Annotated in this window: 53 protein-coding genes (1 of these 53 running past the window's edge); 29 read left to right on the top strand and 24 right to left on the bottom strand. The window is 62.7% G+C overall.

Going from position 1 to position 54173, the window contains the following annotated elements; translation table 11 throughout:
• Positions 1-182: 182 nt before the first annotated feature.
• The 4 genes from DEM27_RS04145 to ribH all read right to left on the bottom strand — a co-directional run bounded on the left by DEM27_RS04145 (position 183) and on the right by ribH (position 4806).
• A complete protein-coding gene (locus DEM27_RS04145; protein ID WP_109456878.1) occupies positions 183-2318 on the bottom strand; it encodes a sodium-translocating pyrophosphatase in 2136 nt (711 codons plus the stop codon).
• Between the two features lie 208 nt (positions 2319-2526).
• A complete protein-coding gene (locus DEM27_RS04140; RefSeq protein ID WP_109456877.1) occupies positions 2527-3759 on the bottom strand; it encodes an MFS transporter in 1233 nt (410 codons plus the stop codon).
• Positions 3760-3862: 103 nt separating this feature from the next.
• On the bottom strand, positions 3863-4351 hold the full coding sequence (gene nusB, locus DEM27_RS04135; protein ID WP_109456876.1) for a transcription antitermination factor NusB: 489 nt from the start codon (positions 4349-4351) through the stop codon (positions 3863-3865).
• Positions 4348-4806, bottom strand: a complete 459-nt coding sequence (gene ribH, locus DEM27_RS04130; protein ID WP_109456875.1) for a 6,7-dimethyl-8-ribityllumazine synthase — start codon at positions 4804-4806, stop codon at positions 4348-4350. The genes nusB and ribH overlap by 4 nt, the downstream gene beginning before the upstream one ends.
• A gap of 190 nt (positions 4807-4996) precedes the next feature.
• Here ribH and DEM27_RS04125 point away from each other — a divergent pair, with 190 nt between their 5' ends.
• Complete coding sequence (locus DEM27_RS04125) at positions 4997-5527, top strand: GNAT family N-acetyltransferase (RefSeq protein ID WP_109456874.1); 531 nt, start codon at positions 4997-4999, stop codon at positions 5525-5527.
• A gap of 19 nt (positions 5528-5546) precedes the next feature.
• On the opposite strand, the gene DEM27_RS04120 is transcribed toward DEM27_RS04125, so the two are convergent.
• The 7 genes from DEM27_RS04120 to DEM27_RS04090 form a co-directional block, all read right to left on the bottom strand.
• Positions 5547-6164 (bottom strand): riboflavin synthase, encoded by a 618-nt coding sequence (locus tag DEM27_RS04120; RefSeq protein ID WP_109456873.1) that lies wholly within the window; start codon positions 6162-6164, stop codon positions 5547-5549.
• Positions 6164-7273 (bottom strand): bifunctional diaminohydroxyphosphoribosylaminopyrimidine deaminase/5-amino-6-(5-phosphoribosylamino)uracil reductase RibD, encoded by a 1110-nt coding sequence (gene ribD / locus DEM27_RS04115; RefSeq protein ID WP_109456872.1) that lies wholly within the window; start codon positions 7271-7273, stop codon positions 6164-6166. Before ribD ends, DEM27_RS04120 begins: the two co-directional genes overlap by 1 nt.
• A gap of 4 nt (positions 7274-7277) precedes the next feature.
• A complete protein-coding gene (nrdR, locus tag DEM27_RS04110; RefSeq protein ID WP_109456871.1) occupies positions 7278-7757 on the bottom strand; it encodes a transcriptional regulator NrdR in 480 nt (159 codons plus the stop codon).
• 4 nt (positions 7758-7761) lie between these two features.
• Positions 7762-9054 (bottom strand): serine hydroxymethyltransferase, encoded by a 1293-nt coding sequence (gene glyA, locus DEM27_RS04105; protein WP_109456870.1) that lies wholly within the window; start codon positions 9052-9054, stop codon positions 7762-7764.
• Between the two features lie 171 nt (positions 9055-9225).
• Positions 9226-10560, bottom strand: a complete 1335-nt coding sequence (locus tag DEM27_RS04100; RefSeq protein WP_109456951.1) for a L,D-transpeptidase family protein — start codon at positions 10558-10560, stop codon at positions 9226-9228.
• A 272-nt stretch (positions 10561-10832) separates the two neighbouring features.
• Positions 10833-11348, bottom strand: a complete 516-nt coding sequence (gene ldtR / locus DEM27_RS04095) for a transcriptional regulator LdtR (RefSeq protein ID WP_109456869.1) — start codon at positions 11346-11348, stop codon at positions 10833-10835.
• A gap of 127 nt (positions 11349-11475) precedes the next feature.
• Positions 11476-11916, bottom strand: coding sequence for a DUF6163 family protein (locus DEM27_RS04090; RefSeq protein WP_109456950.1), 441 nt, complete (start codon positions 11914-11916; stop codon positions 11476-11478).
• A 130-nt stretch (positions 11917-12046) separates the two neighbouring features.
• On the opposite strand from DEM27_RS04090, the gene hemB reads away from it, so the two are divergent.
• The 6 genes from hemB to DEM27_RS04060 all read left to right on the top strand — a co-directional run bounded on the left by hemB (position 12047) and on the right by DEM27_RS04060 (position 16203).
• Entirely contained in the window at positions 12047-13063 is a 1017-nt protein-coding gene (gene hemB, locus DEM27_RS04085) for a porphobilinogen synthase (protein ID WP_109456868.1), read from the top strand.
• A gap of 71 nt (positions 13064-13134) precedes the next feature.
• Complete coding sequence (locus tag DEM27_RS04080) at positions 13135-13596, top strand: RDD family protein (protein ID WP_109456867.1); 462 nt, start codon at positions 13135-13137, stop codon at positions 13594-13596.
• A 256-nt stretch (positions 13597-13852) separates the two neighbouring features.
• The gene (locus DEM27_RS04075) at positions 13853-14626 is read left to right on the top strand and encodes an arginyltransferase (RefSeq protein WP_109456866.1); all 774 of its coding nucleotides are present in this window, start codon (positions 13853-13855) and stop codon (positions 14624-14626) included.
• Positions 14627-14628: 2 nt separating this feature from the next.
• Entirely contained in the window at positions 14629-15522 is an 894-nt protein-coding gene (locus DEM27_RS04070) for a DMT family transporter (RefSeq protein ID WP_109456865.1), read from the top strand.
• A 66-nt stretch (positions 15523-15588) separates the two neighbouring features.
• The gene (locus DEM27_RS04065) at positions 15589-15810 is read left to right on the top strand and encodes an AbrB/MazE/SpoVT family DNA-binding domain-containing protein (protein WP_109456949.1); all 222 of its coding nucleotides are present in this window, start codon (positions 15589-15591) and stop codon (positions 15808-15810) included.
• A complete protein-coding gene (locus tag DEM27_RS04060; RefSeq protein WP_109456864.1) occupies positions 15811-16203 on the top strand; it encodes a type II toxin-antitoxin system death-on-curing family toxin in 393 nt (130 codons plus the stop codon).
• Positions 16204-16224: 21 nt separating this feature from the next.
• Here DEM27_RS04060 and parC read toward each other — a convergent pair whose 3' ends face one another.
• Positions 16225-18477: a DNA topoisomerase IV subunit A gene (gene parC, locus DEM27_RS04055; protein WP_109456863.1), complete on the bottom strand. Its 2253-nt coding sequence runs from the start codon at positions 18475-18477 to the stop codon at positions 16225-16227.
• Between the two features lie 334 nt (positions 18478-18811).
• Between parC and DEM27_RS04050 the strand changes: the two genes are divergently transcribed.
• Complete coding sequence (locus DEM27_RS04050) at positions 18812-20008, top strand: hypothetical protein (protein ID WP_109456862.1); 1197 nt, start codon at positions 18812-18814, stop codon at positions 20006-20008.
• Positions 20009-20175: 167 nt separating this feature from the next.
• Here DEM27_RS04050 and aspS read toward each other — a convergent pair whose 3' ends face one another.
• A complete protein-coding gene (aspS, locus tag DEM27_RS04045) occupies positions 20176-21966 on the bottom strand; it encodes an aspartate--tRNA ligase (RefSeq protein ID WP_109456861.1) in 1791 nt (596 codons plus the stop codon).
• A gap of 229 nt (positions 21967-22195) precedes the next feature.
• Here aspS and DEM27_RS04040 point away from each other — a divergent pair, with 229 nt between their 5' ends.
• The 5 genes from DEM27_RS04040 to DEM27_RS04020 all read left to right on the top strand — a co-directional run bounded on the left by DEM27_RS04040 (position 22196) and on the right by DEM27_RS04020 (position 28865).
• Entirely contained in the window at positions 22196-23440 is a 1245-nt protein-coding gene (locus tag DEM27_RS04040; protein ID WP_109456860.1) for an MFS transporter, read from the top strand.
• A gap of 85 nt (positions 23441-23525) precedes the next feature.
• Positions 23526-24920, top strand: coding sequence for a multicopper oxidase family protein (locus tag DEM27_RS04035; protein WP_109456859.1), 1395 nt, complete (start codon positions 23526-23528; stop codon positions 24918-24920).
• A gap of 77 nt (positions 24921-24997) precedes the next feature.
• Positions 24998-26143 (top strand): ribonuclease D, encoded by a 1146-nt coding sequence (gene rnd / locus DEM27_RS04030; RefSeq protein ID WP_109456858.1) that lies wholly within the window; start codon positions 24998-25000, stop codon positions 26141-26143.
• Positions 26144-26325: 182 nt separating this feature from the next.
• Positions 26326-27390 (top strand): adenylate/guanylate cyclase domain-containing protein, encoded by a 1065-nt coding sequence (locus DEM27_RS04025; RefSeq protein ID WP_109456857.1) that lies wholly within the window; start codon positions 26326-26328, stop codon positions 27388-27390.
• A 116-nt stretch (positions 27391-27506) separates the two neighbouring features.
• Positions 27507-28865, top strand: a complete 1359-nt coding sequence (locus tag DEM27_RS04020; protein ID WP_109456856.1) for an esterase-like activity of phytase family protein — start codon at positions 27507-27509, stop codon at positions 28863-28865.
• A 123-nt stretch (positions 28866-28988) separates the two neighbouring features.
• Here DEM27_RS04020 and ppx read toward each other — a convergent pair whose 3' ends face one another.
• The 4 genes from ppx to DEM27_RS04000 form a co-directional block, all read right to left on the bottom strand.
• The gene (ppx, locus tag DEM27_RS04015) at positions 28989-30509 is read right to left on the bottom strand and encodes an exopolyphosphatase (RefSeq protein ID WP_109456855.1); all 1521 of its coding nucleotides are present in this window, start codon (positions 30507-30509) and stop codon (positions 28989-28991) included.
• Between the two features lie 10 nt (positions 30510-30519).
• Complete coding sequence (locus tag DEM27_RS04010; RefSeq protein ID WP_109456854.1) at positions 30520-32715, bottom strand: RNA degradosome polyphosphate kinase; 2196 nt, start codon at positions 32713-32715, stop codon at positions 30520-30522.
• A gap of 64 nt (positions 32716-32779) precedes the next feature.
• Positions 32780-33493: a DnaA regulatory inactivator HdaA gene (gene hdaA / locus DEM27_RS04005; RefSeq protein WP_109456853.1), complete on the bottom strand. Its 714-nt coding sequence runs from the start codon at positions 33491-33493 to the stop codon at positions 32780-32782.
• Positions 33494-33503: 10 nt separating this feature from the next.
• Positions 33504-34631: an AI-2E family transporter gene (locus DEM27_RS04000; RefSeq protein WP_109456852.1), complete on the bottom strand. Its 1128-nt coding sequence runs from the start codon at positions 34629-34631 to the stop codon at positions 33504-33506.
• Positions 34632-34872: 241 nt separating this feature from the next.
• Here DEM27_RS04000 and purM point away from each other — a divergent pair, with 241 nt between their 5' ends.
• From purM to DEM27_RS03985, 3 genes are all read left to right on the top strand, one after another.
• Positions 34873-35946 (top strand): phosphoribosylformylglycinamidine cyclo-ligase, encoded by a 1074-nt coding sequence (purM, locus tag DEM27_RS03995; RefSeq protein WP_109456851.1) that lies wholly within the window; start codon positions 34873-34875, stop codon positions 35944-35946.
• Positions 35943-36602 carry a phosphoribosylglycinamide formyltransferase gene (gene purN / locus DEM27_RS03990; protein ID WP_109456850.1) on the top strand — a complete coding sequence of 220 codons (660 nt, stop codon included), beginning with the start codon at positions 35943-35945 and terminating at the stop codon, positions 36600-36602. The genes purM and purN overlap by 4 nt, the downstream gene beginning before the upstream one ends.
• A 101-nt stretch (positions 36603-36703) precedes the next feature.
• A complete protein-coding gene (locus DEM27_RS03985) occupies positions 36704-37645 on the top strand; it encodes an omptin family outer membrane protease (RefSeq protein ID WP_109456849.1) in 942 nt (313 codons plus the stop codon).
• On the opposite strand, the gene DEM27_RS03980 is transcribed toward DEM27_RS03985, so the two are convergent.
• Positions 37646-38251: an NUDIX domain-containing protein gene (locus DEM27_RS03980; protein ID WP_109456848.1), complete on the bottom strand. Its 606-nt coding sequence runs from the start codon at positions 38249-38251 to the stop codon at positions 37646-37648. It abuts the gene before it with no gap.
• A complete protein-coding gene (locus tag DEM27_RS03975; RefSeq protein ID WP_109456847.1) occupies positions 38248-40374 on the bottom strand; it encodes a molybdopterin-containing oxidoreductase family protein in 2127 nt (708 codons plus the stop codon). The genes DEM27_RS03980 and DEM27_RS03975 overlap by 4 nt, the downstream gene beginning before the upstream one ends.
• An 84-nt stretch (positions 40375-40458) precedes the next feature.
• On the opposite strand from DEM27_RS03975, the gene DEM27_RS03970 reads away from it, so the two are divergent.
• The 4 genes from DEM27_RS03970 to DEM27_RS03955 all read left to right on the top strand — a co-directional run bounded on the left by DEM27_RS03970 (position 40459) and on the right by DEM27_RS03955 (position 43150).
• Positions 40459-41310, top strand: a complete 852-nt coding sequence (locus tag DEM27_RS03970) for a 23S rRNA (adenine(2030)-N(6))-methyltransferase RlmJ (protein ID WP_109456846.1) — start codon at positions 40459-40461, stop codon at positions 41308-41310.
• A gap of 94 nt (positions 41311-41404) precedes the next feature.
• Complete coding sequence (locus tag DEM27_RS03965) at positions 41405-41803, top strand: hypothetical protein (protein WP_109456845.1); 399 nt, start codon at positions 41405-41407, stop codon at positions 41801-41803.
• Positions 41803-42531: a ribonuclease T2 family protein gene (locus DEM27_RS03960; protein WP_109456844.1), complete on the top strand. Its 729-nt coding sequence runs from the start codon at positions 41803-41805 to the stop codon at positions 42529-42531. Before DEM27_RS03965 ends, DEM27_RS03960 begins: the two co-directional genes overlap by 1 nt.
• A gap of 19 nt (positions 42532-42550) precedes the next feature.
• The gene (locus DEM27_RS03955; RefSeq protein ID WP_109456843.1) at positions 42551-43150 is read left to right on the top strand and encodes a glutathione S-transferase family protein; all 600 of its coding nucleotides are present in this window, start codon (positions 42551-42553) and stop codon (positions 43148-43150) included.
• Between the two features lie 87 nt (positions 43151-43237).
• On the opposite strand, the gene DEM27_RS03950 is transcribed toward DEM27_RS03955, so the two are convergent.
• Complete coding sequence (locus DEM27_RS03950; protein WP_109456842.1) at positions 43238-43873, bottom strand: outer membrane protein; 636 nt, start codon at positions 43871-43873, stop codon at positions 43238-43240.
• 359 nt (positions 43874-44232) lie between these two features.
• Between DEM27_RS03950 and DEM27_RS03945 the strand changes: the two genes are divergently transcribed.
• The 5 genes from DEM27_RS03945 to DEM27_RS03925 all read left to right on the top strand — a co-directional run bounded on the left by DEM27_RS03945 (position 44233) and on the right by DEM27_RS03925 (position 48483).
• The gene (locus DEM27_RS03945) at positions 44233-45000 is read left to right on the top strand and encodes an SDR family oxidoreductase (RefSeq protein ID WP_109456841.1); all 768 of its coding nucleotides are present in this window, start codon (positions 44233-44235) and stop codon (positions 44998-45000) included.
• The gene (gene uvrC / locus DEM27_RS03940; RefSeq protein ID WP_109456840.1) at positions 44997-47030 is read left to right on the top strand and encodes an excinuclease ABC subunit UvrC; all 2034 of its coding nucleotides are present in this window, start codon (positions 44997-44999) and stop codon (positions 47028-47030) included. The genes DEM27_RS03945 and uvrC overlap by 4 nt, the downstream gene beginning before the upstream one ends.
• A 106-nt stretch (positions 47031-47136) precedes the next feature.
• Positions 47137-47724: a CDP-diacylglycerol--glycerol-3-phosphate 3-phosphatidyltransferase gene (pgsA, locus tag DEM27_RS03935; protein WP_109456839.1), complete on the top strand. Its 588-nt coding sequence runs from the start codon at positions 47137-47139 to the stop codon at positions 47722-47724.
• A 1-nt stretch (position 47725) separates the two neighbouring features.
• Positions 47726-47980, top strand: coding sequence for a molybdopterin converting factor subunit 1 (gene moaD, locus DEM27_RS03930; RefSeq protein WP_109456838.1), 255 nt, complete (start codon positions 47726-47728; stop codon positions 47978-47980).
• 35 nt (positions 47981-48015) lie between these two features.
• The gene (locus tag DEM27_RS03925; RefSeq protein WP_109456837.1) at positions 48016-48483 is read left to right on the top strand and encodes a molybdenum cofactor biosynthesis protein MoaE; all 468 of its coding nucleotides are present in this window, start codon (positions 48016-48018) and stop codon (positions 48481-48483) included.
• Positions 48484-48486: 3 nt separating this feature from the next.
• Here DEM27_RS03925 and DEM27_RS03920 read toward each other — a convergent pair whose 3' ends face one another.
• A complete protein-coding gene (locus DEM27_RS03920) occupies positions 48487-49380 on the bottom strand; it encodes a branched-chain amino acid ABC transporter permease (protein ID WP_109456836.1) in 894 nt (297 codons plus the stop codon).
• A 67-nt stretch (positions 49381-49447) separates the two neighbouring features.
• On the opposite strand from DEM27_RS03920, the gene DEM27_RS03915 reads away from it, so the two are divergent.
• Together DEM27_RS03915 and DEM27_RS03910 are read left to right on the top strand one after the other, a co-directional pair.
• On the top strand, positions 49448-49999 hold the full coding sequence (locus DEM27_RS03915) for a CGNR zinc finger domain-containing protein (protein ID WP_109456835.1): 552 nt from the start codon (positions 49448-49450) through the stop codon (positions 49997-49999).
• Positions 49996-50505 carry a hypothetical protein gene (locus tag DEM27_RS03910; protein WP_420028793.1) on the top strand — a complete coding sequence of 170 codons (510 nt, stop codon included), beginning with the start codon at positions 49996-49998 and terminating at the stop codon, positions 50503-50505. The genes DEM27_RS03915 and DEM27_RS03910 overlap by 4 nt, the downstream gene beginning before the upstream one ends.
• Positions 50506-50577: 72 nt before the next feature.
• Here the strand turns inward: DEM27_RS03910 and ndk are convergent, their stop codons facing one another.
• Complete coding sequence (gene ndk, locus DEM27_RS03905; RefSeq protein WP_028736091.1) at positions 50578-51000, bottom strand: nucleoside-diphosphate kinase; 423 nt, start codon at positions 50998-51000, stop codon at positions 50578-50580.
• Between the two features lie 80 nt (positions 51001-51080).
• Positions 51081-51770: a glutathione S-transferase family protein gene (locus tag DEM27_RS03900; RefSeq protein WP_109456834.1), complete on the bottom strand. Its 690-nt coding sequence runs from the start codon at positions 51768-51770 to the stop codon at positions 51081-51083.
• Positions 51771-51902: 132 nt separating this feature from the next.
• Between DEM27_RS03900 and DEM27_RS03895 the strand changes: the two genes are divergently transcribed.
• Positions 51903-52412 (top strand): DinB family protein, encoded by a 510-nt coding sequence (locus DEM27_RS03895; protein WP_109456833.1) that lies wholly within the window; start codon positions 51903-51905, stop codon positions 52410-52412.
• Positions 52413-52567: 155 nt separating this feature from the next.
• A complete protein-coding gene (locus DEM27_RS03890; protein WP_165823334.1) occupies positions 52568-53602 on the top strand; it encodes a GGDEF domain-containing protein in 1035 nt (344 codons plus the stop codon).
• Positions 53603-53685: 83 nt separating this feature from the next.
• Here DEM27_RS03890 and DEM27_RS03885 read toward each other — a convergent pair whose 3' ends face one another.
• Positions 53686-54173, bottom strand: the final stretch of a protein-coding gene (locus DEM27_RS03885) for a methyl-accepting chemotaxis protein (protein ID WP_109456831.1). The gene runs 1111 nt beyond the window's last position; only the last 488 of its 1599 coding nucleotides appear in the window; the start codon falls outside the window, past its right edge; the stop codon is at positions 53686-53688.

Below are 54173 nucleotides of genomic sequence, written 5' to 3'. Positions count from 1 at the left end.
AGCTTGGGGATGAACTCCTTGGCCTGCCTATCATAACGCAATACTACAGGCATAAACACCTCTCCTGCGAGCATCCCCAAAAACGACAAACCCGCCGATAAAAATCGACGGGTTTGTCAGTAGTCTGACCCCGCGGGATGGACAATCCCGCGGGGTTTTTCTTTGTCAACAAACGCTGTCGATCAGGCCAGGACGGCGAGCAGCAGCAGCGCCACGATGTTGGTGATCTTGATCGCCGGGTTGACGGCGGGGCCAGCCGTATCCTTGTAGGGATCGCCAACGGTATCGCCGGTCACCGAAGCCTTGTGCGCCTCGGAACCCTTGAGGTGACGAACGCCGTCCTTGTCGACGAAGCCGTCCTCGAAGCTCTTCTTGGCGTTGTCCCATGCACCACCGCCCGACGTCATGGAGATTGCCACGAACAGGCCGTTGATGATGACGCCGAGCAGCGAGGCGCCCAGCGCCGCGAAGGCAGAGGCCTTGGAACCGGAGATGATCAGCACGCCGAAGTAGACGATGATCGGCGCCAGGACCGGCAGAAGCGACGGAATGATCATTTCCTTGATCGCCGCCTTGGTGAGCAGGTCGACGGCCTTGCCGTAATCCGGCCGCTCGGTGCCCTGCATGATGCCGGGCTTTTCGCGGAACTGCCGGCGGACTTCCTCGACGATGGAGCTCGCCGCGCGGCCGACGGCCGTCATGGCGATGCCACCGAAGAGGTAGGGCACCAGGCCGCCGAACAGCAGGCCGGCGACGACATACGGGTTCGAGAGGTCAAAGGAGATCGTACCGACATCGGCGAAGTACGGATACTTGTCGCCGTTCGATGCGAAATACTGCAGGTCGTTGGCATAGGCCGCGAAGAGCACGAGGGCGCCGAGGCCGGCGGAGCCGATCGCGTAACCCTTGGTGACGGCCTTGGTGGTGTTGCCGACGGCGTCGAGCGCGTCGGTTGACTTGCGCACTTCCGGCGGCAGGTGCGACATTTCGGCGATGCCGCCGGCATTGTCGGTGACCGGGCCGAAGGCATCGAGCGCCACGATCATGCCGGCGATGCCGAGCATGGCGGTGACGGCGATGCCGGTGCCGAACAGGCCGCCGAGCTGGTAGGTGGCGATGATGCCGCCGACGATGACGATCGCCGGCAGCGCCGTCGATTCCAGCGACACGGCAAGGCCCTGGATGACGTTGGTGCCGTGGCCGGTCACCGATGCCTGGGCAATAGAATTCACCGGACGCTTGTTGGTGCCGGTGTAATATTCGGTGATCACCACGATCAACGCCGTCACCACGAGGCCGACAAGGCCGCAGAAGAACAGGTTGGTGCCGGTGATATCTTTGCCGGCGACGGTGCCGATCGAACCCCAGCCGATGCTGAGCTGTGTCGCCACCGCAAGGCCGGCGATCGACAGCACGCCGGTGACGATCAGGCCCTTGTAGAGCGCGCCCATGATCGAGCCGTTGGCGCCGAGCTTGACGAAGAAGGTGCCGACGATCGAGGTGATGATGCAGGCGCCGCAGATGACGAGCGGATAGATCATCGCCGAATCGAGCACCGGCGCGCCGGCGAAGAAGATGGCGGCGAGCACCATGGTGGCGACGACCGAAACCGCATAGGTTTCGAACAGATCGGCGGCCATGCCGGCGCAATCGCCGACGTTGTCGCCGACGTTGTCGGCGATGGTGGCCGGGTTGCGCGGATCGTCTTCGGGAATGCCGGCCTCGACCTTGCCGACGAGGTCGCCGCCGACGTCAGCACCCTTGGTGAAGATGCCGCCGCCGAGACGGGCGAAGATCGAGATCAGCGAGGCGCCGAAGCCGAGAGCGACCAGGGCGTCGATGACTTCGCGCGAGCCGCTGGCATGGCCGAGAAGGCCGGTCAGGATGTAAAAGTAGATCGAGACGCCGAGAAGGGCGAGGCCGGCGACCAGAAGGCCGGTGATGGCGCCGGACTTGAAGGCGATGTCGAGGCCTGCGGAAAGGCTGTGCGAGGCGGCCTGGGCGGTGCGCACGTTGGCGCGCACGGACACGTGCATGCCGATAAAGCCTGCGGCGCCGGAAAGAACGGCGCCGATCAGGAAACCAATCGCGGCAGCGCCCGAAAGCAGCAGCCACGTCGCTATGAATACAACGATACCAACAATCGCAATCGTCTTATACTGGCGTGTAAGATAGGCCTGAGCCCCTTCGCGTATGTAGCCGGCAATCTCTTGCATGCGGCTGTTGCCCTGGTCGGCGGCAAGCACCGACTGGGTTGCCCAGATGGCATAAACCACCGAAAGCAAACCGCATGCGATAACGCCAAATAAAATGGTCATTTCGCTTTGTCCTCTCCCATTACGCCGGGCTCACTCCCTCCCGGCAGCCTCGCAGGCAGACCCCACGCTCCTCTTCATGGCCGGTCCCCACGTGGAGGCGAGATTGCGTGCAGGATGCCGTGGCGTCAAGCCCTGGCTTCTTGCGCTGTGCATAAGGAAAGGAAGGTCGGCGACACGGCATTAAACTATGACATGTCGCGGCAGGAAATCAGCGACTTGCGCGGGAACGCGACCGCAGAAGCAGTGCCACCAGCAGCAGGCAGAAAATCGTCACCGGCCAGATGACGAGGTTCATCACCGACCATCCGAAAGCCGAGAAAACCTTGCCGGATGCGAAGGATGACAGCGCCACTGTGCCGAACAGGATGATGTCGTGAAAGCCCTGCACCTTGTCGGCCTCTTCTGGGCGGTAGCTCGATGCGACGATGGCCGTCGAGCCGATGAAGCCGAAATTCCAGCCGATGCCGAGCAGGATCAGCGCGCCCCAGAAATTCCAGAGTTCGATGCCGGCATGGGCGACGAGGGCGCAACCCATGAGAATCACCAGGCCGGCGGCGACGACCTTTTCGCTGCCGAAGCGCGAGATGAGCATGCCGGTGAAGAAGCTCGGCGCGTACATGGCCAGCACGTGCCACTGGATGCCGAGCGTGGCGAGATCGGAAGAAAAGCCGCAGCCGATGACCATGGCCAGCGGCGCGCCGGTCATCATGAAGGTCATCAGCGCATAGGTGGAGATGCCGCAGACCATGCCGGTCGCGAATCGCTGCGTCATGACGATTTCGGACAGCGGCCGTGTCGGCACCGTTGCGGCCGCAGCGGAAGTTTTCTGGTCGGGCAGCTTCAGGAAGGCGAAGATGCAGAGCGCAACGAGGCAGAGCGGGATCAATGCCATGAACGAGCCGGCAAACATTACCGGGCTGAAGATGTCCTTGGCCCAGATCGCCAGCTGCGGCCCGAGCACCGCGGAGACGATGCCGCCGGCGAGGATCCACGAGATCGCCCGCGGCTTGTAGAACCCCGGTGAGGCATCGGCGGCGGCAAACCGGATCTTTTGGGCAAAACCGGCCGAGATGCCGATCAGCGCCAGGCTAACGGCAAACATCCAGAAATCCGAGCGGAACAGGGAAATGGCCGCCATGGCGGCACCAAGCGCGCCGACCATCGAGCCCATCATGAAGCTCGTCTTCCGGCCAAGACGCTGCGACAGAAGCGCAATGAGCACGGCACCGGCGGCAACGCCGATGTTGAAGCCGGTCAAGGGGGCGGTGGCGAGAGACTTGTCCTCGCCGAGCAGCTGGTATCCCACCAGGCCGCCGACGGCAAAGCTGACCGGCGGTGCGCCGCCCAGCACCGCCTGGGCGGCGGTGAGAATGAAAACGTTGCGTTTGGCGGAAGATAGCTGCCGCTTCGGATCTGCGGCGACCTCAGTCTCGATCGTCATGGCGGCGTTTCCTTCCCGCGTCACGTCATGGTGGACGGGGGCGGCGATCCTTCGCCGTCCACACGCCTCGGCTTGAGATGGGAAACGAGGGCGTGGGTTGCCCTCAGTCCTTCTTCTTCTGGTCGCCGCGTATCTGCTTGGCGATACGGTCGAGAACGGCGTTGACGAGCTTGGGCTCGTCTTCGGAGAAAAACGCCTGGGCGATTTCCATATATTCGGTGACGATCACTGCGACCGGAACGTCCTTGCGTTCGATGATCTCGAAGACGCCGGCACGCAGGATGGCGCGCACGGTGCTGTCCATCCGCGACAACGCCCAGTCGTCCTGCAGCGCCGAGCCGATCAGCGGATCGAGCTTCGTCTGGTCGCGCACGACGCCGGCAACGATCGAGCGGAACCAGCCGGCATCGGCCTTCAGATAGGTTTCGCCGTCCACTTCCTGGCCGAGGCGATGGGCTTCGTATTCCGCCACCACTTCGAGGACGCCGGCGCCGCCGATATCCATCTGGTAAAGCGCCTGCACCGCAGCAAGACGGGCTGCGCCGCGCTGGTTGGCGGGCTTTACCGGCTGTCCGGGCTCCTGCTTGCTCATTGCTCGCCACCAAACTTCTGCCGCAGCGCGACCATGGTCAGCGCCGCGCGTGCGGCAAACCCGCCATTGTCCTTTTCCGAACGGCGCACGCGCGCCCAGGCCTGGTCGGCATTCTCGACGGTCTGAATGCCGTTGCCGATCGCCAGGGACTCGCTGACGGCGAGATCCATCAGGGCGCGGGCCGACTCGTTGGCGACGATGTCGAAATGATAGGTCTCGCCGCGGATGATCATGCCAAGCGCGATGAAACCGTCGTAAATCGTGCCGCCGTCGTCGGCGGCGTCGAGCGCCATGGCGATTGCCGGCGGAATTTCGAGGGCGCCGGGAACCGTGACGATGTCATAGGTCGCACCGGCTTCGTCCAGCGCGAATTTCGCGCCTTCGAGCAGGGCGTCGGCCATGTCGCCATAAAAACGGGCTTCGACGATCAGAAGATGGGGGTTTGAGCTGGACATGCGTCACCTGATTGTGCGGGGGGCGCCACGCGCCCGACATGGGCGGGTCAAACCACGGCGCATAGCGCTTTGCAAGCATTTTCGGCGCAGGTCGCCGATTTCGAATGTCACAACGGCAGGCACGGTCCACAAGGCCATGCTACCCTCTGCAAAGAAGCAGAGGAATCAGCCGCGGATGAACAGGAAAACCATGACGACAATTCCAACGCTGGAAACCGAACGCCTGCTGCTGCGCGGCCATCGCCTCGACGATTTCGAGGCCTACAGGGCACTTTGGAGCGATGCCGACGTCGTTCGTTACATCACCGGCTCGCCGATGAGCCGCGAGCAGGTCTGGGGGCGGCTGATGCGCATCGCCGGCATGTGGCACCACATGGGTTTCGGCTTCTTCGCCGTCGAGGAAAAGGCGACCGGCCGCTTTATCGGCGAGGCCGGTTTCCATGACCTGCACCGCGACATGACGCCCTCCATCGAGGGAACCCTGGAAACCGGCTGGGCGCTGATGCCGGACTGGCACGGCAAGGGATATGCAACGGAGCTACTGCAGACCCTGCTGGCGTGGGCCGAGGAGAATTTCCCGGAAAAGTGCATGACCTGCATCATCAGCCCGGAGAATGCGGCCTCGATCCGGGTCGCCGGCAAGATGGGTTTTCGCGAGACGGCCCGCACCGACTACCACGGCGAAACCATTCTGATGGAACGCAGCCGATCAGCCGGTTGAAGCTGGCAACGCCGCCAACTCAGCCGCGATTGACCGGGAATTCCGCCAGCCGTGCCGCATAGCGGGCCATGGTGTCGACTTCGAAATTGACGAAATCGCCGGCCTTGCGCTCGCCCCAGGTGGTGACTTCGAGCGTATGGCGGATCAGCAGCACGTCGAAATCCGTGCCCCCGACCGCATTGACCGTCAGCGAGGTACCGTCGAGTGCGACCGACCCCTTGGGCGCCACGAACCGCGCCAGATGCTCCGGCGCGCGGAGGCGGAAGCGTGTCGCATCCCCCTCAGAGGTAACCGAGAGAATTTCCGCCTTTCCGTCGATATGGCCGGAGACGATGTGGCCGCCGAGTTCGTCGCCGATTTTCAGCGAGCGCTCGAGATTGATGTGGCTGCCCGCTTTCCAGCTGCCGACCGTGGTCAGTCGCAGCGCCTCTTCCCAGGCCTCTACTTCGAACCAGCGGCCGTTCTCGCCATCCGCCGGCAGGCCGGTGACGGTGAGGCAGATGCCGGAATGGGAAATCGAGGCGCCCATGTCGATGGTAGCAGGATCGTAATGGGTCGCCACGCGCAGCTTGATACCTTCCTTCAGCTGCGAAACGCTGTCGATCGTGCCGATATCGGTGACAATTCCGGTAAACATCAAAATTCTCTTTCGTATTCGTCGCAGCGGTCGCCGCCATAAAGGAAGGTGCGAGTGTGGAGAAAATCCGATGGCATATCGGTGGCCGACAGCGGCGATTCAATACCGCCCGCGCCGATTTCGCCCGGCCCCTGGTAGAGCAGGATGCGATCGACCAGGCCGGCATCGAGGAAAGCGCGGGCAACCCGCGCGCCACCTTCGACCATCAGCGAGGAAATGCCGCGCGTGGCAAGCGCCGGGAGCAGTTCGTCGATGCGGTCGGGATCGCATTGCAGCACCTCGACGCCCGCCGCGACCAGCGCATCGCGCCGCGCCTGAAAAGCCTCGTCGGGATCGTCGTCAAGCGACGGAGGCTCGCCGGCGACGGCGATCACCGGCACCTGACGGGCGGTGCGGACAAGCTTGCTCGCAACCGGCAACTCCAGCCGGCGATCGAAGACGATGCGGTTCGGCGAATACTGTTCCAGGCCGGGCAGCCGGCAGGTCAGTTCCGGATCGTCGGCGATGGCCGTACCGGCGCCGACGAGGATGGCATCCATCTCCGCCCGCAAGGCGTGAACCTGCGCCCGCGAGGTCGGGCCGGTGATCGCCACCTGCCCCGAACCGAGGTGGCCGATCCTGCCGTCGGCGGAAACCGCAAGCTTGAGAATCACATAGGGCCGCTTCTTCGTCTGACGTGTCAGATAAGCGGCAAGCGCCTGCCGGCTTTCGGCCTCCATAACGCCGGTATCGACGACGATGCCCGCCGCCCGCAACATCTCGACACCACGGCCGGAGACGCGGGTATCCGGATCGGTCACGGCGATGACGACACGGGCGACGCCATAAGCGATCAGCGCCTCGGCGCAGGGCGGCGTCTTGCCGTGGTGCGAACAGGGTTCGAGGGTGACATAGGCCGTCGCTCCCCTCGCCTGTTCCCCGGCCTCTGCCAGCGCCTGCGGCTCGGCATGCGGCCGGCCGCCGACGGCGGTGACGCCGCGGCCGACGATGACGCGGTCCTTGACGACGAGGCAGCCGACGGAGGGATTGGTGGAAGTGTTGCCGGTGTTCCAGCGCGACAGGCGGATGGCTGCCGCCATGAACCGCCGGTCGTCCGCCCCGCCCTGCATCGGATCAGGCGTCCGCGCCGGAATCGCGGCCGATCTTGGCGTTGATCTCGTTGATCACCTTCTCGAAATCCTCGGCATGCGAAAAATCGCGATAGACCGAGGCGTAACGCACGAAGGCGACGTCGTCGAGACTCTTCAGCGCTTCCAGCACCTGCAGGCCGATCTCTTCGGAGGTGATGTCGGTTTCGCCCGAGCTTTCCAGCCGCCGGGCGATGCCGGAGACGGCCCTTTCGATGCGGTCGGCATCGACGGGCCGCTTGCGCAGCGCGATCTGGAACGACCGTACCAGCTTGTTGCGATCGAACGGCTGCTTGCGGCCGGTCTTCTTGACCACCGTCAGCTCGCGCAGCTGCACCCGTTCGAAGGTGGTAAAGCGCCCACCGCAATCCGGACAGATGCGCCGGCGTCGGATGGAAGTTCCATCCTCCGCCGGGCGGCTATCCTTGACCTGGGTATCTTCCGAACCGCAGTAGGGGCAACGCATGGGATCAGGCCATGTAGCCGTACATCGGGAAACGGTCGGTCAGCTTGACGACCTTTTCACGTACGGCGGCTTCGACGCTTGCATTGCCCTCGTCGGAGTTGGCGACCTTCAGACCATCGAGCACCTCGATGATCAGGTTGCCGATTTCCTTGAACTCGGCTTCCTTGAAACCGCGTGTCGTGCCGGCCGGCGTGCCGAGACGGACACCCGAGGTGACGAAGGGCTTTTCCGGGTCGAAGGGGATGCCGTTCTTGTTGCAGGTGATGTAGGCGCGGCCGAGAGCCGCCTCGGCGCGCTTGCCCGTGGCATTCTTCTTGCGCAGGTCGACGAGCATCAGGTGGTTGTCGGTGCCGCCCGAGACGACGTCGACGCCGCCGGCGACCAGCGTTTCGGAGAGCGCCTTGGCGTTCTTGACGATCTGGGCTGCATAATCCTTGAAGGACGGCTGCAGCGCCTCACCGAGCGCCACCGCCTTGGCCGCGATGACGTGCATCAGCGGGCCGCCCTGCAGGCCGGGGAACACGGCCGAATTGAACTTCTTCGCCAAATCCTCTTCGTTGGTGAGGATCATGCCACCGCGCGGGCCGCGCAGCGACTTGTGGGTCGTCGTCGTGGCGACGTGGCAATGCGGGAACGGCGACGGATGCTGGCCACCGGCGACGAGGCCGGCGATGTGGGCCATGTCGACCATCAGGTAGGCGCCGACCGAGTCGGCGATCTCGCGGAAGCGCTTCCAGTCCCAGATGCGCGAATAGGCGGTGCCGCCGGCGATGATCAGCTTCGGCTTGTGTTCTTCGGCCTTGCGGGCGACTTCGTCCATGTCGAGCAGGTTGTCGCCTTCACGCACGCCGTAGGACACGACGTTGAACCATTTGCCCGACATGTTGACCGGCGAGCCGTGCGTCAGGTGACCGCCCGAGTTCAGGTCGAGGCCCATGAAGGTATCGCCCGGCTGCAGCAGCGCCAGGAACACCGCCTGGTTCATCTGCGAACCGGAGTTCGGCTGGACGTTGGCGAAGCCGACGCCGAACAGCTTCTTGGCGCGCTCGATCGCGAGTTCTTCGGCGATATCGACGAACTGGCAACCACCATAATAACGCTTGCCCGGATAACCCTCGGCATATTTGTTGGTCATGATCGAGCCCTGCGCTTCGAGCACGGCGCGCGACACGATGTTTTCCGAGGCGATAAGCTCGATCTCGTGGCGCTGGCGGCCGAGTTCCTTCTCGATCGCACCGAAAATATCCGGATCGGATTCGGCAAGCGGACGGGTGAAGAAGGCTTCGGTGTTCGTCATTTTCGGAGGGCTCCCTGAACTGGAATGGCGCGCTTGGCGTCTTAGCGGGATGCCGCTTCGAGAGCAATACGACTAGCGACATTTGCTGCGCAAACTACGGTGAGCCGCAGATAAACGCAAAAGGCCGGGCGGAAAACCGGCCCGGCCTCGCATGCATGTATGAAACGATGCTTATTGCGGCAGCACGTCCTCGTCCGGCGAGAAGGAGCCGGAGGGCTGCTCCATGCCGGCGGTGGTCTGCAGCGCCAGTTCTTCGGCGCCGTCCATGCCGTAGATGTCGTCACGGAACTGCACGACGCGGTCGCTTGCCGACCATGCCGTAATGTAGACGAAGTAGACCGGCAGCTCGACCGCAAGCTTGATCGGCGTGTTGACGCGGGCGTTGATCACCTTCTCGATCTGCTGGCGCGGCCAGCCGGGCGTTTCCTGCAGGATCCAGCTGATCAGGTCGCGGACGTTCTGCACGCGCACGCAACCGGAGGATTCGAACCGCATCAGCTTGTTGAACAGGCCCTGCTGCGGCGTGTCGTGCATGTACTCGTTGTTCGGGTTGTGGAAGTTGATCTTCGTCGAGGCCATGGCGTTGATCTTGCCCGGATCCTGGCGGAACATCAGGTTCGGTGCCTTGGCGGCGTTCCAATCGACGCTTTCCGGTGCGACTTCCGTGCCCTGCCCGTCGAACAGACGGATGTTGTTGCGAGTCAGGTAGGTCGGGTCCTTGCGCATCAGCGGCACGATGTCCTTTTCGACGATCGAGCGCGGCGCGGTCCAGTAGGGGTTGAGAATAACCTCGTAGATCTTCGAATTGAGGATATGCGTCGGGCGGCTGGCGCGGCCGACGACGGCTGTGTGGCGCAGGGCGACACGGCTATCCTGCACCGCCTCGATATAGGCTGCAGGAATATTGACCATGACGTAACGGCGGCCGAGATCGCCCGACATCGTCTGCAGGCGGATCAGATTGGTGTTGAGCTGCGACAGGCGCGTTGTTGCCGGCACATTCAGCGCCTTCAGCGTATATTCGCCGATGACGCCGTCGGCCGGCAGGCCATGCCGCGCCTGGAAACGCTTCACGGCGCCGTCGACGTAGGAATCGAAAGCATTCGAAATCCCCGCTGTACGCGACAGGTCTCCGGAAACCATCAGGCGCTGGCGCAGCGACTGGACGCCTGAATCCGAAACGCCGAGCTGGAGCTTCGTGCTGCCGACATTGACCTGCGGCCAGCCACCGTTGGAAACGATCGACTGATAGTCGTAGATCGCCTGCTGGGCATTCGGTACCGCGCCACTGCCAAGGATCGGGTTGTTGGAGACGACCGCGGTCGCCGAACGCGATGCCTTGGCATCGAACTGGTCGTCCCAGTTGCCGCGGCGCGGAGCGTTGATCAGGTCATCGACAGCCGACTGCGCGAACACCGGAGCCGCAAGCGCCGCAGCGCCAGCCGTTGCCGCCGAACGGAGAAAGGCCCGGCGTGAAAAAGCTGCAAGTTCGGATTTTTTCGACATCATCCCTACCATCGTCCTCGCAAAGGCAATAAATCCAGCCTTATCATTGCCATGGTTAACAAACGGCCACCGGCTCGCCGCCGCTGCAGATCGACCGTTCTCCTGTGGTGATTGCCGGCGTAAAGACAGCGCCGTATTCCATTGAAGCGGCTCACATATCAATATGGCCAATTCGTGTCACCCACAGCGCTATCACGCCGGCGTGTTCGCGGACACGGTTAAACCGGAGGCGTCGCCGCCCCCGGTTTTCGGTAATCCCCGCCCTGCAAGAATTAGAGACGATACATGATGGTATCGTTCCAGAAGCGGTCCAGCCGCTGCAGCAGCTTGTTCATCTGGGTGAATTCGTCGTTGCCGATGCCGCCGACCTTCTGGATCGAGCCGATGTGGCGATCGTAGAGCTTGGCGACGGTTTCGGCGATCTCCTGGCCGGCATCCGTCAGGCTGATTCGAACCGAACGGCGGTCGATGCGCGAGCGCTGATGGTTGATGAAGCCGAGATCAACGAGTTTTTTCACATTGTAGGATACGTTGGAACCGAGGTAATAACCGCGCGAGCGCAACTCGCCGGCCGTGAGTTCGGAATTGCCGATGTTGAAAAGGAGAAGCGCCTGAACGGCATTGACGTCATCGCGTCCCTGCCGGTCGAATTCGTCCTTGATGACATCGAGAAGGCGACGGTGCAGGCGTTCGACGAGATGCAGCGATTCCATGTAGAGGGAACGGATCGCATCTTCCTGCGGATCGGCAACGGGTGCCGCGACTTGCGGTTTCATTTTGGTATTCATTGGACTGCCTCACTGTTTTGTTTGGCGGTGTTTGTTTTTCCCGCCTTGTGAGACACCCTATCGAATACGCCTAAAATTCTACTTAAAACGCAGCCTTAACAGGGCCTTACTATTTGACGACCCTGTCTCAGGGTAAATCAACTCCTACCAGGCGCTGCTCTTCCTGCCGGCGCTGCAGCCAAAGCGCGATGCGGAAGGCCGCGTAGAGGAAGATGACGATGCAGTGCAGGATCGGCACGATGATGTTGCGGCCGAAGATCTCCGGCCAGGCCAGGAACATCAGCAACTGGCTGCCGGCGGCCGCCATCCAGATCACCGGCCCCCAGGACACCGTCAGCCACAACCCGAGTGCCGCGACCGGGAAGATCACGGCCAGCGCCGACGCCGCGACCTTCCAGGGAAGATTGAGAAGATCGAAGCGCCCCTGCCCGCCCAGCGAATAGCCGACCAGCATCGCCCAGTATTGCAGGCCGAACCAGAAACAGGACAGCGCGATCAGCCGGAGGAAGATCACGAAAAGCAGCTGTGTCAGCGTGCGGCGCGGCACTGTCTGGGAATCACGGTTCATGGCGGCAGCATACGTCGGCGCGGCCATTTGTCACCACCAGGATGTTGGGTTGCGCGGCGATCATCTGTATAGAACGGATGAGGTGCGTTATAGGCTGGCGCATCCGATCGCAAGAAAGACGAGGACGATCATGCAGGACAAGACCCATCTGGTCGACGAGATCACCGGCCATCGCCGCATGCGCCGCAACCGCAAGGCCGACTGGACGCGGCGCATGGTGCAGGAAAACCGCCTGACGGTGGACGACCTCATCTGGCCGATCTTCCTCGTTCCCGGCAGCGGCATCGTCGATCCGATCCCGGCGATGCCGGGCGTCAACCGCCTGAGCATCGACAAGGCCGTGGAGGCCGTGAAGGAAGCGGCCGACCTCGGCATTCCGGCGATCGCCACTTTCCCGAACATCGAGATGACCCTGCGCGACGAGACCGGCTCCCACAGCCTGGCCGCCGACAACCTGATCAACCAGGCGACGGCGGCGATCAAGAAGGCCGTTCCCGGCATCGGCATCATCACCGACGCGGCACTCGATCCCTTCACCAGCCACGGCCATGACGGCATCCTGCGCGGCGACGAAATCGTCAACGACGAGACGGTCGAGCAGGTGGTGCGCGTCGCCGTCATGCAGGCCGATGCCGGCGCCGACATCATCTCGCCGTCGGAAATGATGGACGGCCGTATCGGCGCGATCCGCCGGGGGCTCGATGCCGCCGGTCACCAGAATGTCGGCATCATGTCTTATGCGACGAAGTTCTCCTCCGGCTTCTACGGCCCGTATCGCGAGGCGATCTGTACGGACGGGCTGCTGAAGGGCGACAAGAACAGCTACTACATCAGCCCCGCCAACGGCACGGAAGCGATGCGCGACGCGGCGCTCGACGTGGAGGAAGGTGCCGACATGCTGATGGTCAAGCCGGGCCTTGCCTATCTCGACATCTGTTGGCGGCTGAAGGAGGCATACGGATTGCCGACCTTCGCCTATCAGGTCTCCGGCGAATATACCCAGATCAAGGCGGCGGCGATGAACGGCTGGATCGACGGCGAGCGGGTGATGATGGAGACGCTGCTCTGTTTCAAGCGTGCCGGCTGCGACGGCATCCTCAGTTATTTCGCCGTCGAAGCCGCGAAAATATTGGCCGGGCGCCCCTGACGTCCGGTGGACGGACATTGTTTTCGGCGAGCCGCACCCCACATAGGGTGAAGGACCAACGGAGCACGACGATGAGCATCAATCCCAACCCGCTTTCCGCAGCACCGGACGACTGGCGCGCCTATAGCGGCGTGCTGTCGCGGCGCGTGATGGCCTTCATTATCGACTATGCGCTGGTGTTGCTGCTGTGTATCCCGGCGGCAGTGCTGGTATTTTTCATCGGCGTTTTTACCCTCGGCCTCGGCTTCTATCTGTATCCGCTGCTGTTCTTCATCGTTGCCGGCCTGTATTTCGGCCTGACGGTGGGCGGGCGGGCGCAGGCTTCGCCCGGCATGCGCGCCGTGGGCCTCGCCATGGTCAGGCTCGACGGCCAGCCGATCGATTTCCTGACGGCAATCATCCATCTCGTGCTGTTCTGGATCCTCAACTCGGTGCTGACGCCGCTGATCCTGCTCGCCGGTCTGTTCATCGAGCGCAGCCGTCTCGTCCACGACCTGCTGCTCGGCACCGCCGTCATCCGTACGGGATTCTGAAAAAGGGGCTTGGCGGCTGCCGAGCCTCGCTCTATAGGCAGGTGATTCGCCAGTAAAGGTAATGGATCACCTGCGCTCAAACATTCGTTTGCGCCCGAAATTCGATCCTTTCTCAAGGAGATAGGCTGAAATATGAGGCGCAAGGCGCAGTTTTCCGTCCCGATATGGCCATCGCGACGGCGTAAGGTTGACGTTTTTTAATCTTACGCCATGGTAGGATCACGCTCGACGTGAAAAGGGATTGAACTCCGCCGCAATGAATACACAGGCCGCACCTTCACCGCAGTTCTATCTGACGGCTCCTGCTGCCTGTCCCTATTTGCCCAACGAGATGGAGCGCAAGGTCTTCACGCACCTCGTCGGGTCGCGGGCGCCGGAGATGAACGACCTGCTCACCCAGGGTGGTTTCCGCCGGTCTCAGAACATCGCCTACCGCCCCGCCTGCGAAGGCTGCCGCTCCTGCATTTCCGTGCGCATCATTGCCGATGAATTCGAACCGACGCGCTCGATGCGGCGGGTGATGGCCGCCAACGAGGACATCATCTCGACGGAGTATCCGGCGCAGCCGTCGACCGAGCAATATTCGCTCTTCCGCCACTATCTCGATCATCGCCACCAGCGCGGCGGCATGTCCGACATGTCGGCGCTCGATTATGCGATCATGGTCGAGGATACCCACGTCAATACCCGCATCATCGAATACCGGATCCGCGAGGAAGGGGCCGGCCTGCGCCGCAACCCGCGCGGGGAACTGATCGCCGCAGCCCTCACCGACATGATGAGCGACGGGCTTTCGATGGTCTATTCCTATTTCAATCCCGACATGGAGAAGCGGTCGCTCGGCACGCTGATGATCCTCGACCATATCCGCCGGACGAAACAGCTCGGCCTTCCGCATGTCTATCTCGGCTATTGGGTCCGCGGTTCGCGGAAGATGGATTACAAGACCCGCTTCCTGCCGCAGGAACACCTGATGGCCCGTGGCTGGGAACGCTTTACGCCCGCCGATGGCGACATACAGAACGATTGACCATGCTTTTCCCGACACTTTCGAGCCACACCAAAGGCCTTGTCCTGACCACCATCGGCGGACTGGCGCTGTCGCTCGACGTGCCGCTGGTGCGGCTGGGAGACGGCGACGTCTGGTCGGTGACGGCGCTGCGCAGCCTGACGACGGTGGCCGCCACCTTTATCCTGTGGTTCCTCGTGCGCCGTTTCACGTCTTCCCGCCCGCCGCTCGTTCCCGGCTGGGCCGCGGCATTTGCCGCCCTGCTCTACGGCCTCTCCTCGATGGCCTTCCTCGGCGCGGTGTTCAACACCACCACCGCCAACGTCGTGTTCATCGTCGCCTTCACGCCGATGTTCGCCGCCCTGCTTTCCTGGCTTTTCCTCGGCGAACGGCCGGGCGTTTCGACGCTGGTGACGATGGCGATCATGATCGTCGGCGTCGGCCTCATCGTCGAGAACGGGTTGTCCGCCGGCCACTGGCTGGGTGACCTCCTGTCGGCGCTGACCGCGCTGCTGATCGGCGGCGCCATCACCATCGGCCGCGCAACGCAACGCGAGATGGGTTTCGTGCCGCTGATCGCCACCGTCATTCCCGCCGCCATCGCCCTGCTGATGGTGGTACCGGCGGGTTATCATGTCGCCAACCCCTTCTGGGTGATGCTGGACGGCGGCATCATGCTGCCTTTGGCATTCTGGTGCCTGGCGACCGGGCCGCGTTATCTTTCCGCCTCGGAAGTCGGCATGTTCTACCTGCTGGAAACGATCCTCGCTCCCATCTGGGTGTGGATGATCTTTTCCGAAGTGCCCGCGCTGCAAAGCCTCGCCGGCGGCGCCATCCTCATCGGCGCGCTGGTCGGCTACTCCCTGTGGCAGATGCGCAGCCGCTCGCGGTCGCTGGCGACGCCCCTCTCCCATTGAAGGACCACGATTGCCCGCATCGCGGACTGATGTTATAATTCATGTTATAACATGAAGGAGCCGGCCATGAACGTCACCATCCGCAAGATCGGCAATTCCGAAGGCGTGATCATTCCGAAAGAAATCCTCGACCGGCTTGGGTTGAAGGCGGGGGACACGCTTGACCTGACGGCGAAGGACGATGGTCTCCACCTGCGGCCCGTCGAAGAGGACTTCAACCGCCAACTTCAGGCGGCGGAGTACTTCATGGAAAAATACAAGGTTGCACTCAAGAAGCTGGCAGAATAAATGGCACCGGTTTTTCTCAGTCGCATCGTCGTCGAACGCTTGCACCAGATGCAGATCGAACGTTTCGGCGGCGCTTTTGGCCTACGTGACGAGGGGATACTGGAATCGGCGCTGGCGCAGCCGATCAACAAGGCCGCCTACGGCTGCGACGATATCATCGAACTCGCGGCAGCCTATCTTTACGGCCTGGCCAAGAACCATGCCTTCATCGACGGCAACAAACGCATTGCCATCGTGGCCGCCGCCGTTTTCCTCATGGAAAACGGCTTTGAGATCGAAACGACAGAGGCAAATCTCTATACCTTCGTTCTCGCCGTGGCCGCCGGGGATATCGATGAGGAAGGAGCCGCACGGTTCCTGAGGGATGTCTCCGTTCCCTATTCACCGCAATAGGTAGGCTTCGCTTCCCAAAGCCTACCCCAAGAACTTCCCGCTGCGCGGAAAACCCTTCGGCACGGTGCGGCCGGCGGAGGCGCGTTCGGCGAGCCATTCGACCAGTTCATCCTTGTTCTTCGTAAACGTGCGGCCGGCGCTGTCTTCCCAGGTCAGGCCGTCGGCGATCGTAAAGCAGCGGATATCGGAAATGCCGCCGTCCTTGTAGCGCTGCAGGCGCACGCCCTTGCCGCGCACCATCTCCGGAAGCTGCACCAGCGGGAAGACCAGCATCTTGCGGTTTTCGCCGACGACGGCGACATGGTCGCCCAAAACGGTCACCACCAGCTTCGCCTCGTCGGGCATGCTGACATTCATGATCTGCTTGCCCTTGCGGGTGTTGGCGATCATTTCGCTCTCGGCGACGATGAAGCCGTTGCCGGAGGTGGAGGCGAGGATCAGCTTGCGGTTCGGGTCGTGCACGAAGGCCGTCAGCACGTCCTGATCGTTTTCCATGTCGACCATGATACGCAACGGTTCGCCATGGCCACGCCCGCCCGGCAGCTTGTCGGCGCCGAGCGTATAGGCCTTGCCACCGGTGGTCACCAGCAGGATCTTGTCAGTGGTCTGTGCCGGGAACGCCACCTTGAGGCCGTCGCCCTCCTTGAAGGTCAGCGACGACGTATCGGAAATGTGCCCCTTCAGCGCCCGGATCCAGCCCTTTTCCGAGACGACGACGGTCACCGGTTCCTTCTCGATCATCGCCTGCTGGATCGCCTCGACGTCGGCATCCGGCGCGTCGGCGAACTGGGTGCGGCGGCGGCCGAGTTCTGTCGCCTTGGCATACTTTTTCTTGACCTCGCCGATTTCCCAGCTGACCGTCTGCCACTGCTTGTCGTCGGACGCGAGCAAGGCTTCGATCTCAGCCTTTTCCTTGGTCAGATTGTCGAATTCGGTGCGGATCTCGAATTCTTCCAGCTTGCGCAAGGAGCGCAGCCGCATGTTGAGGATCGCCTCAACCTGGTTGTCGGTGAGATTGAAGCGGTCGATCATCACCGGCTTCGGCTCATCCTCCTCGCGGATGATGCGGATCACCTCGTCGATATTGAGGTAGGCGATCAGGAAGCCGCCCAAAATTTCCAGGCGCCGGTCGATGGCGGCCAGGCGGAAACGCGAACGGCGGACGAGCACCTCCTTGCGGTGCTGCAGCCATTCGGTCAGCACCTCGCCAAGGCCCATCACCTTCGGCACGCGCCCCATCGAGAGCACGTTCATGTTGAGCGGCAGGCGGCTTTCCAGCTCCGTCAGGCGGAACAGCGATTCCATCAGCAGCGTCGCATCGACGGTGCGGTTCTTCGGCACCAGCACGACGCGGATGTCTTCGGCCGATTCATCGCGGATGTCTTCCAGCAGCGGCAGCTTGCGGGCGATCAGCAGTTCAGCGATTTTCTCGATCAGCCGCGATTTCTGCACCTGGAACGGAATTTCGGTGACGACGATCTGGTAACCGCCACGTCCGAGATCTTCCGTCTGCCACTTGGCGCGCACGCGAAAACCGCCGCGGCCGGTCTTGTAGGCCTCGACGATGCTGGCGTGGCTGTCGATGATGATGCCGCCGGTCGGCAGGTCGGGGCCGGGAATGAATTCGACCAGCTTTTCGACGCTGGCATCCGGATGCTTGATCAGGTGCAGCGCCGCATCGCAAAGTTCATGGGCATTGTGCGGCGGGATGGACGTCGCCATGCCGACGGCGATACCGGAGGCGCCGTTTGCCAGAAGGTTCGGAAAAGCGCCCGGTAGCACCACCGGCTCGGAATTCGATTCGTCGTAGGTGTCGCGGAAATCCACCGCGTCCTGGTCGATGCCTTCGAGCAAGAGTTCGGCGACCGCCGTCATCTTCGATTCGGTGTAGCGCATCGCCGCCGGGCTATCGCCGTCGATATTGCCGAAATTGCCCTGGCCGTTGACCAGCGGATAACGCAGCGAAAAGTCCTGCGCCAGGCGCGCCAGCGCATCGTAGATCGCCTGGTCGCCGTGCGGATGGTAGTTACCCATCACTTCGCCGACGATCTTGGCGCATTTGCGGAAGGCGGAGTTCGGCCTCAGGCCCATTTCGCTCATCGCGTAGACGATGCGGCGATGCACCGGCTTCAGCCCGTCGCGGACGTCCGGCAAGGCGCGATGCATGATGGTCGACAGCGCGTAGGCGAGATAACGCTCCTCGAGCGCCGCCTTCAGGTCGACCGGTACGATGTTGTCGTCGCCATCCGATGGTGGCAAAATATCCTTACCCATACGACTTGACTAGACGACAAGCCGATTCCCGGCAAGGAATCCGGGGCATGCGCCTGTGGATAGTGCACTGCACAGGCGTGGCCGGTGCCGAAAACCCACAGCTTAAAGCAGCTTTTAACCGATGGTTACGTAGGAAACATCGCCGCGAAACAGTTTTGTGGCATCTCCCTTTCCGCCGTCACAATGTGCCTTACATTGTGCTCCGGTACTCGCCCCAAGAACAGTTCGCCGCATCGTCCGGTGCTCGAACATCGACCGAATATAACAACGACCACAAACGTTTATAGGCTTGACTGGCTGGCTCCTCGGTCAAATTTTCACAAAAGGACACGTTATGAGACATCTCCGCACTTTCCGCTACGCCTTGACCGCAGCGACCTTCCTGACGTTGAGCGGCTCCGCCTTCGCCCTCGACGGCAACGACCTCGTCGCAAAGATCAACGCCGGCCTGCAGGGCACCACGCTCAACCCGGCTTCGATCAATGTCGACGGCTCCAACGTCACGCTGACGGGCGTCAAGGTTCGCGTTCCAAGCCCTGAGGCTGCCGGCGAAGGCGCGCCGATCGGCGACATCGTCCTGACAGGCGTCGAAGAAGATGCCGGCGGCTACACGATCGAGAAGGCGACCTTCGGCAACGTCAATGTCACCAATGAAGGCGTGACCGTCACCGCTTCCGATATCTCGCTCAGCAACATCACGATTCCCGCCGATGCCACCAAGGGCACGATCGATTCGATGATGATGTATGAAGAAGGCCATATCGGCCCGGTAAGCGTCACCAAGGCAGGCTCGGAACTCTTCTCGCTTGCCAGCACCGACTTCTCGCTCACCAAGCGTGACGGCGATGCCGGCTTCGATTTCGAAGCGACCGCCGCCGGCCTGAAGGGCGACCTCACAAAGGTCGAGGACCCGCAGGCGAAGGATGTGCTGCAGAAGATCGGCCTGACGTCGCTGCAGGGCGAAATCAACATGGCCGGCGGCTGGGACCTCAAGACCGGCACGCTGGAAGTCACCAATTACAGCTTCGACTTCAAGGACATCGGCAACCTGTCCCTGGCGTTCAGCATTTCGGGCTACACGCTCGAACTCATCAAGTCCCTGCAGGACCAGATGAAGGCGATGGAAACCAACCCGAACAAGGAAGAAGCGCAGGCCGCAGCCGGCATGGCGATGATGGGCCTGATGCAGCAGCTCAGCTTCAACAGCGCCTCGGTTTCCTTCGAGGACGCCTCGATCACCAAGCGCCTGCTGGACTATGCCGGCTCGCAGCAGGGCGTGACCGGTGAGCAGATGGCCCAGTCGCTGAAGGCCATGGTTCCGATCATGATCGGCCAGCTGAACATTCCCGAGTTGCAGAACTCGATCAGCGAAGCCGTCAACACCTATCTCGACGATCCGAAGAGCCTGACGATCGCGGCAGCTCCCGAAAAATCGGTTCCGTTCCCGCAGATCCTCGGCGCCGCCATGGGTGCTCCGAACAGCATTCCGACCCTGCTCGGCGTCACCGTTTCGGCCAACGACGAAATGTAAGCCTCTCCGAGGTGGACAACAAGCGAGCCCGGCCAAAGCCGGGCTCGTCTTGTCTGGCGCTCTTGCCGCTAAAGTGCCGGAGACGGAGGGTTGTTCACCAGGGGAGCATCAACGCAAACGGCCGGGTGTCACCACCCGGCCGTTGAAAACGACAAAGTTTCGGCGTTTCAGTCTTTCTTCTGCGGCGGGATCACGCGCAGCGCCAGTTCGCGCAGCTGCGTCGGCGTCGCTTCGGAAGGCGCATTCATCAGCAGGTCCTGGGCCTGCTGGTTCATCGGGAAGAGCGAGATTTCGCGCAGGTTCTTCGCGCCGACGAGCAGCATGACGACGCGGTCGATGCCGAAGGCGCAGCCGCCGTGCGGAGGCGCACCGTACTGGAAGGCACGGTACATGCCGCCGAAGCGGTCTTCCACGTCCTGCTGGCTGAGGCCGACCTTTTCGAAGGCCTTGACCATCAGTTCCGGCGACTGGTTACGGATCGAGCCCGAGGCGATTTCGAAGCCGTTGCAGACCGCGTCATACTGATAGGCCTTGAGCGACAGCGGCTCCTGGCTTTCCAGCGCTTCCAGGCCACCCTGCGGCATCGAGAAGGGGTTGTGGGCGAAATCAAGCTTCTTCTCTTCCTCGCTCCATTCGTAGAACGGGAAGTCGACGATCCAGCACATGTCGTAGCGGTCGCGGTCGACGAGGTTCAACTCCTCGCCGGCGCGGGTGCGGGCTTCGCCTGCGAACTTGTAAAACTTGGACGGCTCGCCGGCGACGAAGAAGCAGGCATCACCTGCGTCCAGGCCGAGCTGCTGGCGGATCGCCTCGGTGCGCTCTTCGCCGATGTTCTTGGCGAGCGGGCCGGAGCCGCCGATCTTGCCGTCTTCTTCCTTCCAGAAGATGTAGCCGAGGCCCGGCTGGCCCTGGCTCTGCGCCCAGGCGTTCATCCGGTCGCAGAAGGCGCGGGAGCCGCCGGTCTTGGCCGGGATAGCCCAGATCTCGACCTTCGGGTTCGAGGCGATCATGTTCGCGAAGACCTTGAAGCCGGATTCGGCGAAGTGCCTGGTGGTGTCTTCCATGACGATCGGGTTGCGCAGGTCCGGCTTGTCGGAGCCGTACTTGCGGATCGCAACGTCGTAGGGAATGCGCGGCCATTCCTTGGTGACCGGCTTGCCGTCGGCGAATTTTTCGAACACGGCCGTCATCATCGGCTCCATCGTGTTCCAGACGTCTTCCTGGGTGACGAAGCTCATCTCGACGTCGAGCTGGTAGAATTCGCCCGGCAGGCGGTCGGCGCGCGGGTCTTCGTCGCGGAAGCACGGCGCGATCTGGAAATAGCGGTCGAAACCGGCAACCATCAGCAGCTGCTTGTACTGCTGCGGCGCCTGCGGCAGCGCGAAGAACTTGCCCTGGTGGATACGCGACGGCACGAGGAAGTCGCGGGCGCCTTCCGGCGAGGATGCCGTCAGGATCGGGGTCGAATATTCGGCAAAGCCGGCATCGGCCATGCCCGAGCGCATGGCGGAGATGATCTGCGTGCGCTTGACGATGTTCTTGTGCAGCGTTTCGCGACGCAGGTCGAGGAAGCGGTACTTCAGGCGCACGTCTTCCGGATAATCCGGCTCGCCGAAGACCGGCAGCGGCAGTTCCTTCGCGGCCGAGAGGACTTCGATGTCCTGGGCGTAAAGCTCGATCTCGCCGGTCGCCATCGTCTTGTTGACGGTGTCTTCCGAGCGCGCCTTGACGAGGCCGTCGATGCGGATGACCCATTCGCCGCGCACGGTTTCCGCCGCCTTGAAGGCCGGGCTGTCCGGATCGGCGACGACCTGGGTGATGCCATAATGGTCGCGCAGGTCGATGAAGAGAACGCCGCCGTGGTCGCGGACGCGGTGAACCCAGCCGGACAGGCGGACGGTCGAGCCGACATCCGACTTGCGGAGGGCGGCACAGGTGTGGCTGCGGTAACGATGCATCGTACTTGTATCCTGGACTTCTTGGGGCCGGCGGCGAAGGCGCGGATGCGGCCTATCCAGCTGCCGATGGAAAATCGGGCGGAAAAGCGCACGTGCGCTCCGATTTGTCAAGGCTCGACCCCGGAGGGGCACGTTTTAAGCTGTCTTTATGCGGCAAGCTTGGCTAATAAGGAAGCATCTTTTCCGCCCTCCGCCCCTCGATGCCTCCCCCGCATAGCAGGCCAGTTTCATGAACCAGATTCGCCCCCTGATTCCCCTTCTCGTCACGGCGGGGATCCTGATCGGCGGCAACGGCCTGCAGGGCACGTTCATCTCGCTCCGGGCATTGCAGGAAGGCTTCTCGCCCTCGGTCATCGGCCTGGTCGGCACCGGCTACAATCTCGGCTTCGCAATCGGCTGCGTCTACATCACCCGCGTCATCCGCTCGATCGGCCATATCCGGGCATTTTCGGCGCTCGCGGCAATCGCCTCGGCTGCGTCGATCTCCATGGTCCTGCTCATCGACCCGTTCTTCTGGTTCCTGATGCGGCTGATCCAGGGCATCTGTTTCGCCGGGCTTTTCGCCACCGTCGAAAGCTGGCTCAACGCCCGCGTCACCAATGCGACGCGGGCGCGCACGCTGTCCGTCTACCGTTTCGTCGACCTCGGCTCGGTGACGCTGGCGCAATATCTTATCCCGACCGTCGGCATCGACGGCTTCCAGCTGTTCGCCATCATCTCCATGGCGCTGACGCTGTCGCTGGTGCCAATCTCGTTCGCCGACCGCAGCAGCCCCGAACCGCCGGATGCGGTGCGCTTCAATGTCAAGACTCTCTGGCAGATCTCGCCGCTGGCGACGGTCGGCTGCATCGTCGTCGGGCTCACCAATTCGGTGTTCCGCTCGCTCGGGCCGGTCTATGCCCAGGGCATCGGCATGTCGATCGCCGCCATCGCCACCTTCATGAGCGTCGGCATCTTCGCCGGCGTGGTGCTGCAATATCCGCTTGGGCACTATTCCGACAAGCTCGACCGGCGCAAGATCATCCTCGTCGCGACGCTGGGCTCGCTGGCCGCCGGTGTCTTCATCGCCTTCGTCGCCGGCGACAGCACCTTGTTGAACTATGCCGGCATCTTCTTCTTCGGCGCCTTCGCCATGCCGCTCTATTCGCTCTGTTCGGCGCATGCCAACGACCATGCCAAGGAAGGGCAACATGCGCTCGTTTCCGCCGGCACCCTGTTCTTCTGGTCGATCGGCGCCGTCATCGGCCCGCTCTTCGCCTCCTTCATGCTGGATATTTTCGGCCCGCATGCGCTGTTCATCTACATGGCTGCCGTGCTGGCGCTGTTCCTCGCATACACCGTGCAACGCATGACGGTGCGCGAAGGCGTTCCCGCGGAAAAGCGCACGATGAGCTTCCGCAATCTCCTGCGCACCTCCACCTTCTTCAACAAGCTGGCGACCCCGCCCTCCGAAGACAAGCCGGAAAACAAATAGGCTGCGGCAAGATGCCGGGTGGCAAGGCATTGATGACAGGCTTGCTCAATTTTAAGAATAGGAAGACACCAAGCCGGAGACCACCATGGCCCAGTTCAGCCGCCGCAACCTGCTCAAAGCCTCGGCGCTCGTCGCCGGAGCCTACGGTCTCGGCATCGGTGCCGCCGCCCGCTTCGGCCCCGCCTTTGCCCAGCCCAAGCCGGTGCTGCTCGAAGCACGCTCGACGGACGCCGCCCTCGCTGAGACTGCCGCCACCAGGGGCGTGATGACCTATGGCAACGACGGCATGCCGCCGACGCTGAGGATCGCCAAAGGAAAACCCTTTGCCGCCCGGCTGGAAAACCGCCTCGACGAGCCGACCACCATCCACTGGCACGGGTTGCGCATCGACAACAGGATGGACGGCGTTCCTTTCCTGACGCAGCCATACGTCTATACCGGCGACGGCTTCGATTATCTTTTCACCCCGCCGGATGCCGGCACCTTCTGGTATCACCCCCATTGCAACACGCTAACGCAGATGGGCCGGGGCATGACCGGCATGCTGATCGTCGAGGACCCGGACGATCCGGTTTTCGACGCCGAGATCGCCCTCAACCTGCGTGACTGGCGGCTCGGCGGCAACGGCCAGTTCATCGAGCAGTTCAAGGCGCGCGATGCGGCCAAGGCCGGCACCTACGGCACGCTGCGAACCGCCAACTGGCAGCGGGAACCGCAATATGACGCTCCCGCCGGCGGGTTGCTGCGCCTGCGCCTGGTGATCAGCGACGTGACGCGCATCTATTCGCTGAAACTGAACGGCGCGGAGGCCCATGTGATCGCCATCGACGGCAATCCGGTGCCGAACCGTTTTGCCCTGGATTTCCTGATGATCGGCCCGGGCCAGCGGCTCGACCTCGCCGTCCGCATGCCGGATACGGAAGGCACGATCGTCGAGCTGGAAGACATCCGGGGATCGAAGCCAAAAATCCTCGCCCGGCTGCGGGCCACCGGACCTTCGCTGAAGCGCGATCTCAGGGATATCGGCCCGCTCGGCAGGAACCCGGTGCCGGAACCGGATCTCGGCACGGCGCAAGACATCCCGCTCGTCCTCAGCGCCACGGCGGAAAATGCCGCGGTCGACAGCATCTGCGGCACGCTCGGTTATTCCTTCTGGGCGATCAACAAGCGGCCCTGGCCCGGCGACACCGCCGATCCGACCGCGCCGCTCGCCGAGATGAAGCTCGGCAGGAGTTATGTCCTCGACGTCGCCAATCCGACGCCGCATATCCACCCGATCCACATGCACGGCATGAGCTTCAAGGTGGTTTCCTCCTCCGCAAGGCCGGTGCAGCAATTCGTCTCCGACACCTATCTCATTCTTCCCGATGAAAAGGTGCAGCTCGCCGTCGTGGCGGACAATCCTGGCGACTGGGTGTTTCATTGCCACATCATCGAGCATCAAAAGACCGGCATGACCGGCTATTTGCGCGTCGCGTAAGCGCTCGTATTGACATCGGAGGCCGAAAGGAGAAGGAAAGATCAAAAGATTGATCCCTGTCCGACGAATGAATTGAGATGATCGAAACCACCGCCGACCTGAAGGCAGCCTGCGCAGAACTCGCCAAATCCGACTTCATCACCATCGATACGGAATTTCTCCGCGAGACGACCTTCTGGCCGGAGCTGTGCCTGATCCAGATGGCGAGCCCCGACACGGAAGTCCTGGTCGATCCGCTGGCGAAAGGCTTGGACCTGACGCCGTTCTTCGAGCTGATGGCCAATCCCGGCGTGCTGAAGGTGTTTCACGCGGCGCGGCAGGATATCGAAATCGTCTATCACCTCGGCAATCTCATCCCGCATCCGATCTTCGATACGCAGGTCGCCGCCATGGTCTGCGGTTTCGGCGATTCGGTCTCCTACGACCAGCTGGTGCAGCGGGTGAAGGGCGTGCAGATCGACAAATCCTCGCGCTTCACCGACTGGAGCCGAAGGCCGCTGTCGGAAAAGCAGCTCGATTATGCGCTGGCCGACGTCACGCATCTGCGCGAGATCTACCTCGCCCTCAAGGCACAGCTCGAGCGTGAAGGCCGCGCCTCCTGGCTGCGCGAGGAAATGGACATCCTCGAAGCGCGCGAAACCTACGATATCCATCCCGACGACGCCTGGCAGCGGCTGAAGATGCGGCTGAAGAAGCCACAGGAACTTGCCGTGCTGAAATACGTCGCCGCCTGGCGCGAGCGCGAGGCGCGCAGCCGCAACGTGCCGCGCTCGCGGGTGCTGAAGGACGACACCATCTACGAAATCGCACAGCAGCAGCCGAAGGACACCGAGGCGCTGTCGCGCCTGCGCACCGTCGCCAGGGGCTGGGAGCGCTCGGCCGGCGGTACTGCCGTCGTCGAAGCCGTCAACGAAGCGCTTGCCCTGCCGAAATCCGAGATGCCGCACGTGCCCCGCCACAACCAGGCGCCCGAAGGGGCTGCCGCCGCCACCGAACTGCTCAAGGTCCTGCTCAAGCTGACGGCGGAAAAGCACGGTGTCGCCGCCAAGGTGCTCGCCAACAGCGACGACCTGGAAAAGATCGCCTCGGAGGGCGACAAGGCCGAAGTCCCTGCCCTGTCGGGCTGGCGCCGCGACCTCTTCGGCGAAACCGCCTTGCAGTTGATCAACGGCGGTGTCGCGCTGCGTTTCGTTGGCAAACGGGTCGAGGCCGTCCAGCTTTAAAGCCTTTGTTCTTACGCAATTCCGGGTGCAAACCGCCTCTTGCTTGTGCTGGAATTGCTTTGGGCAGCGGAGATTTCCGCCGGGGCGAGGCCGAATCGCTGGCGAAGCCGGTCGCAGCCACCTATATTCGCTCAAATGGTGTCCGGGCTTGAAAGCGCCGGCCAAAACTGCTGGATCGCTCTATGAAACGGGATGCCATCATTTCCTGGACCCTAGTCGTGGCCGCAGTCGCGCTGAGTGGCGTTGTCTACAGCATGCTCGTCTACGGCGGCCGTCCGGTGATCGGCGCGATCTTTTCCCTTTTCATCGGCATGCCGCTGATCGCCTTCGAGCGGCGCGTGGCGCTGCCGCGCTTCCATGCCTGGCTGCACGGGCTGTCGACACCGGCCTTCCTGCTTTTGTCGATGATTGCCTATTACATCCTGATCCTTGCCGGTTATATCGCCGGCGGAACGGTGCTCAATCTCGTCGGTGCCATTTCGGAGCCATGGAAGGAAATCTTCATCCTGCCGTGGAACGTGGTGATCTACACCTTCGTCGTCACCGGCACGATCACCTTCATCCTGCGCGTCCGCGAACTTCTCGGCCGCGACATCTTCACCAACCTGCTGCTCGGCCGCTATCGCAAGCCGGTTCAGGAAGAACGGGTGTTCCTGTTCATCGACCTGGTCGGCTCGACCTCCTTTGCCGAAAAGCACGGCGACCTGCGCACCCAGCAATTCCTGGCCGCCCTGTTTACCGCGCTTGCCGAGCCCGTCCGCCGATACAGGGGTGCGATCGACGACTATATCGGCGATGCGGTGATCATCACCTGGCCGCTGGAGCGCGGCATCAAGCATGCCCGCTGCGTCAACTGCGTCTTCGAAATCATCGAGCAGATCGAGGGCAATTCGGGCAAATGGATCGCCAAGTTCGGCCAGATGCCGCGTTTGCGCGCGGCCCTGCACGGCGGCGAGATCATCACCGCCGAAATCGGCGTCGACCACCACAAGATCGCCTATTTCGGCGACACGGTGAACACCACGGCCCGGCTGGAAAGCCTCTGCCGTTCGCTGGAGCGGCCCGTGCTGATCTCGGAGGAACTGGCCCAGCGCCTGACGCTGCCGCCGACGATCAACGCCGACTATCTCGGCGAACACGCCCTGCGCGGCCGTGGCCAGAAGATCGGAGTGATGGCGCTGACGCGCGTTCGCGAAAGTGCTGCAAACCTGCTGCAGGCGCGGATCGTGGGGCAGCCGGCGGAGTAGAATCCGTGTTGTCGCCGTTGTTGCCCGTCACCAAAGCTTCACCGGACCTTTATTTCAGCGACATCTTCGCGCCTTAACGCATCCATCGTTATCCTCCATTCCATAGGGTTGAAACGATGAACAAAATCCTTTTGACGTCCGCGGCACTCGGCCTGCTCTTCGCCGGCCAGGCATTCGCCGACGAAACCGAGTTCAAGGCCAAGCTGGTCGGCCAGGTCATCATTCCGGCAAACACCATCATTGCCGCCCCTGCCGATGCCCCCGAATTCCTGAAGAGCGCCGGCAAGTTCACGACGCCCGACCGCAAGCGCACCGAGGCATTCGGCACCGTTCCGGGCAAGGACGGCGCACGCGTCACCGACGTCAAGCTGCCCTTCGACGGCCAGCCGATGCAGGGCTTCTCCGGCATCAAGACCATGGAGGACGGCTCGTTCTGGTCGCTTTCCGACAACGGTTTCGGCTCGAAGATGAATTCGTCCGACGCCGCGCTGATGCTGCACAACGTCAAGTTCGACTGGGCCACCGGCAAGGCCGACGTCGTCAAGCACATCTTCCTCTCCGACCCGGACAAGAAGGCGCCGTTCCCGATCACCCTCGAAGGCGCTGAAAAGCGTTACCTGACCGGCGCCGACTTCGACGTCGAATCGATCCAGCCGACCGCTGACGGCTTCTGGATCGGCGAAGAATTCGGTCCCTACCTCCTGAAGTTCGACACCGAAGGCCGCCTCACCGACGTCTTCCCGACGCTCGTCGACGGCAAGCCGGTGACCTCGCCAGACAATCCGACGCTGGCCGTTCCGGCCAATCCGACGCTAAAGCTGCCAGCCTTCAACCTGAAGCGCTCCGGCGGCTTCGAAGGCCTGGCGATGAGCAAGGACGGCTCCAAGCTCTACGGCCTGCTCGAAGGCCCGCTCTTCCTCGAGGACGGCTCGGTCGAGAAGGCCGACGGCAAGACGGCGACCCGCATCATCGAGTTCGACGTCGCCGGCAAGGCCTGGACGGGCCGCAGCTGGCTCTATCCGCTGGACGAGAAGGGCGCGGCGATCGGCGACTTCAACATGCTGGACGAAACCACCGCCCTCGTGATCGAACGTGACAACGGCGCCGGCACGCCGGACAAGGCCTGCGCCGATCCGAAGCAGCCGCAGCCGGATTGCTTCGACACGCCGGCCGTGCTGAAGCGCGTCTACAAGATCGAGTTCAACGACGCAAACGTCGGCCAGGCCGCCCGCAAGATCGGCTACATCGACCTCCTGAAGATCGAGGACCCCGACAACAAGAAGCAGGCCGGCAGCCAGGCAGGCATCTACGACATGCCGTTCGTGACGATCGAGAACGTCGACCGCGTCGACGCCACCCACATCATCATCGGCAACGACAACAACCTGCCCTTCTCCGCCGGCCGCGCCGTGGACAAGGCCGACAACAACGAATTCAGCCTGCTGGAAGCCGGCGAATTCCTGAACGCGAAGTAATCGCCCAGAATGTCGGGGCGGTCGATCATGGCCGCCCCAAGCGAAGTAGGCGACCCCTGACGGTGTCGCGTTTTTCTTCGACAAACACATCGCCTCTCCAACCGACAGGCGATCGTATGAACTTTACTCGAACACGAAAGCCAGCCGCCGCCCGGTCAGCTTGCCCAGTTGCTGCAGCCGTCCGTCCAGGCGTTCGCCGGCAAAGCCGATATAGTCGTGCGGCACGACGAATTCGAGGTCGATGTCCGGGTTGCTCGAGCGGCGCAGGCCGAGATGGCGGACGATGCCGGGCATCGAGGCCGAGAACAGGTAAACCACCCGCAAAAGGCCGCCGAGCAGCTTGGCGCGGTCGATATAGTGCTGGGTGGCGATTGCCGCCAGCGGTCCGGTGGCGCCGTCGTCGTGCAGCCCTTCGAAACGGTAATAGTTGGTCAGCGCGATGAAGGCGCGGCCGGGATGGGTGATACCGACGAAGGAGGAATGGGCGATGATGTTCAGCGCCTGCAGGCCGCGATAATCCGGATGGGCGCGCCAACTGATGTCCGCCAGCAGGCAGGCGGCCTGGCGATAACGGCTTTCTTCTACGGTTTCCTCGATGCCGAAATAGGGTATCATCCGGCCGGTCCATTCGGCCAGTTCGCGGGCATGCTCCGGGGAGCGGGCGCGCAGGATCGCCAGTTCGTCCGCCGCCGCCAGCAGCGGGTCCATCCGGCGCTCGTCTTCGGACAGCAGCGAATAAAGATATCCTTCGCGCACGCCCTGCGCCGAGAAGGAGATCTTGGCCGGCTTCATCGCATCGAGGACCTCGCGCATGGCGATGGCGCCAAAGGGAAGCAGGCCGCGGCGATTCTTGGAAACGGCGGCGAAGGCGGGGTTCTTCGAATCCCGCGATTGCACCACTTCGTCGAGAAAGCGCAGCGCTTCGGCGAGCGACAGTTCGTAGCCCTGCATCATGTGCAGCGGATATTGCCGCATCTCCATGTGCAGCTTGGCGATGTTGCGCCAGGTGCCGCCCACCGCATAGAAGGTGCGGCCGGCGCCGTTCTTCAGCAGATCGGCGCCCTTGATGTGCTTTCGGGCGAAATTGCTCGCCTTGGTCAGCGAGTTGCCGGCATATTCGGAAAGGCGCAGGCCGCCGAGCGGCAGGGTGATGCCCTTGCCGAAATCCTTGCCCTTGATGTCGATCAGTTCCAGGGAGCCGCCGCCGAGATCGCCGACGATGCCGTCGGGATCATAAAAGCCGCTGATGATGCCGAGCGCCGAAAACTGCGCCTCTTCCTCGCCGGACAGAACCCGCACCGGCTGGCCGAGGATCTGCTCGGCGGCGTGGATGAAGTCGGGGCCGTTGCTCGATTCACGCGCCGCCGCCGTGGCGAGCACGTACATGGTCCTTGCCCGTCCCTGGTCCGACAGCGCCCGGAAGCGATGCAGGGCCGACAGCGCCCGCTGGACGCTGTCCTCGTCCATCTTGCCCGTCAGCGCCATTCCCTTGCCGAGGCCGCACAAGACCTTTTCGTTGAAAAGAATGGTCGGAGACCGCGACAAGCCCTCGTAGATGACCAGACGAATGGAATTCGAACCGATATCGACGACGGAAACGGGAGCTATGCCAGGTAGCCGCCCCTGAGCTTCAGATTCAACCATGCAATTCCAGTTATCTCTTCTTGCCGGAAATCCAGCCGGCTATGAGTTTGGGCGCACTGGAGTTCAGAGCCTCCCCCCGGCCTGAAAGGCTGGGATTGGTCATGAAGTAATGCTGCGCGTTAAAAGGCTCTTCGCCTTGGCGCACTTCCATGCGCCTGGATGTACCATCCGGCAATATCTCGTAGCTCTGCTGGTTGTCAATCAGATTGCCCAGCATGATCTGGGAGAGGACCTGCGCGTGCACCGTCGGGTTGATCAGCGGCACCAGCGTCTCGACGCGCCGGTCGAGATTGCGCGGCATCATGTCGGCCGAGCCGATATAGACGAGCGCCCTTTCCGACGGCAGGCCGAAACCGTTGCCGAAGCAGAAGATGCGGCTGTGCTCCAGGAAGCGGCCGACGATGGATTTGACACGGATGTTTTCCGAAAGGCCGGGCACCTGCGGGCGCAGGCAGCAGATGCCGCGCACCACGAGATCGATCTCGACGCCGGCATTGCTCGCCTCGTAGAGCGCATCGATGATCTGCGGATCGACGAGCGAATTCATCTTCATCCAGATCGCCGCCGGCGCGCCGCTGCGGGCATGCACGGTCTCTTCCTCGATATGGCTGAGGATGCGCGAGCGCATGGTGTATGGCGAGACGGCAAGCTTCATGCTCGCCGCCGGTTCGCCGTAGCCGGTGATGAAGTTGAAGACATTCGCCATGTCGCGGGCAATCGTCGGATTGCAGGTGAAGAACGACAGGTCGGTGTAAATCTTGGCGGTGATCGGGTGATAGTTGCCGGTGCCGAGGTGGCAATAGGTGCGCAGCTTGCCGTCCTCGCGGCGGACGACCATCGACATCTTGGCATGCGTCTTCAATTCGATGAAGCCGAAGACCACCTGCACGCCGGCCCGCTCCAGGTCGCGCGCCCAGCGGATGTTGGCCTCCTCGTCGAAGCGCGCCTTCAACTCCACCAGCGCCGTCACCGATTTTCCGGCCTCGGCGGCATCGATCAGGGCGCGGACGATCGGGCTGTCGTTCGAGGTGCGATAGAGCGTCTGCTTTATCGCCAGAACGTCAGGATCGCGCGCAGCCTGGAGGAGAAACTGGACGACGACGTCGAAGGATTCGTAGGGGTGGTGGACGACCATGTCCTTTTCGCGGATGGCGGCGAAACAATCGCCGGCATGGTCGCGGACACGCTCGGGAAATCGGGCATTGTAGGGCTCGAAGCGCAGGTCGTCGCGCGGCGCCTTGGCGATCTCGGACAGCGTGTTGAGCGCCAGCAGACCGGGCAGCACCGCGACGCGGTTTTCCGGCACGCCGAGTTCCTGCACCACGAACTGGCGCAGCGATGCCGGCATTTCCGAATCCGTCTCGATACGGATGACCGAACCGCGACGCCGGCGCTTCAGCGCCGTCTCGAAGTAGCGCACCAGATCTTCGGCCTCTTCCTCGACTTCGATATCGCTGTCGCGGATGAGCCGGAAGGTGCCGAAACCCTTCACCTCGTAGCCGGGGTAAAGCTTGTGGATGAACATGCCGACGACGTCTTCCAGGGTGATATAGCGGATCACCGGGCCGTCGTCCGGCAGGCGCACGAAGCGGTCGAGTGCCGTCGGCAGGCGCAGCAGCGCCGTCATCGGCTCCTTGTCGCGCTTGCTGACGAGTTGCAGGCCCATCGAAAAGCCGAGGTTGGGGATGAACGGAAATGGATGCGCCGGGTCGATCGACAGCGGCGTCAGCACCGGAAACATCGACTGCTCGAATTCACCGGTCAACCAGGTGCGGTCGTCCTCGGACAAGGCGGCCGGGCGGACGATGAGGATGTCTTCCTTGGCGAGATATTGCTGCAACACCGCCAGCGACGCCTGCTGCTCCATCTGCAGATTGTCGATCTCCTTGAGGATCTCCTCCATCTGCTCGGCAGGCGTCTTGCCGTCCGGACTGCGCACGTTGATGCTTTGCCGCACCTGGCCCTCGAGGCCGGCGACGCGCACCATGAAGAATTCGTCGAGGTTCGCCGCCGAGATCGACAGGAAGCGGACACGTTCCAGAAGCGGGTGGGCCGTGTTCAGCGTTTCTTCCAGGACGCGGCGGTTGAACTGCAGCCAGGAGAATTCCCGGTTGATGAAGCGGGCCGGGCTGCTCAGAAGCTCGTTCTCCGGCGCTGGTGCCGTACCGCTCTCCCTGGTCTGCATGTCTTTTACCACCGTATCCATAACCCTGCCCTTTGTGTTCGTCCGCCTTGGCCCGTATTACAGTTTGACGACACTTCTATGACAGTCAATCGGGCGGATCGTCGTTTCCCAACGCATTCAGGACCTCCGCGGCCAGCGGCCGGGTGATGCGCGTTCCGCGGGCCAGCGCCAGACGGTCGAGGCGATCGACGATGGTCTGCGCCGCCTCCAGGGACCGCTCCATGCGGTTGACGATATAGGCGACGAGTTTGTCATCTATATAAAGCTGCCGGTCGGCGAAGAGCTTGACGATCACCTGGCTCAGCAGATCTTCGTCCGGCTCGCCGATTTCGACGGTCGAAGCCGCCTTCAGGCGTGACTTGAGATCCGGCAGCGTCACCGGCCACGACATCGGCCAGAGGCGTGAGGTCATCAGCAGGTGGTTGCCGTGCTGGCGGACGCTGTTGATGACGTGGAACAGTTCGGTTTCGTCGAAGGCAACCCTGTCGGCATCCTCGAAGATGACCGGTCCGGCCGCTGCCTGTTCCGACGCCCCCGAGCCCGCCAGGGGCACGATGTCGACGGCGTGGGCGTGGTCGCGCCAGATGCTGGCGAGATGCGACTTGCCGGACCCCACCGGCCCGGCCAGGATGACGACGGGCGACGGCCATTGCGGCCAGCGGTCAACCATCGCCACGGCAGCGGCCAGCGGATCGCTGACCAGCAGGTCGTCGCGACCCCGCGCTTCCTCGTGGCCGAAGCGCAAGGTCAGTTGCTCCGCACCGCGGCGCCTTGCATCGGTGTTTTTGGTATCGGTCATTGTCGTAGGCTCAAGGGATCTCGTCTTCTTTCACCGGTTGGACAAAGGGCATGGGCCGCTCGCGTCCGTAATAGAGATCGCTGTCAAGATAGCGGGAGAGCGCGAAGCGGACAAGCACGCCCACGGCGGCGGCGGCCGGCACGGCGACCAGCAGGCCGACGAAACCGAACAGGGCGCCGAAGGCAAACAGTGCGAACATCAGCCAGACCGGATGCAGGCCGACGCTTTCGCCGACGAGCTTGGGCTGCAGGATGTTGCCCTCGATGAACTGGCCGGTGAAGAAAACCGCCAGCACGACGCCGACCCAGATGTAATCGGGCCAGAACTGCACGATGGCGACGCCGACCGCCAGCACCAGGCCGACCAGCGAGCCGACATACGGAATGAAGCTGATCATGCCGGCGAAAAGCCCGATCAGCAGGCCGAAATTCAGCCCGACCAGCGACAGGCCGACAGCGTAGAAGATGCCGAGGATAAGGCACAGCGACCCCTGCCCGCGAATGAAGCCGGCGACGGCCTGGTCGATCTCGCGAGCGATCTGGCGAACGCTGGCGACATAATCGCGCGGCGTCCAGCGATCGACCTTGGCGACCATGCGATCCCAGTCGAGCAGCATGTAGAAAGCAACGACCGGCGTGACGATCAGCAGCGAGATGACGTCGACGATCGCCTTGCCGGAATTCCAGAGCTGGGCGAACAGGCCGGTGAGGAAACGCATGCCTTCCGACAGGATACCGGAAAAATTGTCCTTGATGGTGACGAGCTGGGCCTTCACCCAGTCGGGCAGGACGGAATTCTGGGTGTCGGCAATCAGGTTGCGCAGCTGTTCGATATAGCCGGGCAGGCGTTGCGCGAATTCGTTGAACTGGTTGACCAGCACCGGGATGAGGATCATCAGCGCCAGCACGAAGACGACCAGGAACGTCACCAGGATGACCACCGTCGCCATCAGGCGGCTGAGGCCCAGGCGCTCCAGCCGGTCGGCGACCGGATCGAGGAAATAGGCGATTGCCATGCCGGCGATGAAGGGCAACAGGATGCTGCTGAACAGGAACAGAAAGAAAATGAAGCCGACCAGAACCGACAGCCAGAAGAACACCTGGCGCTTGAGCGTGCTGCCGCTGAGATGTTGTGGCATGATCGTTCCCGTTGACCCGCGTGCCGGTCGCAATGAAGCACCGCACGGACTGCGTTCCCAATTAGGCTGCAGGCGCAAACATGGTCAACCCTGCCGCCGCAAATCCCCCACAAGGATGGGGAAACGGCGGGAAACTGGGGCTTTCGTCCGCTCACGCCTTGCATAAACGGCCTTCTCATGCAATTGCGACCGGCAGATGACGCGGTATGTTGACCGCACGGATGGGCGATCGGAGATCATCATGAGCCAGTCGGGCAAGAACGGTTTGACCTATAGCGATGCGGGCGTCGATATCGATGCCGGCAACCTGATGGTGGAGAAGATCAAGCCGGCTGTGCGCTCGACGCGCCGCCCGGGCGCCGACGGCGAGATCGGCGGCTTCGGCGGCCTGTTCGACCTCAAGGCCGCAGGTTTCAACGACCCGATCCTCGTCGCGGCCAATGACGGCGTCGGCACCAAGCTGAAGATCGCCATCGATGCCGGCAGGCACGACACCGTCGGCATCGACCTCGTCGCCATGTGCGTCAACGATCTTGTCGTGCAGGGCGCCGAGCCGCTGTTGTTCCTCGACTACTTCGCCACCGGCAAGCTCGATCCGGACCAGGGGGCTGCGATCGTCACCGGCATTGCCGCCGGCTGCCGCGAGGCGGGCTGCGCGCTGATCGGCGGCGAGACGGCGGAAATGCCGGGCATGTATTCCGACGGCGATTACGATCTTGCCGGTTTTGCGGTGGGTGCGGCCGAACGCGGCAAGCTTTTGCCTTCCGGCGATATCGGCGAAGGCGACGTCATTCTCGGCCTCTCCTCCTCGGGCGTGCATTCGAACGGCTTTTCGCTGGTGCGCAAGATCGTCACCCTCTCCGGCCTCGCCTGGGACGCGCCCGCCCCCTTCGCCGACGGCAAGTCTCTGGGCGAAGCGCTGCTGACGCCGACACGCATCTACGTCAAGCCGCTGCTCGCCGCCATCCGCGAGACCGGCGCGCTGAAGGCGCTGGCCCACATCACCGGCGGCGGTTTCCCCGAAAACATTCCGCGCGTCCTGCCGAAGCACCTTGCCGCCGAAATCGACCTCGGCGCAGTCTCCGTGCCGCCGGTCTTCTCCTGGCTCGCCAAGACGGGCGGCGTCGCCGCAACTGAAATGCTGCGCACGTTCAACTGCGGCATCGGCATGATCGTCGTCGTCGCCGAGGGTGATGCCGCAAAAGTCAGCCAGGCGCTTGAGGCTCAGGGAGAAAGCGTCGTGACGCTCGGCCGGATGATCGCCCGCGCCGAAGGCGGCGCCGGCACCGTCTACAAGGGCACGCTCGCCCTATGACGTCTTCGCGCAAACGCGTCGTCGTCTTCATTTCCGGGGGCGGCTCGAACATGCTGGCGCTGGTCAGGGCCTGCGCCGCGCCGGACTTCCCCGCTGAAATCGTCGGCGTCATCTCCGACAAGGCCGATGCCGGTGGCATTGCCAAAGCGGAGGCGCTCGGCATCGCTACCTTCACCTTCGTGCGCAAGGACTTTGACAGCAAGGAAGCGCATGAGGCGGCAATCTTTGCGGCACTGGACACGCTTTCGCCCGATATCCTCTGCCTCGCCGGCTATATGCGGCTTTTGACCGCCACGTTCATCAATCGCTACGAAGGGCGGATGATCAACATCCATCCGTCGCTGTTGCCGCTGTTTGCCGGCCTGCACACCCACCAGCGGGCAATCGATGCCGGCGTTCGGGTGGCCGGCTGCACCGTGCATTTCGTCACCGAAGGCATGGACGAAGGCCCGATCATCGCCCAGGCCGTCGTACCCGTGCTGCCGACCGACAGCGCCGACACCCTGGCTGCCCGGGTCCTGACCGTGGAACACAAGACCTATCCGCTGGCGCTGAAACTCTTGGCCGAAGGCAAGGTGTCGATGCGTGATGGCCGCGCCGTGTTTACCGGCCCCGTGGCCAGCGATGAAACGGGCACGCTGGTCAGCATCGGCTGACACCGCCGCATACACCGAAAATTTACCAAACTCGCAGAAATTGTTCCGCATCGCCTTTTTGCGCTTGACGCAATCCGATCGTCGTTCTGCGAGGTTTCATCATGGTCTTCTTCCGGTCCCCGGCGTTGCTGGCTTGCCTGACCTCGGTCGCCCTGGCGCCGGCCCTTCCCGCGCTTGCCGGGGACGAAACGGTCTCGGGTTCGATCGGCGTCGGCCTTGCCAATCTTTATGCCACGGAAACGGTTCATTCCGACGGCATGAAGATCAGCCATCTCGATTGGGAATCCCGCGGCGTCAAGGTGCTGCGCGGCGCGCTGGACGTCGAGGTGGGCGGCGGTTGGACGGTCAGGGCCGAGGGCAAGGTCGGTATCGACGGCGACGGCCAGATGACCGACTACGACTGGGTCTGGCCCTTCTATGCCAACACGTCGAAAGGCGGCTGGAGCGACCGCTCGGTCCATGACGACAACCGGCTGGACCACTATTACACCGGCAGCATCGAGATCAGCCGGCGCCTGTTCGGCGACCATATCCAGAACCTCAATTTCGGCCTGGGCGGCCGTTACACCGATGTGAAATGGAGCGCCTATGGCGGCAATTTCATCTACAGCGTCGATGCCCCGCGCGACACGATCGGCTCCTTCTCCAAGGACGAACGCGGCATCAGCTACCAGCAGAAGATCCCGGTTCTCTACGCGACGCTGAACGGTTCGCAGGACCTCGGCCGCTGGCGGCTGACAGGCGCGCTGGAAGCCGGCGCCACCATCAAGGCAAAGGATGTCGACGACCACTGGATGCGCGACCTGCGCTTCAAGGACGAACTGGCCGTCTCTGCCATGTTCGGCGGCAAGGCGGGTGTCGAATACAAGCTGACGCAGGGCATCTCGCTTTATCTCGACGGCTCCTTCGAAACCACGGATTTCCGCAAGGGCAACATCAAGATGAACAACACGGTCTCCGGCGAGACTACCACCTACAAGGACAGCGCCGCCGGAAGTTTTGCCGCGGTCTATATCGGCACCGGCATCCGGGGTTCGTTCTGATCACGCGCCGGTTGCGGCAAGCTTGCCGCGATTGAGTGCCGCCCATTGCAGCATCATGATCGTCTTGGCGTCGCAGATCTCGCCACGCTCGATCATCGCCATGGCGTCGTCGAGGCCGAGTTCCATCACCTCGATATCCTCGTATTCGTCGATCAGTCCACCGCCGTCGCCGGCTTTCTCGGTGACGTCGATCAGCGCCACGAAGAAATGGATGATCTCCGTCACCGCGCCCGGCGACATGAAGCTTTGAAACAGCGGCCGCACCTCGCGGACGATGTAGCCCGTCTCCTCCATCACCTCGCGGCGGATGGCGTCGGCGGGATTGTCGCCGTCGAGCAGGCCGGCGGGCGTCTCGATCAGCCAGCCGGAGCTTTCGTTGAGAAACGCCGGCATGCGGAACTGCCGCACCACAATCACCGATTGCCGTTTCGGATCGTAAAGCAGGATGGTGGCGCCGTTGCCGCGGTCGTAGACCTCACGCTTCAGGCGCACGGTCTTGCCGTCCGATCCGGTATAGTCGAAGGTGACGTTGCGCAGGTGATACCAGTTCTTCGACAGCGTCTCGTCCTTGACGATGTCGATCTTCACGTCCTTGAACTTCGTCATCCGGCGGCGTCCCTGACCATCCATACCTTGTTGTCGTGCACCGCCGCTCCGCCGTAAGGCGCCACCTGGTCGGCGCCGGTCAGCACGTTGATGCCCTCGCCATCCAGATGTTTCTTGTTCGGCCAGATGCCTTCGGCGATCAAGAGGCCAGGCTTGACGGTATCGGAAACCTTGGCATGCAGCCGCACGCTGCCACGGCGGTTGCCGAGCGTAACGATGTCGCCGCTTGCGATGCCCTTCGCTTCGGCATCGGCAGGATTGACCAGCACTTCCGGCCGGCCTTCCTTCTGGATCGAGGTTTTTGTCTCGGTAAAACTCGAATTCAGAAAATTGCGCGCCGGCGAAGTGGCGAGGCGGAACGGATGTTCCTCGTCCGTCAGTTCGATCAGTTCGACATGGTCGGGGAATTCCGGCAGCGCCTCGTAGGGGCCGAGCGTGCCGAGGGAGCGCGGCGGGCGGGTCGCCGCCGGCGTGTTGACCCAGTCGGGGCGGAAGCGGAATTTCCTGTCCGGAAAATTGAAGCCGTCGAGGTAATGCGCCTCTTCGAAGGAGATGCCGGCATCGAGCCACTTGTTGTCGGCAAGGTAATCGAAGCCCGGCCGGCCGCTTGACGTCAGCATGCGATCGATGATCTCGCGTTCCGTCAGGCCGAAGCCGGGGCGGTCGTCGACGCCGAGGCGCTTGGCCAGTTCCTCGATGACGAACAGGTTGGTGCGCACCGTTTCCGGCGGCTCCACCAGCTTCGGGCCGAGCAGGATGTGGCTCTGGCCGCCGCCGCGATAGATGTCGTCATGTTCCACGAACATCGTCGCCGGCAGCACGATGTCGGCAAGGTCGGCGGTATCGGTCATGAAATGCTCGTGCACGGCGACGAAAAGGTCGTCGCGCATGAAACCCTGGCGGACGAGCCGCTGTTCCGGCATGACGCAGGCCGGGTTGGTGTTCTGGATCAGCATCGCCGTCACCGGGCCGCGATGGCGCAGCGCCTCGGCGTCGCCGGTCAGGATGCGGCCGATCTGCGACTGGTCGAGCACCCGGATCTCCCGGTCGCGCATGCGCGAGCCGACGAGTTCGGAATTGTCGAACTTGAAGATGCCGCTGTTGGAGTGGAAGGCGCCGCCGCCTTCATATTGCCAGGAGCCGAGTACGGTGGCGATCGAAGCCGCCGCATGCATGGCGACCGAGCCGTTGCGCTGGCGGGTAAAACCGTAGCCGAGCCGCAGGAAGCTCCTTTTCGTCTCGCCGATCAGCCGGCCGAAGGTCTCGATCTCTTCGACCGAAAGCCCGGTGATGGCGGCCGCCCATTCCGGCGTGCGGGTTTTCAGATGTTCTTCCAGGCCGGCCGGATCGTCGGCATATTTTTCCATGTAGGCGCGGTCGGCATACCCGTCGCGGAAGGCGATGTGCATGGCGGCGCAGGCGAGCGCCGCATCGGTGCCGGGCCTGACGACCAGCGCCAGGTCCGCCTGCTTCATCGTCGGGTTGTCGTAGATGTCGATGACGACGATCTTTGCGCCCCGTTCCTTGCGGGCGCGGATCGCATGGGTCATGACATTGACCTGGGTGACGACCGCATTGGTGCCCCAGATCACCACGCAATCCGACTTCGCCATCTCGCGCGGATCGGGGCCGCGCAACGCGCCGGTCGCCATGGTGAAGCCGGTCCACGCCATATTGACGCAGATCGTGTCGAAAAAGCCGGAATATTTCTTGGCATGCCGCAGCCGCTCGATGGAATCGCGCTGCACCAGCCCCATGGTTCCGGCGTAATAATAGGGCCAGACCGCCTCGCTGCCGTGTTTGGCTTCCGCCTTGACGAAGGCGTCGGCGATTTCGTCGAGCGCATCCTGCCAGCCGATCTCCTGCCAGCTGCCCGCTCCCTTGGCGCCCTTGCGGCGCTTCGGCATCATCAGCCGGTCGGGATGGTAGAGACGCTCGGCGTAGCGCGCCACCTTGGCGCAGATGACGCCGGCGGTGTAGCTGTTGTCTTCGGCGCCGCGGACCCTGCCCATCCGCCCTTCAGCGCTGATCTCGATGTCCAGCGCGCAGGTGGAGGGACAGTCGTGCGGACAGGCCGTATGGCCGATGCGGGATTTGGCGTGAATGGGGGTCGCAATGTTCATGTCATTTCTATATTGCAAGAGGCAAGGTGCCAAAAGGCCAAAACCGGCCGGCCGCCAATTTTCATTGCCCTCACAGGAACGTCCATGAACTACCGGCACATCTATCACGCGGGCAATTTTGCCGACGTCCTCAAGCATGCGGTCCTGGCGCGGCTGATCCGCTACGCGCAACAGAAGGAGGGCGCCTTCCGGGTTCTCGACACGCACGCCGGCATCGGCCTCTACGACCTGACCTCGGAGGAGGCGCAGAAGACCGGCGAATGGCAGGAGGGCATCGGCCGCCTGATCGATGCGGACCTGCCGGAAGCGGCGGCGGCCCTGCTCGAACCCTATCTCTCCGCCGTGCGCGACCTCAATCCCGAAGGCGGGGTGCGGCGTTATCCGGGCTCGCCGAAGCTTGCGCGCATGCTGTTCCGCCCACAGGACCGGCTTTCGGCCATCGAGCTGCACCCGGAGGATTTTTCCGCCCTCAGCCGGTTGTTCGAGGGCGATTTCCAGGTGCGCGTCACCGAACTCGACGGCTGGCTGACGCTCGGCGCCCATCTGCCGCCGAAGGAAAAGCGCGGCATCGTCCTCGTCGACCCGCCTTTCGAAAAACCCGACGACTACGAGCAACTGGTCGACGGTCTCGCCAAGGCCTACCGGCGTTTTTCCACCGGCACCTATTGCCTGTGGTATCCGATGAAGAAAGGCGCGCCGATCGCCGATTTCCACGAGGCGCTGAAGGCGCTGGAGATCAGGAAGATGCTCTGCACCGAACTGACGGTGAAAAGCGACCGCGAAACCACTGGCCTCAACGGCTCCGGCCTGATCGTCGTCAACCCGCCCTATACGCTGAAGGACGAGTTGCACACGCTGCTGCCGGTGCTGAAGGAAAAGCTCGCCCAGGATCGTTATGCGTCGCAACGCGCCTTCTGGCTGCGCGGGGAGAATTGAGGGGGCTCTGCCAACGGCCGGGGCAACACCGCCCTCTTGACCGTCCGGCATCTTTGGCAACATTCTGTTATTCAGTATCCGAGGAGTTCCCATCATGACATGCCGCCTGATTTTTGCCGCCGCTGCGCTTCTCGCCGGAATCGCCGGCACAGCCCAGGCGGCCTCGACGCCATCCTGCGCGGCCAGCGGCGTGGTGAACTCCGTGGTCAGCCGCTTCGACCATTACAGCCACCGCTATATCGGCTACCCCATGACGATTACGGCGGTGGAAGACATCCATGAGCGACGTATCGAACGGATGGAAAAGCAATATCCCGTTGAACGGCGCTATTGCGGCGCCTCGGTGGTGACCAGCGACGGCGTGCGCCGCAAGCTGTGGTATCTCATCGAACGCAACTTCGGCTTTGCCGGCATCGGCTCATCGGTGGAATATTGCGTCAGCGGCCTTGACCGCTGGCATGTCCATGGCGCGGCCTGCAAGTCGCTGCGTTGATGCGCCGTTATTCCGGCCTTGGTGCCCTTCTGATCTTTATGGCCGCCGCCGCATGGTTCGCCATCGGCGACAAGCAGGCACCGCAACGCAACGAATGCCAGGACAGCGGGAATTGCCGGACGGAAAAGCGCGATACCGCACCGGTGCCGACCTCGACCGGCGGCTTCGATTTTTACGTTCTGGCTCTGTCCTGGTCGCCGACCTATTGTTCCAGCGACGAAGGCAGCGGCAATCGCCAGCAATGCGGCACCGACAAGGATTACGGCTTCATCGTCCATGGCCTCTGGCCGCAGAATGAGCGCGGTTATCCGGAATCCTGCGACAGCCGCGAACCGGAGCGCGTGCCGGACAGTCTCGGGCGCAGCCTGTTCGACATCATGCCGAGCATGGGGCTGATCGGCCACCAGTGGCGCAAGCACGGCACCTGCTCCGGCCTTTCGCAGGCCGATTATTTCAAGACGCTGCGCGCCGCCTGGAACCGCCTGTCCATTCCGGCCGATCTGCGCCGGCCGCAAACGAGCAAGCGCCTATCCGGCGACGAGATCGTCCGTAAAATGACGGCCGCCAATGCCGGTCTCGGCAAGGATGCGATCGCGCTCACCTGCAACGACGGGCAACTCGATGAGATCCGCATCTGCTTCACCAAGGATTTGAAATTTCGCGATTGCGCCGGCGCCGGCCGGCAAAGCTGCCGGAAAAATACCGTCACCCTGCCGGCGGCACCCTGAAACCATCGGAGGATTTGCCATGGAACTCTTTTACTCTCCCACCTCTCCCTATTCCGCGAAAGTGCGCCTTGCCGCGCGCTACCTTGAGATCGAACTTACCGAAACGGTCATCGACACCAATGCCGATCCGGCCGGGCTGATCGCCAACAATCCGCTCGGCAAGATACCGACGCTTTCGAGCGAGGACGGCCCGATCTTCGACAGCCGCGCCATCATGCAGTTTCTCAACCGCAAGACGGATGGCGGCCTGTATCCGGAAAAGAATGCCGAACGGACGAAAGCCGAGGTACTGGAGGCATTGTGCGACGGCATCACCGATTGTCTGCTCGCCATGGTCTACGAACGCCGGCAGCGTCCGGCGGAGATCATTCACCAGCCTTGGCTCGACCGGCAATGGGGCAAGGCCAAGCGCGGCCTCGACCACCTCGAAGCCAACCCGCCGAAAATCGGCAAGGACCTGCATGGCGGCCATTTCGCCCTGGCGGCGCTGCTCGGTTATCTGGGTCTCAGGTTTTCAGGCGAATGGGAAAGCGACCATCCCGTCCTCGTCGCATGGGCGCAGGAATTCGGCGAGCGTTTTGCCGACTATGAACGCCTCTCCCCCAAGGCGGCGGCCTAGAACATTTCCGCCGTCCTCCCAAACGCGGCATTCGGGCAATAAAAAAGCCGGGACGAACCCGGCTTCTTTATCATGATGCAGAAGGTATCAGAACTTGACGCCGATACCGACCTTGACGCTGTGCTCGTCGTAGCCGCGCGAGACCGAACCGCTGTTCAGGTCGAAATCCTTGTTCTGGAAATCGCTGTAGCGATATTCGGCGCGTGCCGTGATGTTGTTGGTCACGAAAGCTTCGACACCGCCGCCGACCGTGTAGCCAACAGCCGTGCGGCTGTCGGACGACGTTGCGTCGGATGCCTTGCTGTTCTGGGCAGCAACACCGGCCGTGCCGTAGACGAGGAACGGGTTCATGTCGTAGCCGACGCGGCCGCGAAGCGAGCCGTTGACGCCCTGGCGGCTTTCGATGCCCTTGCGGACGGCGTCGTTGCCGGAGTAACCGACGTCACCTTCGACACCGTAAACGATCTGGCCGTTCTGCATGTTGTAGCCACCATACACGGCGCCGCCGAGGGCGTGGGCGTTACGGTCGCCGCTGGCGAAGCGGCCGACATTGTACGAGCCCGAACCACCGAGATAGGCGCCCGACCAGTTGCCCGCCGGGGCAGCTTCGTCGATGGCGATCGGCGCTTCCGGGATCTGATCGATAGCGTCGGCAGCGTGAGCTGCGGATACGCCGAGAACGACCAGCGAAGAGGCCATGAGGGTCTTGATGAGAGTACGCATACTTTTCTCCTTTCAACCCCGCACTGTGCCATTCTGTCCAAGGCAACGGTGCGGGTAATTCATAAAATGTCCCTGCCCGGTTCAGACTGGAAAATGATGTGCAATTGCGGAATTGAAAGAGCCAAATTGTGAAATAATCGTGGCAGAAGAGCGTCTAAAATTGGATGTTGCTTCATGGCCACAGGTGATTTATTAACCTTAATCAATCGTTACAATGGTTATTTTGAAATATAACTTACAATATCCAAAACAATACTTAAATAGAAAAAATCAACTCCCTGTGAAGTAAAGCTATTTATCGCCGCTGCCGGAAATCCTATATGGGAGGACGTGAGTAGGTTCGAGAACAAGGCAGCACGTTGAGACATCGGAAATTCAAAACCGCGCTGATTACCGGCGCGGCGAGAAGAATAGGCAGGGCGATCGCGGAGGATCTGGCAAATCAAGGGTTTGCCGTTGCCATCCATGCGCACCGGTCCATCGACGAGGCCGTTTCACTGGCGCAGACGCTGCAGCGCAAGGGTGCCGTTGCCGAAGCTTTTCAAGCCGATCTGGAGGATGTGCGGGAAACCGCCGCGCTGCTGCCGGCCGTCACCGATCGCCTCGGTCCCATCGACCTGCTGGTCAACAATGCCTCGCTCTTTCATGACGACAGTGCCGCCACATTCGATGCGCGCGCCTGGCGATCGCATTTTGCCGTGCATGTCCAGGCGCCGTCGATCCTGGCTGCCGATTTCGCAAAGCGCCTGCCGGCCGATGCGGTAGGATCGATCGTCAACATCATCGACCAGCGGGTCTGGGCGCTCAATCCGCGCTTCTATTCCTACACGCTGTCGAAATCCGCCCTCTGGACAGCGACGCAGACCATGGCGCAAAGTTTCGCGCCGAGGATTCGCGTCAATGCCATCGGGCCGGGACCGACGGCGCAGGGCGCGCGCCAGACTTTGGACGATTTTCAGGCGCAGATCGACGGACTGATTCTGAAGGCGGGGCCGGCCATGGAGGAGTTCGGCCGGACGATCCGCTTTCTGTACGAAACACCCTCGATCACGGGACAGATGATTGCCCTCGACGGCGGCCAGCACCTTGCCTGGCAGACGCCGGACGTGGCGGAGATTGCGGAATGAACGGACAGAAACTGCCGGAAGGCGGCGTTCTCTATGACGAAATGGAAGACGACGAGGACGATGTCGTCGAAACGGGCGAAATAAGCCCGGGCCTCACTGCGTCGATCGACTGGAACGAAGGCTGGAAGAACGAGACCGGCCTGAAAGGCGCCGACCTCATCGGCGAATTCGTCAAGCACCTGCCGAACAAGCCCGGCGTCTACCGCATGTTCAACGAAGGCGGCGACGTATTGTATGTCGGCAAGGCGCGCAGCCTGAAGAAACGCGTCACCAACTACGCCCAGGGCCGCGTCCATTCCAACCGCATCGCCCGCATGGTGCGCGAGACAGCGAACATGGAGTTCGTCACGACCCGTACCGAGGTCGAGGCGCTGCTGCTCGAAGCGAACCTGATCAAGCGCCTGCGGCCGCGTTTCAACGTGCTCTTGCGCGACGACAAGTCTTTTCCCTACATCCTGATCACCGGCGACCACCGCGCGCCGGCGATCTTCAAGCACCGCGGCGCGCGCTCGCGCAAGGGCGATTATTTCGGGCCTTTCGCCTCGGCCAGCGCCGTCGGCCGGACGATCAACTCGCTGCAGCGCGCCTTCCTGATCCGCACCTGCACCGACAGCGTCTTCGAGACGCGCACCCGCCCCTGCCTGCTCTACCAGATCAAGCGCTGTTCCGGCCCCTGCACGCACGAGGTCAGCGATGCGGGGTATGGAGAACTGGTGCAGGAGGCCAAGGATTTTCTCTCGGGCAAAAGCCAGAACGTCAAGGAAGCCATTGCCACGGCGATGGCGGCGGCCTCCGAGGATCTCGATTTCGAACGCGCCGCCGTCTACCGCGACCGCCTGGCGGCGCTCAGCCATGTGCAGAGCCACCAGGGCATCAATCCGGCCAGCGTCGAGGAGGCGGATGTCTTCGCCATCCATCACGAGGGCGGCACCTCCTGCATCCAGGTGTTCTTCTTCCGCACCGGGCAGAACTGGGGCAACCGCGCCTATTTCCCCAAGGCGGACCCATCGCTCTCCAGCGCCGAGGTGCTCAGCGCCTTCCTGGCGCAGTTTTACGACGACAAAGCGATCCCGCGGCAGATCCTGCTGTCGGAAACGGTGGAGGAACTCGACCTGCTGACGGCGGCCTTCGGCGAGAAGGCCGGTTACAAGGTGCAGATCCTCGTGCCGCAGCGTGGCGACAAGAAGGATGTCGTCGACCACGTGCTTGCCAATGCCCGCGAGGCGCATGGCCGCAAGCTGGCCGAAACCTCGTCGCAGGCGCGCCTGCTGCAAGGCTTTGCCGAGACCTTCAAGCTGACAACGGTGCCGCGCCGCATCGAGGTCTACGACAACTCGCACATGATGGGCACCAATGCGGTCGGCGGCATGATCGTCGCCGGCCCGGAAGGTTTCGTCAAAAACCAGTACCGAAAATTCAACATCAAATCGACCGACATCACCCCCGGCGACGATTTCGGCATGATGCGCGAGGTGATGACCCGCCGCTTCAGCCGGCTCATCAAGGAGGAAGGCATTCCCGACCGTGCCGCGCCCGCGGCGGACGATCCCGCCGATGCCGCCTTCCCGGCCTGGCCCGACGTTATCCTCATCGACGGCGGACAGGGGCAGATGACGGCGGTGCGCGCCATCCTCGACGAGCTCGGCATCCGCGACTCGGTGACGGCCATCGGCGTCGCCAAGGGTGTCGACCGCGACGCCGGGCGCGAACGCTTCTTCGCCGACGGCCGCAGCGATTTTTCGATGCCGCCACGCGATCCCGTCCTCTATTTCATCCAACGGCTGCGCGACGAGGCGCATCGCTTCGCCATCGGCTCGCACCGGGCGCGCCGCAAGAAGGAAATGGTCAAGAACCCGCTGGACGAGATTTCCGGCATCGGCCCGACCCGCAAGCGCGCGCTGCTGCAGCATTTCGGCACGGCAAAAGCGGTGTCGCGCGCAGCCGTCGCCGACCTGATGGCGGTCGAGGGCATTTCCGAGGCAGTGGCCCGGCTGGTCTACGATCACTTCCACGACGGTGCCGCCCGATGAGATCGCCCTAAAAACCGCATAAACACCGTGAATTCAGGGAAAGACCCGTTGACGCTCCCCGGACAAGACCGTCATCTACAGGCACGAATTCCAAAGGCAGGATAGAATGGCTTCCCGCGCATATAGCATACCGAATATTCTCACCTACGGCCGCATCCTCTGCGTGCCGCTGATAGTGCTCTGCTTCTTCGTCGAGGGCCGGCTGCAAAGTTCCGACTTTGCCCGCTGGGCGGCCGTGTGGATCTTCGTGATCGCCTCGATCAGCGATTTCTTCGACGGCTATCTCGCCCGCATCTGGAACCAGACCTCCAACATCGGCCGCATGCTCGATCCGATCGCCGACAAGCTGCTGATCGCCTCGATCCTGCTGCTCGTCGCCGCGGACGGCACGATCGCCGGCTGGTCGCTGTGGGCGGCGATCATCATCCTGTGCCGCGAGATCCTGGTATCGGGCCTGCGCGAATATCTGGCCGAACTCAAGGTCAGCGTGCCGGTGACGCGTATCGCCAAGTGGAAGACCACGGTGCAGATGGTCGCCATCGCCTTCCTGCTCGCCGGTCCCGCGGGCGACAAGGTGCTGCCCTATACGACACAGATCGGCATCGTGCTGCTGTGGATCGCAGCGATCCTGACCATGTACACCGGCTACGATTATTTCCGCGCCGGCCTCAAGCACATCGTCAACGAGGAATGAGATGACCAAGCTCGTCTATTTCGCCTGGGTGCGCGAGCGGATCGGCAAGGCCGAGGAAGAACTGGCGCTGCCGGCCGAGGTGGTGACGGTCGACGATCTGCTCAATCATCTCCGGGGCCTGGGCGAGGAATATGAAGCGGCGCTGCAGTTCCCCGACGTCATCCGCGTGGCGATCGACCAGGAACATGTCGAGCATGACGAACCGATCGCCGGCGCCCGGGAAATCGGCCTGTTCCCGCCGATGACGGGTGGGTGAGGAACGGTCGGACAGCGTTTCGCAGGAGTGACGACATGACGACCATTACCCCCACCATCCGCGTTCAGTGCGAGGATTTCGACCAGCAGGCCGAAATCGACCGGATGACGAAGGGCCGTCATGACGTCGGTGCCGTGGTCACCTTCACCGGCCTGTGCCGCGGCGAGAGCGGCAGGCTGGAAGCGTTGGAGCTGGAACACTATCCCGGCATGGCAGAGGCGGAGATCACCCGCATCGCGACGTTGGCCATCGAACGGTTTTCCCTGCTCGGGCTGACGGCCATCCACCGCTACGGAACCATCGCCACCGGCGAGAACATCGTGCTCGTCGTTGCCGCCTCGCCGCATCGTCAGGCCGCGTTCGACGGCGCCAATTTCGTCATGGATTTTCTGAAAACCTCGGCGCCCTTCTGGAAGAAGGAACATGGGCGCGACGGCAAGGCCGGCGACTGGATCTCGGCCAAGGATGCCGACGACCGGGCCCGTGACAAGTGGCAAGGCTGATCCTCAGGGAACGACCTTTTCGCGGCGGCTGATCACCACCACGAAAACCAGCAGCGAAAAGATGAACAGGTCGCGCCAGACGATGGGGGCGAAAGCGCTCCAGACCGTCTCGACCAGTCCCAGCAGCGCCGCGCCGCCGGCGGAGCGCGGCGGGTCGGCATAACCGCCGATCGAAGCGACCATCAGCACCTTGAGGCCGAACATCAGGCCGGAACCGAAATCCATGTTGCCGTAATAGGAGGTGGCGAGGATGCCGCTGACGGCGGCGATCATCGCCGCCGCCCAATAGGAAAGCAGGAAGACCCCGATAGCGTTGATGCCGCACAGTTCGGCCGCCTTCGGATCGTCCGTCACCGCCCGCCAGATGCGGCCGATGGCACTGAAGCGCAGCAAGGCCGCGCCCGATGCGATGATGGCGAGCATCGCTGTGCAATTCACCAGCTGGATCACCGTCAACGTCACCGGGTAACTGCCATCGCCGGCGAAAACGACGGGACGATTGAGGAAGGGCGGCAGCCACAGGCTGCGTGTTTCCGAAGCCAGACGCGCCGTTTCCATCAGGACAATCAGGACGCCAAGGCCGGCGACGATGACCGTGTTGGGCGAGCGCAGGACGACCCTGGCCATGACGTTTCGACCGACGATGAAGGCCGCGCCGCCGCTGAAGGCCAGCGAACAGGCAGCCCCCAGCGCCAGCGCCGCCGGCAGGACGAGCCACAGACGGTTCCAGCCGACATCGGCAAACAGCACGTAGATCTGCCCCGCAAACGCAAACAGCGCGCCATAGGTGAGGTCGGCGCGCTTGGTGACGCCGAAGGCGATGGCATAACCGAAGGCAAGCACCGCATAGAGCGCGGCGAGCGGTATCGCGTTGGCGAGCTGCTGCAGCAGATACATGGCGAAGGCTCCCGGTTACTGCAAAAGAATAACTGGTAAAACCATTTTTACCAGTTATAATTTTTCCATGACTTTTGCCTGGACCCCGCATCGTTTCGCCGGTGGCGCATTGGCGCTCGACGTCGCCAACAGCGTCGTCCGGCGCTTCGACCCGACCCGCAGCATCGACCGGTTTGCCGTGGTCGAACAGATCGACGATTTTCCGCGGGCCGCCCAGGAATTTTGCGCCGAACGCGCCTTGTTCGGGCCGCTGCTGCCCGTGCAGGAGAAAACGCGTCCCGCGTTCATCGCGCTGCGCGAAGCGATCGACCGGCATTTTCGCAACCGCGTCCTTGGCCACGAAGCACGACTTGAGCTTGCCGATCTGCTGGAAAAGGTTGCCGGCATCCTTCGGCAAGCGCCGTCCGCAGACGATCTCGGCCTGGCGACGGCCCATTCCGCCCTTCGCTTGATCGCCATGCCGGAAGAGAAGCGGATGAAGATCTGCCCGAATTGCGGCTGGCTGTTTCTCGACCGCAGCAAGAACAGGAGCCGCGCCTGGTGCGATATGACGGTCTGCGGCAACCGCGCCAAGGCCAGCCGCCATTATCACCGCAAGCGGCAGGAGATTGCGCCATGATACTGAAATCGCTGAGATATGCCGGCCTTGCCGCCCTCGCCCTGCTGGCCGCCTGCCAGCGCGATTCCGGAGACGGGCCGACCGAAATCTCCGGAAAACTCTTCGTCTTCAATTACCGGGTGGCGACGGCCACCTACATGATCACATTGCAGCGCAAGGCGCCGCTGCCGGAAAACGGCGTGGTCGAGGCGGAATACGAAAACCCGCAGGGCGGCGCGCCGCTGACCACGCGCTCGAAGATCTTTCCGTTCTGGGAAAAGATCGTCCTGGAAAGCCCGCCTCTGCATTGCGTCGTCAAGGACCGGCGTTATGCGGTGAAGATCCGTATCCTCGACAGCGACAGCAAGCTGCTGCAATCGCTGGAAACGACCGTGGTCTCCAATCTCGACCAGAGCATCCTGCCGGCAAAACCGCTGGTGATCGGGCCGATCTACACCAGGAATCCGGATGTCTACAAGGCGGACGGCACGGTCGACTATTCGCCCGAAACCGGATGCCCGACATGAAAAACCGGGACGTTGCCGCCCCGGTTTTTTGAGTCATATCAGCTATTTCCGCGCGTTGGCGCAGACGAATGATCAGCCGACGATTTCGGTGTCGGAGAACCAGTACTTGATTTCCTGGGCAGCGGTTTCCGGGGCATCCGAGCCGTGAACGGAGTTTTCGCCGATCGACAGGGCGTGCGTCTTGCGGATGGTGCCTTCGTCAGCGTTGGCCGGGTTGGTGGCGCCCATAATCTCGCGGTTCTTGAGGATGGCGTTTTCGCCTTCGAGAACCTGAACGATGGTCGGGCCGGAGGTCATGCCTTCGACGAGTTCACCGAAGAACGGACGCTCCTTGTGAACGGCGTAAAAGCCTTCGGCTTCGCGCTTGCTCATCCAGACGCGCTTGGAAGCGACGACGCGCAGGCCGGCGTCTTCAAGCATCTTGGTGATGGCGCCGGTCAGGTTGCGCTTCGTCGCGTCCGGCTTGATCATCGAAAACGTGCGTTCAATCGCCATGTCTCATATCCTCTTCTTGTAGGGAAAGTGGGCGGTGTTTACCCGCCCGAACGCCCGAAAACAAGAGGCCGGCGGCAATTTCACGCCGGTGTCACAGTCCGCCCGCGCGCATTGAAGAGATCGAGGCACCGGTCGAACCAGTGTCCCACCGGATCGTCCTCGGCAAACAATGACAGACCGGCGGTGATCCGCCCCCACTGGAAGGCGCCGAAGACGATGTAATCGGCAAACAACGGCGTCTCGCCGCCGAAATAGGGCTGGAACTTCAGCATGTGCCGCAGCGGCTCCACTTTGGCGGGAAAGGCAGCCTTCTCCGCTTCGGCCTCGGCCGCCACCTCTTCCAGCGTCTTGCCGAAACGCGCCTCGCGGCTGGCGCGGAAATAGGCCTGGTCCTTGTCGGCCAGCATGCCGTGAATGGAAAGCAACGCCATCTTGGTGATGGCGGGGTGCAGCACCGTCTGGGAAAAACCTTCGACGAAGCGCGCCAGCGCCTTGCCACCCTCGCCGCCGAAAAGCGACGGCCGGTCGGGATAGGCCTCTTCGAGGTAGAGCGCGATGTCAAAACTGTCGCGCACCAGCAGGTCGCCGTCGCGCAGCACCGGAACGGTCTTCGAGAACCCGTTTTCCAGCGACGGGATGGCGGTGAACGGTCCCGGCAGCTCCGTGAACTCCAGGCCCTTGTGATCGAGCGCCATCACGACCTTCCAGCAATGCGGCGAAAATGGCCGTTCGGAATCGGCCCCGCACAAAGAATAGAGAATCCTGCTCATCACCTCTCCTTTTCTCAAAAAACGGGGCATAGGAAAACAAAGCGGTTCAAGAATCAAATCACGAAAATTCATCGCAGCGATCACCCTTCGTGACGGATTTGGCGATAGCATACGAAAAACCGGGAGAGAGCCATGCTGAAGCATTTTGAAATGTTCGCCGACTACAACCGCTGGGCCAACGGCCTGCTGTATGCGGCGGCAGCGACGCTGAACGATGCGGATTATCGCCGGGACACAGGCGCCTTCTTCGGCTCGCTGCATGCGACGCTCAATCACCTGCTGTCGGCCGACCGCATCTGGATGAAGCGGTTTACCGGCACCGGAACGGCTCCGACCACGCTGGACAGCATCCTTTACGACGACCTGCCGTCCCTGACCGAAGCACGCCGAACGGAAGACCGCCGCATCGTCGACTGGATCGGCGGCCTGGAGGAGACGGCGCTTTCCGGCACCTTCAGCTACACGCCGATCACCGCTCCGACCGAAATCACCCAACCGCTCGCCCCGGCGCTGGCCCATGTCTTCAACCACCAGACCCACCATCGCGGCCAGTGCCACACGATTCTGACGACCCTCGGCAAGCCAAGTCTCGGACTGGATCTGGTTTATTTCCTCCGCAGCGAGGGCACCAGGTGGATGTGAGGCAGGTGGATGTGAGGCGGGCAAGCCGTCATTAACCGCATTGACCGAGAAATGCACCGGCATGCCGGCATGTTCAGTCGATGTTAACGTCGCGGCCGCATAGCGGAGGGTGTGGGCCGCACGACAACAAGACGGCCGAAAGAGCGGGGCCGATCATGAACAATGCTTTGGTGGCGATAGCAAAGGATGGCGGTGAATCCGTATCCGCCGATGCTCGCAGGATCTTGCAGGTGATGGCACGGCGCGGCATAACGGCCCTGCCCCGCAACTACGAACTCGTCTACGAGGCGCTTTCCGGTCGCAACCCGGAACTGTCGGCGGATTTTTCCGCGCTCGGCGAACAGCCGCGGCAGTCGGAGCTTGACGAAATGGGCTTCTATCATCGCCTGATCGGTTATTGTGGCATTGCCGCCGTCAAGGCGCAGGCGGAAAGCGGCGTGTTGCTGCGTAACCTCAAGGAACAGGTCGCCACCGGCCTGTCGCACAAGCGGTCGTTCATGCGCGCCCTGGAACTGACGGGTCACTCGCTACGCGAAGACACTACCGATCTCACCGAAACGCTCGCCTCGCTCGACTATCTCATGGCTGCGATGACCGAATTCGTCACCGCCGAAACCGCCCTGGGCAAGACGCTCGGCGACGGGGCGGCGGCGCTCGACAGGATCGGTAGCGGTATAGGCGCCGTCGAAAAAACGATGGTCGTCGACAAGCTGACGCAATTGCCCAACCGCATCGCCTTCCGGGCACGGCTTGAAACGCTTTATGCCGAAGGCGGCGTGCCCGAACGCACGGCGGTCGTCCTCGCCGATATCGACCATTTCGGTCTCGTCAACTCCAGATATGGCCAGCAGGCAGGCAACCGGCTGCTGAAGCGCCTTGCGGCGATTTTCCGGAAATCGGTGAAAAAGAACGACTTCGTCGCCCGCATCGGCGGCGATGATTTCGCTTTCCTATTCCGCGATGTCGATCAGAACGATGTTCTGGCCATTAGCGAACGGCTTCGCGGCACCATCGAGGAGAACCTGGTTTTCGCCACCTCCGATACCGGTGCCGACGACGCGCTGGCGGTTTCGATCGGTGTTGCCCTCTCCTCCTCGGCAGGTTCGGCGGCACAGTTGCAGGTCAACGCGGAAACAGCGCTCGCCGCCGCCAAGAAGAACGCCCGGCATCCGATCCGGATCGCCGGCTGAACCAGTCCTTGCTGAAAACGGAAAAGCCGCAGTTCATGTGAACCGCGGCTTTTTCTGTCTTCGTGTTTGGGCCGCCCGGTGCGTCAGGCGGCGTAGCGGTGCCGTGCCGGCCCGGATGCCCTTGTCGCCGTGCGGAACCGCGACAGCAGATCCTCAAGCGTCGTCGCCTCGTTGGCCAGCGCAACCGTCGCGGCGGACGATTCCTCCACCATTGCGGCATTGCGCTGCGTATTGCTGTCGATGCTGGAAATCGCCGAGTTGATTTCCGAAAGACCGGCTGCCTGTTCGCGCGCACCGGAAACGATGGTGGCGATGTGGGTGCTCATTTCGGCGACCTGGCCGGCAATGGCGCGCAAGGCTTCGCCGGCCTCGCCGACCAGCGTGACGCCGCTGTTGACGTGTTCGCCAGACGCATTGATCAGCTGCTTGATCTCCTTGGCAGCGGTCGCCGAGCGCTGGGCCAGTTCACGCACCTCCTGCGCCACGACGGCGAACCCCTTGCCGGCTTCGCCCGCACGCGCTGCTTCGACGCCGGCATTCAGCGCCAGCAGGTTCGTCTGGAAGGCGATCT

The organism is Rhizobium album (assembly GCF_003122325.1).
Lineage (GTDB): Bacteria > Pseudomonadota > Alphaproteobacteria > Rhizobiales > Rhizobiaceae > Metarhizobium > Metarhizobium album.
This window is presented reverse-complemented; position numbering and strand designations above follow the sequence as displayed.

Excerpts from the sequence above, each read along its gene's own strand:
- DEM27_RS04100 (WP_109456951.1), bottom strand. The coding sequence starts at position 10,560 with ATGTCGAAAAAATCCGAACTTGCAGCTTTTTCACGCCGGGCCTTTCTC.
- ribH (WP_109456875.1), bottom strand. The coding sequence starts at position 4,806 with ATGTCCAGCTCAAACCCCCATCTTCTGATCGTCGAAGCCCGTTTTTAT.
- DEM27_RS03975 (WP_109456847.1), bottom strand. The coding sequence starts at position 40,374 with ATGAACATTGCGACCCCCATTCACGCCAAATCCCGCATCGGCCATACG.
- DEM27_RS03920 (WP_109456836.1), bottom strand. The coding sequence starts at position 49,380 with ATGTATCTGCTGCAGCAGCTCGCCAACGCGATACCGCTCGCCGCGCTC.
- nusB (WP_109456876.1), bottom strand. The coding sequence starts at position 4,351 with ATGAGCAAGCAGGAGCCCGGACAGCCGGTAAAGCCCGCCAACCAGCGC.
- DEM27_RS04020 (WP_109456856.1), top strand. The coding sequence starts at position 27,507 with ATGAACAAAATCCTTTTGACGTCCGCGGCACTCGGCCTGCTCTTCGCC.
- aspS (WP_109456861.1), bottom strand. The coding sequence starts at position 21,966 with ATGCATCGTTACCGCAGCCACACCTGTGCCGCCCTCCGCAAGTCGGAT.
- DEM27_RS03950 (WP_109456842.1), bottom strand. The coding sequence starts at position 43,873 with ATGCGTACTCTCATCAAGACCCTCATGGCCTCTTCGCTGGTCGTTCTC.
- ribD (WP_109456872.1), bottom strand. The coding sequence starts at position 7,273 with ATGCAGGGCGGGGCGGACGACCGGCGGTTCATGGCGGCAGCCATCCGC.
- DEM27_RS03910 (WP_420028793.1), top strand. The coding sequence starts at position 49,996 with ATGATACTGAAATCGCTGAGATATGCCGGCCTTGCCGCCCTCGCCCTG.
- hemB (WP_109456868.1), top strand. The coding sequence starts at position 12,047 with ATGCAGGACAAGACCCATCTGGTCGACGAGATCACCGGCCATCGCCGC.
- nrdR (WP_109456871.1), bottom strand. The coding sequence starts at position 7,757 with ATGCGTTGCCCCTACTGCGGTTCGGAAGATACCCAGGTCAAGGATAGC.
- DEM27_RS04025 (WP_109456857.1), top strand. The coding sequence starts at position 26,326 with ATGAAACGGGATGCCATCATTTCCTGGACCCTAGTCGTGGCCGCAGTC.
- pgsA (WP_109456839.1), top strand. The coding sequence starts at position 47,137 with ATGGCTTCCCGCGCATATAGCATACCGAATATTCTCACCTACGGCCGC.
- purM (WP_109456851.1), top strand. The coding sequence starts at position 34,873 with ATGAGCCAGTCGGGCAAGAACGGTTTGACCTATAGCGATGCGGGCGTC.
- moaD (WP_109456838.1), top strand. The coding sequence starts at position 47,726 with ATGACCAAGCTCGTCTATTTCGCCTGGGTGCGCGAGCGGATCGGCAAG.
- DEM27_RS04145 (WP_109456878.1), bottom strand. The coding sequence starts at position 2,318 with ATGACCATTTTATTTGGCGTTATCGCATGCGGTTTGCTTTCGGTGGTT.
- DEM27_RS04010 (WP_109456854.1), bottom strand. The coding sequence starts at position 32,715 with ATGGATACGGTGGTAAAAGACATGCAGACCAGGGAGAGCGGTACGGCA.
- DEM27_RS03985 (WP_109456849.1), top strand. The coding sequence starts at position 36,704 with ATGGTCTTCTTCCGGTCCCCGGCGTTGCTGGCTTGCCTGACCTCGGTC.
- DEM27_RS03925 (WP_109456837.1), top strand. The coding sequence starts at position 48,016 with ATGACGACCATTACCCCCACCATCCGCGTTCAGTGCGAGGATTTCGAC.
- purN (WP_109456850.1), top strand. The coding sequence starts at position 35,943 with ATGACGTCTTCGCGCAAACGCGTCGTCGTCTTCATTTCCGGGGGCGGC.
- DEM27_RS04125 (WP_109456874.1), top strand. The coding sequence starts at position 4,997 with ATGACGACAATTCCAACGCTGGAAACCGAACGCCTGCTGCTGCGCGGC.
- DEM27_RS04050 (WP_109456862.1), top strand. The coding sequence starts at position 18,812 with ATGAGACATCTCCGCACTTTCCGCTACGCCTTGACCGCAGCGACCTTC.
- DEM27_RS04060 (WP_109456864.1), top strand. The coding sequence starts at position 15,811 with ATGGCACCGGTTTTTCTCAGTCGCATCGTCGTCGAACGCTTGCACCAG.
- ndk (WP_028736091.1), bottom strand. The coding sequence starts at position 51,000 with ATGGCGATTGAACGCACGTTTTCGATGATCAAGCCGGACGCGACGAAG.
- DEM27_RS04140 (WP_109456877.1), bottom strand. The coding sequence starts at position 3,759 with ATGACGATCGAGACTGAGGTCGCCGCAGATCCGAAGCGGCAGCTATCT.
- DEM27_RS03980 (WP_109456848.1), bottom strand. The coding sequence starts at position 38,251 with ATGACGAAGTTCAAGGACGTGAAGATCGACATCGTCAAGGACGAGACG.
- DEM27_RS03915 (WP_109456835.1), top strand. The coding sequence starts at position 49,448 with ATGACTTTTGCCTGGACCCCGCATCGTTTCGCCGGTGGCGCATTGGCG.
- DEM27_RS03890 (WP_165823334.1), top strand. The coding sequence starts at position 52,568 with ATGAACAATGCTTTGGTGGCGATAGCAAAGGATGGCGGTGAATCCGTA.
- hdaA (WP_109456853.1), bottom strand. The coding sequence starts at position 33,493 with ATGACCGATACCAAAAACACCGATGCAAGGCGCCGCGGTGCGGAGCAA.
- parC (WP_109456863.1), bottom strand. The coding sequence starts at position 18,477 with ATGGGTAAGGATATTTTGCCACCATCGGATGGCGACGACAACATCGTA.
- DEM27_RS04070 (WP_109456865.1), top strand. The coding sequence starts at position 14,629 with ATGCTTTTCCCGACACTTTCGAGCCACACCAAAGGCCTTGTCCTGACC.
- DEM27_RS04090 (WP_109456950.1), bottom strand. The coding sequence starts at position 11,916 with ATGAACCGTGATTCCCAGACAGTGCCGCGCCGCACGCTGACACAGCTG.
- DEM27_RS04000 (WP_109456852.1), bottom strand. The coding sequence starts at position 34,631 with ATGCCACAACATCTCAGCGGCAGCACGCTCAAGCGCCAGGTGTTCTTC.
- ppx (WP_109456855.1), bottom strand. The coding sequence starts at position 30,509 with ATGGTTGAATCTGAAGCTCAGGGGCGGCTACCTGGCATAGCTCCCGTT.
- DEM27_RS04065 (WP_109456949.1), top strand. The coding sequence starts at position 15,589 with ATGAACGTCACCATCCGCAAGATCGGCAATTCCGAAGGCGTGATCATT.
- DEM27_RS03960 (WP_109456844.1), top strand. The coding sequence starts at position 41,803 with ATGCGCCGTTATTCCGGCCTTGGTGCCCTTCTGATCTTTATGGCCGCC.
- DEM27_RS04035 (WP_109456859.1), top strand. The coding sequence starts at position 23,526 with ATGGCCCAGTTCAGCCGCCGCAACCTGCTCAAAGCCTCGGCGCTCGTC.
- DEM27_RS03970 (WP_109456846.1), top strand. The coding sequence starts at position 40,459 with ATGAACTACCGGCACATCTATCACGCGGGCAATTTTGCCGACGTCCTC.
- DEM27_RS03955 (WP_109456843.1), top strand. The coding sequence starts at position 42,551 with ATGGAACTCTTTTACTCTCCCACCTCTCCCTATTCCGCGAAAGTGCGC.
- uvrC (WP_109456840.1), top strand. The coding sequence starts at position 44,997 with ATGAACGGACAGAAACTGCCGGAAGGCGGCGTTCTCTATGACGAAATG.
- rnd (WP_109456858.1), top strand. The coding sequence starts at position 24,998 with ATGATCGAAACCACCGCCGACCTGAAGGCAGCCTGCGCAGAACTCGCC.
- DEM27_RS04040 (WP_109456860.1), top strand. The coding sequence starts at position 22,196 with ATGAACCAGATTCGCCCCCTGATTCCCCTTCTCGTCACGGCGGGGATC.
- DEM27_RS03900 (WP_109456834.1), bottom strand. The coding sequence starts at position 51,770 with ATGAGCAGGATTCTCTATTCTTTGTGCGGGGCCGATTCCGAACGGCCA.
- DEM27_RS04080 (WP_109456867.1), top strand. The coding sequence starts at position 13,135 with ATGAGCATCAATCCCAACCCGCTTTCCGCAGCACCGGACGACTGGCGC.
- DEM27_RS03965 (WP_109456845.1), top strand. The coding sequence starts at position 41,405 with ATGACATGCCGCCTGATTTTTGCCGCCGCTGCGCTTCTCGCCGGAATC.
- DEM27_RS04075 (WP_109456866.1), top strand. The coding sequence starts at position 13,853 with ATGAATACACAGGCCGCACCTTCACCGCAGTTCTATCTGACGGCTCCT.
- glyA (WP_109456870.1), bottom strand. The coding sequence starts at position 9,054 with ATGACGAACACCGAAGCCTTCTTCACCCGTCCGCTTGCCGAATCCGAT.
- ldtR (WP_109456869.1), bottom strand. The coding sequence starts at position 11,348 with ATGAATACCAAAATGAAACCGCAAGTCGCGGCACCCGTTGCCGATCCG.
- DEM27_RS03895 (WP_109456833.1), top strand. The coding sequence starts at position 51,903 with ATGCTGAAGCATTTTGAAATGTTCGCCGACTACAACCGCTGGGCCAAC.
- DEM27_RS04120 (WP_109456873.1), bottom strand. The coding sequence starts at position 6,164 with ATGTTTACCGGAATTGTCACCGATATCGGCACGATCGACAGCGTTTCG.